Annotated in this window: 40 protein-coding genes (2 of these 40 only partly in view); 20 read left to right on the top strand and 20 right to left on the bottom strand. The window is 72.9% G+C overall.

Annotated features, from left to right (window positions below; genetic code table 11):
- A protein-coding gene (locus tag ACZ51D_RS30690; RefSeq protein WP_465664041.1) for an amino acid adenylation domain-containing protein crosses the window boundary here: on the bottom strand, window positions 1-4,237 show its 5' portion. It extends 2,231 nt beyond the left edge of the window; the window shows 4,237 of its 6,468 coding nt (coding positions 1-4,237); the start codon lies at window positions 4,235-4,237; its stop codon lies beyond the left edge, outside the window.
- A gap of 553 nt (window positions 4,238-4,790) precedes the next feature.
- On the opposite strand from ACZ51D_RS30690, the gene ACZ51D_RS30685 reads away from it, so the two are divergent.
- Window positions 4,791-5,183, top strand: coding sequence for a hypothetical protein (locus ACZ51D_RS30685; RefSeq protein WP_465664039.1), 393 nt, complete (start codon window positions 4,791-4,793; stop codon window positions 5,181-5,183).
- A 32-nt stretch (window positions 5,184-5,215) separates the two neighbouring features.
- On the opposite strand, the gene ACZ51D_RS30680 is transcribed toward ACZ51D_RS30685, so the two are convergent.
- Window positions 5,216-6,835, bottom strand: a complete 1,620-nt coding sequence (locus tag ACZ51D_RS30680) for an AMP-binding protein (protein ID WP_465664038.1) — start codon at window positions 6,833-6,835, stop codon at window positions 5,216-5,218.
- Between the two features lie 275 nt (window positions 6,836-7,110).
- Between ACZ51D_RS30680 and ACZ51D_RS30675 the strand changes: the two genes are divergently transcribed.
- From ACZ51D_RS30675 to ACZ51D_RS30660, 4 genes are all read left to right on the top strand, one after another.
- Complete coding sequence (locus ACZ51D_RS30675; protein WP_465664037.1) at window positions 7,111-13,470, top strand: amino acid adenylation domain-containing protein; 6,360 nt, start codon at window positions 7,111-7,113, stop codon at window positions 13,468-13,470.
- Window positions 13,467-19,940 (top strand): amino acid adenylation domain-containing protein, encoded by a 6,474-nt coding sequence (locus ACZ51D_RS30670; protein ID WP_465664036.1) that lies wholly within the window; start codon window positions 13,467-13,469, stop codon window positions 19,938-19,940. The genes ACZ51D_RS30675 and ACZ51D_RS30670 overlap by 4 nt, the downstream gene beginning before the upstream one ends.
- Before the next feature lie 144 nt (window positions 19,941-20,084).
- Window positions 20,085-21,143, top strand: coding sequence for a guanitoxin biosynthesis L-enduracididine beta-hydroxylase GntD (gntD, locus tag ACZ51D_RS30665; protein WP_465664034.1), 1,059 nt, complete (start codon window positions 20,085-20,087; stop codon window positions 21,141-21,143).
- Window positions 21,144-21,257: 114 nt separating this feature from the next.
- Window positions 21,258-22,058, top strand: coding sequence for an SDR family NAD(P)-dependent oxidoreductase (locus tag ACZ51D_RS30660; RefSeq protein ID WP_465664033.1), 801 nt, complete (start codon window positions 21,258-21,260; stop codon window positions 22,056-22,058).
- A gap of 139 nt (window positions 22,059-22,197) precedes the next feature.
- Here ACZ51D_RS30660 and ACZ51D_RS30655 read toward each other — a convergent pair whose 3' ends face one another.
- Entirely contained in the window at window positions 22,198-23,934 is a 1,737-nt protein-coding gene (locus ACZ51D_RS30655; protein ID WP_465664032.1) for an acyl-CoA dehydrogenase family protein, read from the bottom strand.
- A gap of 204 nt (window positions 23,935-24,138) precedes the next feature.
- Here ACZ51D_RS30655 and ACZ51D_RS30650 point away from each other — a divergent pair, with 204 nt between their 5' ends.
- Both ACZ51D_RS30650 and ACZ51D_RS30645 read left to right on the top strand, forming a co-directional pair.
- Window positions 24,139-25,152: a ferritin-like domain-containing protein gene (locus tag ACZ51D_RS30650; RefSeq protein ID WP_465664031.1), complete on the top strand. Its 1,014-nt coding sequence runs from the start codon at window positions 24,139-24,141 to the stop codon at window positions 25,150-25,152.
- 101 nt (window positions 25,153-25,253) lie between these two features.
- On the top strand, window positions 25,254-26,513 hold the full coding sequence (locus ACZ51D_RS30645; RefSeq protein WP_465664030.1) for a beta-ketoacyl-[acyl-carrier-protein] synthase family protein: 1,260 nt from the start codon (window positions 25,254-25,256) through the stop codon (window positions 26,511-26,513).
- Between the two features lie 131 nt (window positions 26,514-26,644).
- Here the strand turns inward: ACZ51D_RS30645 and ACZ51D_RS30640 are convergent, their stop codons facing one another.
- On the bottom strand, window positions 26,645-26,980 hold the full coding sequence (locus ACZ51D_RS30640) for an acyl carrier protein (RefSeq protein ID WP_465664029.1): 336 nt from the start codon (window positions 26,978-26,980) through the stop codon (window positions 26,645-26,647).
- A 393-nt stretch (window positions 26,981-27,373) separates the two neighbouring features.
- Between ACZ51D_RS30640 and ACZ51D_RS30635 the strand changes: the two genes are divergently transcribed.
- On the top strand, window positions 27,374-27,949 hold the full coding sequence (locus ACZ51D_RS30635) for a hypothetical protein (protein WP_465664028.1): 576 nt from the start codon (window positions 27,374-27,376) through the stop codon (window positions 27,947-27,949).
- A 71-nt stretch (window positions 27,950-28,020) separates the two neighbouring features.
- Here the strand turns inward: ACZ51D_RS30635 and ACZ51D_RS30630 are convergent, their stop codons facing one another.
- The 3 genes from ACZ51D_RS30630 to ACZ51D_RS30620 form a co-directional block, all read right to left on the bottom strand.
- Window positions 28,021-29,034: a class I SAM-dependent methyltransferase gene (locus ACZ51D_RS30630; RefSeq protein WP_465622718.1), complete on the bottom strand. Its 1,014-nt coding sequence runs from the start codon at window positions 29,032-29,034 to the stop codon at window positions 28,021-28,023.
- A gap of 67 nt (window positions 29,035-29,101) precedes the next feature.
- Complete coding sequence (locus ACZ51D_RS30625; protein ID WP_465622716.1) at window positions 29,102-30,268, bottom strand: class I SAM-dependent methyltransferase; 1,167 nt, start codon at window positions 30,266-30,268, stop codon at window positions 29,102-29,104.
- 212 nt (window positions 30,269-30,480) lie between these two features.
- The gene (locus ACZ51D_RS30620) at window positions 30,481-31,788 is read right to left on the bottom strand and encodes a helix-turn-helix domain-containing protein (RefSeq protein WP_465622714.1); all 1,308 of its coding nucleotides are present in this window, start codon (window positions 31,786-31,788) and stop codon (window positions 30,481-30,483) included.
- Between the two features lie 573 nt (window positions 31,789-32,361).
- Between ACZ51D_RS30620 and ACZ51D_RS30615 the strand changes: the two genes are divergently transcribed.
- The gene (locus tag ACZ51D_RS30615) at window positions 32,362-32,814 is read left to right on the top strand and encodes a GatB/YqeY domain-containing protein (protein WP_360496292.1); all 453 of its coding nucleotides are present in this window, start codon (window positions 32,362-32,364) and stop codon (window positions 32,812-32,814) included.
- A gap of 185 nt (window positions 32,815-32,999) precedes the next feature.
- On the opposite strand, the gene ACZ51D_RS30610 is transcribed toward ACZ51D_RS30615, so the two are convergent.
- Window positions 33,000-35,360, bottom strand: a complete 2,361-nt coding sequence (locus ACZ51D_RS30610; RefSeq protein ID WP_465622713.1) for a transglycosylase domain-containing protein — start codon at window positions 35,358-35,360, stop codon at window positions 33,000-33,002.
- Window positions 35,361-35,783: 423 nt separating this feature from the next.
- On the opposite strand from ACZ51D_RS30610, the gene ACZ51D_RS30605 reads away from it, so the two are divergent.
- Window positions 35,784-36,107 (top strand): WhiB family transcriptional regulator, encoded by a 324-nt coding sequence (locus ACZ51D_RS30605; protein WP_030240986.1) that lies wholly within the window; start codon window positions 35,784-35,786, stop codon window positions 36,105-36,107.
- A 165-nt stretch (window positions 36,108-36,272) separates the two neighbouring features.
- Here ACZ51D_RS30605 and bagB read toward each other — a convergent pair whose 3' ends face one another.
- Together bagB and bagA are read right to left on the bottom strand one after the other, a co-directional pair.
- Window positions 36,273-37,457: an ATPase BagB gene (gene bagB / locus ACZ51D_RS30600; protein ID WP_465622711.1), complete on the bottom strand. Its 1,185-nt coding sequence runs from the start codon at window positions 37,455-37,457 to the stop codon at window positions 36,273-36,275.
- The gene (bagA, locus tag ACZ51D_RS30595; RefSeq protein WP_360496283.1) at window positions 37,454-38,542 is read right to left on the bottom strand and encodes an ATPase BagA; all 1,089 of its coding nucleotides are present in this window, start codon (window positions 38,540-38,542) and stop codon (window positions 37,454-37,456) included. The genes bagB and bagA overlap by 4 nt, the downstream gene beginning before the upstream one ends.
- A gap of 213 nt (window positions 38,543-38,755) precedes the next feature.
- On the opposite strand from bagA, the gene ACZ51D_RS30590 reads away from it, so the two are divergent.
- The 5 genes from ACZ51D_RS30590 (at window position 38,756) to ACZ51D_RS30570 (ending at window position 41,483) form a co-directional block, all read left to right on the top strand.
- Window positions 38,756-38,914, top strand: a complete 159-nt coding sequence (locus ACZ51D_RS30590) for a DUF4177 domain-containing protein (protein ID WP_360496280.1) — start codon at window positions 38,756-38,758, stop codon at window positions 38,912-38,914.
- Entirely contained in the window at window positions 38,911-39,378 is a 468-nt protein-coding gene (locus ACZ51D_RS30585; protein ID WP_360496277.1) for a RidA family protein, read from the top strand. The genes ACZ51D_RS30590 and ACZ51D_RS30585 overlap by 4 nt, the downstream gene beginning before the upstream one ends.
- Before the next feature lie 63 nt (window positions 39,379-39,441).
- Window positions 39,442-40,308: an NUDIX hydrolase gene (locus ACZ51D_RS30580; RefSeq protein WP_465664027.1), complete on the top strand. Its 867-nt coding sequence runs from the start codon at window positions 39,442-39,444 to the stop codon at window positions 40,306-40,308.
- 94 nt (window positions 40,309-40,402) lie between these two features.
- Window positions 40,403-40,576: a hypothetical protein gene (locus ACZ51D_RS30575; protein WP_360496271.1), complete on the top strand. Its 174-nt coding sequence runs from the start codon at window positions 40,403-40,405 to the stop codon at window positions 40,574-40,576.
- Between the two features lie 73 nt (window positions 40,577-40,649).
- On the top strand, window positions 40,650-41,483 hold the full coding sequence (locus tag ACZ51D_RS30570) for an MBL fold metallo-hydrolase (RefSeq protein WP_465622708.1): 834 nt from the start codon (window positions 40,650-40,652) through the stop codon (window positions 41,481-41,483).
- Window positions 41,484-41,603: 120 nt separating this feature from the next.
- On the opposite strand, the gene ACZ51D_RS30565 is transcribed toward ACZ51D_RS30570, so the two are convergent.
- Together ACZ51D_RS30565 and ACZ51D_RS30560 are read right to left on the bottom strand one after the other, a co-directional pair.
- Window positions 41,604-42,278: a Crp/Fnr family transcriptional regulator gene (locus ACZ51D_RS30565; RefSeq protein WP_030288117.1), complete on the bottom strand. Its 675-nt coding sequence runs from the start codon at window positions 42,276-42,278 to the stop codon at window positions 41,604-41,606.
- A gap of 192 nt (window positions 42,279-42,470) precedes the next feature.
- Window positions 42,471-43,478, bottom strand: coding sequence for an ArsR/SmtB family transcription factor (locus tag ACZ51D_RS30560; RefSeq protein ID WP_465622706.1), 1,008 nt, complete (start codon window positions 43,476-43,478; stop codon window positions 42,471-42,473).
- A gap of 112 nt (window positions 43,479-43,590) precedes the next feature.
- On the opposite strand from ACZ51D_RS30560, the gene ACZ51D_RS30555 reads away from it, so the two are divergent.
- Window positions 43,591-44,415 (top strand): isocitrate lyase/PEP mutase family protein, encoded by an 825-nt coding sequence (locus ACZ51D_RS30555; protein WP_465622705.1) that lies wholly within the window; start codon window positions 43,591-43,593, stop codon window positions 44,413-44,415.
- Window positions 44,416-44,482: 67 nt separating this feature from the next.
- On the opposite strand, the gene ACZ51D_RS30550 is transcribed toward ACZ51D_RS30555, so the two are convergent.
- On the bottom strand, window positions 44,483-45,100 hold the full coding sequence (locus tag ACZ51D_RS30550; RefSeq protein ID WP_465622703.1) for an RraA family protein: 618 nt from the start codon (window positions 45,098-45,100) through the stop codon (window positions 44,483-44,485).
- Window positions 45,101-45,229: 129 nt separating this feature from the next.
- On the bottom strand, window positions 45,230-46,018 hold the full coding sequence (locus tag ACZ51D_RS30545; protein ID WP_465622702.1) for an alpha/beta fold hydrolase: 789 nt from the start codon (window positions 46,016-46,018) through the stop codon (window positions 45,230-45,232).
- 196 nt (window positions 46,019-46,214) lie between these two features.
- Between ACZ51D_RS30545 and nth the strand changes: the two genes are divergently transcribed.
- The 4 genes from nth (at window position 46,215) to ACZ51D_RS30525 (ending at window position 49,981) form a co-directional block, all read left to right on the top strand.
- Window positions 46,215-47,123, top strand: a complete 909-nt coding sequence (gene nth, locus ACZ51D_RS30540; RefSeq protein WP_465622701.1) for an endonuclease III — start codon at window positions 46,215-46,217, stop codon at window positions 47,121-47,123.
- The gene (locus ACZ51D_RS30535) at window positions 47,120-47,854 is read left to right on the top strand and encodes an NUDIX hydrolase (protein WP_465622699.1); all 735 of its coding nucleotides are present in this window, start codon (window positions 47,120-47,122) and stop codon (window positions 47,852-47,854) included. The genes nth and ACZ51D_RS30535 overlap by 4 nt, the downstream gene beginning before the upstream one ends.
- A 46-nt stretch (window positions 47,855-47,900) precedes the next feature.
- Window positions 47,901-49,085 carry a MarP family serine protease gene (locus ACZ51D_RS30530; protein WP_360496247.1) on the top strand — a complete coding sequence of 395 codons (1,185 nt, stop codon included), beginning with the start codon at window positions 47,901-47,903 and terminating at the stop codon, window positions 49,083-49,085.
- A gap of 197 nt (window positions 49,086-49,282) precedes the next feature.
- Window positions 49,283-49,981, top strand: coding sequence for a metal-dependent hydrolase (locus tag ACZ51D_RS30525; protein ID WP_360496244.1), 699 nt, complete (start codon window positions 49,283-49,285; stop codon window positions 49,979-49,981).
- Between the two features lie 99 nt (window positions 49,982-50,080).
- Here ACZ51D_RS30525 and ACZ51D_RS30520 read toward each other — a convergent pair whose 3' ends face one another.
- From ACZ51D_RS30520 to ACZ51D_RS30495, 6 genes are all read right to left on the bottom strand, one after another.
- Complete coding sequence (locus tag ACZ51D_RS30520) at window positions 50,081-50,290, bottom strand: hypothetical protein (RefSeq protein WP_360496241.1); 210 nt, start codon at window positions 50,288-50,290, stop codon at window positions 50,081-50,083.
- A 201-nt stretch (window positions 50,291-50,491) separates the two neighbouring features.
- On the bottom strand, window positions 50,492-51,568 hold the full coding sequence (locus ACZ51D_RS30515; protein ID WP_465622698.1) for an alpha/beta fold hydrolase: 1,077 nt from the start codon (window positions 51,566-51,568) through the stop codon (window positions 50,492-50,494).
- Window positions 51,569-51,743: 175 nt separating this feature from the next.
- Window positions 51,744-52,220 (bottom strand): phage holin family protein, encoded by a 477-nt coding sequence (locus ACZ51D_RS30510; RefSeq protein WP_360496235.1) that lies wholly within the window; start codon window positions 52,218-52,220, stop codon window positions 51,744-51,746.
- A 247-nt stretch (window positions 52,221-52,467) separates the two neighbouring features.
- A complete protein-coding gene (nhaA, locus tag ACZ51D_RS30505; protein WP_465622696.1) occupies window positions 52,468-53,901 on the bottom strand; it encodes a Na+/H+ antiporter NhaA in 1,434 nt (477 codons plus the stop codon).
- A 278-nt stretch (window positions 53,902-54,179) separates the two neighbouring features.
- Window positions 54,180-56,138: an acetate--CoA ligase gene (gene acs, locus ACZ51D_RS30500; protein WP_465622695.1), complete on the bottom strand. Its 1,959-nt coding sequence runs from the start codon at window positions 56,136-56,138 to the stop codon at window positions 54,180-54,182.
- A 241-nt stretch (window positions 56,139-56,379) separates the two neighbouring features.
- Window positions 56,380-57,671 carry the 3' portion of a SulP family inorganic anion transporter gene (locus tag ACZ51D_RS30495; RefSeq protein WP_465622693.1) on the bottom strand. It continues 1,108 nt past the right edge of the window, so 1,292 of the gene's 2,400 nt are visible here — the last part of the coding sequence; the start codon falls outside the window, past its right edge — the gene reads right to left on this strand; its stop codon occupies window positions 56,380-56,382.

The following is a 57,671-nucleotide window of genomic DNA, read 5'->3' as shown; positions in this document are numbered from 1 at the left end:
GCTTGAGGGCGCGGGCAACTGCGCCGTCGTCCAGTGCAGAGGTGCCCGGGGTGAGCAGGACGGGGTGCAGGGTGGTGAGCCAGCCGACCGTCCGGGTGAGGTCCAGGCCGTCGAGCTCCCGGCGGCCGTGGCCCTCGAGGTCGACCAGCAGTCCGCCGGTGCCGCGCGAGCGGGTGGCAGCGAGCGCCAGGGCGGTCAGCAGGACCTCGTCGGGGCCGGCCCGGAAGGCGGTGGGCAGGGTGGTGAGCAGGGCTTCGGTCTCGGCGGGGGTGAGTTCGACGGTCAGGCTCCGGGCGGTGCCGTGCACGTCGCGGGCCGGGTCGGCGGCGCGGTCGGTGAGCTGCGGACCGGCCTCGGCGAGGGTGCGCCGCCAGTGCTCCACCTGGGCTGCGACGTGGGGGCGTGCGGCGGCGTCGGCGAGGGTGTCGTACCAGCGCCGCAGGGAGGTCGGCACGGGGTCGAGCCGAGCGGGTTCGCCGGTGCCGGCGGCCAGCCAGGCGGCGTGCAGGTCGGGCAGCAGGACGCGCCAGGAGACGGCGTCCACGGCCAGGTGGTGGACGACGACGAGCAGGCGGCCGGAGGCGGTGCCGGCGTCGAACCAGACCGCCTGGAGCAGGTTTCCGGCGCGCGGGTCCAGCCGGCGGGCGGCTTCCTCCGCGTGCTCGGTGACGGCCGCGGCCAGGGCGTCGGGGTCGAGCCCGGTGACGTCGACCCGGCGGACGCCGTCGGAGGCGACGGGCGAGCCGACCGGCGGGACGGACAGCGACCAGTCCTCGGTCAGCCGCATGCGCAGCGCGCCGTGCCGGTCGAGGAGCGCCTGCACGGCGCCGGTCAGCTGCTCCAGGCCGAGCCCGGCCGGCACGGCGAGCAGCGTGGACTGGTTGAACGAGTCGACGGGGCCGCCGAGTTCGCGCAGCCGGTGGACGATGGGCGGCGCCGGGAAGTCGCCTGTGCCGTCGTCGTGGACGACCGGGGCCGCCGTTCCGGCGGCCGGGCCGGACAGGGTGGCGAGCGCGGCCGCCGTACGGTGTTCGAAGACCTGCTTGGCGGTGAGTTCGAGGCCCGCGCCGCGCGCCTTGGCGACCAGTTGCAGGGAGGTGATCGAGTCGCCGCCGAGCTCGAAGAAGCCGTCGTGGACGGAGCGCACGTCGCGGTTCAGCACCTCGCCGAACAGCTTGACCAGCAGTTTCTCGATCCGGCTGCGGGGCGGTCGGCCGGTGGCGCGGCCCTCGCCCTGGTCGGGGACGGGCGGCAGCGCGGCCCGGTCGAGCTTGCCGTTGGGCGTGAGCGGGATCTCCGGTACCGGGACGAAGGCGTCCGGCACCATGGCGGCGGGCAGCCGGGAGGCGACGTGCTCGCGCAGTTCCTCGGCCTCGGGCGTGCCGTCCAGGACGAGGTAGGCGACCAGCCGGTCGGCCTGCGGGCCGCTCTGGACGACGACCACGCAGTGCCGCACCGCCGGGTGCCGGCAGAGTTCCGCCTCGATCTCGGCGGGCTCGACCCGCTGGCCGCGGATCTTGACCTGGTCGTCGGCGCGGCCGAGGTAGACGAGTTCGCCGTCGGCGCCCCACTGGGCGACGTCGCCGGTGCGGTACATCCGCTCGCCGGGCGCGCCGAAGGGGTTGGCGACGAAGCGTTCGGCGGTCACGCTGGGTCGGCGGACGTAGCCGCGGGCCAGGCTCGGCCCGGCGATGTAGACCTCGCCCGGCACGCCGACCGGGACGGGGCGCAGCCAGGTGTCGAGGACGTGCATCGCGGCGCCCGGGATCGCCTTGCCGATCGGGACGGCGCCGATGGCGATCTCGTCGTCGGGCCCGCTGCGGAACTCCATGCAGCCGACGGTGGCCTCGGTCGGGCCGTACTCGTTGACGGCGGTGGCGGTCGGGTTGCCGGCCCGCCAGGCGCGCAGCATCGCGCCGGACAGCTGCTCCCCGCCGACCACCAGGTCACGGGTGGGCGAGAGCCAGGCGTGGGTGTCGGCGAGCAGCGGCATCTGGCTGGGCGTCACCTTGGCGAAGGCGGCCGGGCCGAGGCCGGTCGGCGCGGGATCGGTGAGTTCGGCCAGGTGCACCCGGCCGCCTGCGGTGAGGCCGCCCCAGACGCCGGTGACGGTGAAGTCGAAGGAGATCGGCGACTGCACGATCGCGGTCTCGGCCAGCCCCGGGTAGGTGTGCCGGGCGAACTCCAGGTAGACGCCGACGGAGCGGTGCTCGACCTGGACGCCCTTGGGGCGGCCGGTGGAGCCGGAGGTGTAGATCAGGTAGGCGCCGTTGCCTGGGCGCAGCGGGCGCACCCGCTCGGCGTCGGTGACGTTCCCGTCCGGGTGCGGCTCGGCCAGTAGATCGGCGGGCCGCAGGTCGGCGGGCCGCCGGTTGGCAGGTGGCAGGTCGGCGGGCAGCCGGTTGGCGGGCCGCAGCGGCTCGGCCGGGAGGTGGCCGGGGGCGCGGTCGGTGAGCACCGCGGCGGGCCGGGCGTCCTCGAGCATGAAGGCGACCCGTTCCGCCGGGAGCGCCGGGTCGATCGGCAGGTAGGCGGCGCCGGACTTCAGCACGCCGAGCAGCGCGACGACCAGCTCGGCGTCGTGCGGCAGCAGGACGGCGACCACGGACTCGGGGCCGATGCCGCGCGCGATCAGGGCGCGGGCGATCCTGTTGGCGGCCGCGTTGGCGTCCCGGTAGCTGAGCGCGCGGTGCCGGTCGGAGAGCGCGACGGCGTCCGGTGCCCGGTCGACCTGGGCCTCGAACAGGGCGGGCAGGGTGGTCTCGGGCGCGGGTCCGCGGGCCGGGACGCCGGGGACGGGCAGGGCGGCCCGGGCGGTGTCGTCGAGCAGGTCGAGGGCGACCACCGGGGTGTCCGGGGCGGTGGCCAGGGCGGTGAGCGCGGACTCCAGCCGACGCAGTACGCCGCGGGCCGTGTCGGCGTCGAACACCTCACGGCGGTGGGAGAGTTCGAGGATCAGCCGGTCGCCGGGGACGACCACCAGGCTGAGCGGGTAGTGGGTGGAGCCGCGGGCGCCGTTCGGGTCGGCGGCGACCAGGTCGTCGGCGAGCGGGGAGATCCGCAGGCCGGCCGGCGGCCGCGCGGTCCCGCCGTCGCCGCTGCCCCGGTCGGCGCCGTCGCCGCTGCCCGGGTCGGCGAGGGCCAGGAAGGTGTCGAAGAGGGTGCCGTGCCCGGCGGTCCGCTGGATCTCGGGCAGCGGGAGGTGGTGGTGGTCGGTGAGCGCGGTCTGCTCGCGCTGCACCCGGTCCAGGAGGGTGCGCAGCGGCTCGGCCGGGTCCAGGCGCACGCGTACCGGAACCGAGTTGATGAGCAGTCCGACCATCTCCTCGACCCGCGGGGCCGCGGCGGAGCGCACCGAGACGGTCTGCCCGAAGACGACGTCGGTCTTCCCGGTCAGCGAGGCGAGGGCGAGCGCCCAGGCGGTCTGGGCGACAGTGTTGAGGGTCAGACCGCGGGCACGGGCGGCGTCCCGGACGGCGGCGGTGAGCTCGGCGGAGAGCTCGGTGGTGACCAGGTCGGGGAGCTCCTCGGTGGCGCCGGTGTGCTCGGGGCCGGTCAGGGTGGGCGACTCGAGTCCGGCGAAGGCCTGCTGCCACGCCTGCCCGGACAGCTTGGTGTCGCGCTTGGCCAGCCAGGCCAGGTAGCCGGTGGCCGGGACGGTCTTCGGCAGGGCGGTGTCGTCGCCGCCGGCCGCGTAGATCGCCACCAGGTCGCGCAGCACGATCGACAACGACCATCCGTCGAGCAGGATGTGATGATGCGTCAGTAGCAGGACGTGCGACTCGGGGGCGGTCCGGACGATCGAGAAGCGGATCAGCGGCGGGGCGCCCAGGTCGAAGCCGCGCAGCCGCTCCTCGGTGAGGTGGCGGACCAGTTCGGCGTCCGTCCCAGCGGCCGGCTCCGTGCCCGTCCGGTCGGGCAGGTCGAGTCCGTCGGGCAGGTCGAGGCCGCCGGCCAGGTCGAGTTCGGTGATCGGCGCGGCGGCCTTGCGGTGCACCAGCTGGACGGTCTGCCCGTTCTTCCGCTGCTGGAAGGAGGTGCGCAGCGCGGCGTGCCGGCGGACCACGGCCTGGCAGGCGGCGCGCAGGCGGTCCCGGTCGAGCGGGCCGTCGAGGCGCAGTGCGGCCTGGCTGACGTACTCGTCGATGCCGTTGCCGAGCAGCGAGTGGAAGAACAGCCCCTCCTGCAGGGGCGCGAGCGGAAGGACCGCTTCCAGCGGTGAGTCGTGGGCAGGCACTGGGTGATCTCCAACCGGGGCGGGTTGCGGTCGCACGGTCCGCGGGCGACGTCCGGCACGGACCGGCCGGGATCGCCGGGGGGATGGGGACTGCAGGGCCGTCCGGCCGGCCCGCGTCGGCCATGCTTCCGGCTGCCGCGCGGCCCGGCCAGGCAAGTGCCCGGCAATCGAAATTGCATTCCAGCTGCCGATCGGGTGTAACGGTCTCCAGCCGGGGAATTCGGTTCTGCGGAGGCGCCCGATAGGCACCCGATAGGCACCCGATAGAACGCCGAATGGCGCCCGGGAGACGCCCGATTGACGTCCGAGTGGCGCCCGGAAGGCGTCCGAGAAACGCCCGAGAGACGTCCGAGAGGCGTCCCTATTCCACCGGCGGGGGCTGCAGTAGGGTGCCTCTGCGCCGTTCTGACGAGGCCGCGCCGTGCTCACGGCACCGGTGCTGACGCGGGCGCCTCACACACGATGGGATTTCCCCGTGAAAGACAACATGGTCGAAATTCTGACCGCTGCCGTTCTGGTGCTCGGACTTGTCCGCGAGTTCAGGGATCAGAGGTTGACTCTTGTCCCGTGGCTGCTTCCGGTGATTCCGATCGTGGTCGGAGCTCTCCAGGACGACCTGATCGATCACGACAGGAGCGGCGCCTCGATCGGGCTCGGCGCCGCGATCACCGGGGTGGGTCTGGTGCTGGGCGTGGCCTACGGCGCGCTGCTCCCGGTGGGCCGGGACGCCGCCGGGCACACCGTGTTCAGGGGCGGCCTGTACGCCCTGCTGGTCTGGGCGGGCCTGCTGGTGTCCCGGACGGCCTTCTACAAGGTCGGGCAGAACCAGGGCATCGAGACCGGGTTCGGCTTCCTGGCCATCTCGTTCGGCGCGATGCTCCTGGCGCGCACGCTGGTGGTGACCGTCCGGTCCCGGAAGCGCCTGCCTGCCGGCTCGGTGGCCTGACGTGGCGGGGCGGCGCTTCCGGGGTCGGCCGGTCAGGCCGGTGTCAGGCTCCGGATGTCGCCGCCCAGCTCGCCGGCGGTCAGCGCGGCCCACATCACCCGGCGGCGCGGCTTGCCGCTGGAGGTGACGGCGAGGCCGCCGCGCGGCACCTCGACGGCGAGCAGGTCGGCCTCGGTGCCCAGGGCTTCGGAGAGCACCGTGTGCGCGGCGGCCTGCCACTGCGGGTCCGGCTTCTCCAGGACGACCACGCCGGTCGCGCGGTCCTCGAGGTGCCCGAGCAGGACGGCCACCCGCCGTTGGGGGATGCCGAGTCCGTGCAGGCGGGCCTCCAGGCTCTCGGCGAAGACCATCTTGCCGCGGACCTTGACGCCGTCGCCGAGGCGGCCGACCACGTAGAGCTGGCCGTCGTGCAGGAAGCCGGCGTCGCCGGTGTGCAGCACCCCGCCGTCCAGCACCGTGCCGGAGGCCGTTCCGGCGGCGCCCTGGTAGCGGGTGCCGAGGGTGTTCCCGCTCACCAGCACCTCGCCGACGACGCGGTCCGGCACTTCGGTGCCCTCGTCGTCGACCACCGTGACCCGGACGCCGCGCAGCGGGCGGCCGCAGCCGACGAAGCGCCCGGCCTGGTCGCCTTCCAGGGTGACCTCGCTCCAGCCCTCGCCGATCGGCAGGCCGGTGACGGCCAGGGTGGCCTCCGCGCCGCCGTACGCGGGCAGCAGCGCGCGCCGGTCGAAGCCGTGCGGGCCGAGCAGCGCCTCGAAGCCTTCCAGCACCTGCGGGTCGATCCGCTCCGCGCCGAGGATCAGCGAGCGGAAGGACGAGAAGTCCAGGCCCTCCAGCTGGGCGGGCTTCACCCGGTGCAGGATGTACGCCAGGCCGAAGTTGGGCATGGCGGTCAGGCCGACCTTGTTGTCGCTGATGCAGCGCAGGTAGCGCAGCGGGGAGCGGATGAAGTCCTCCGGCTGCATCATCCAGCCGTCGCAGCTCATCGTCACGAAGTTGACCATGCAGCCGATCAGGCCCATGTCGTGGTGCACCGGCAGCCAGGAGGCGCCGGAGTACTCAGGGAACCACTCCAGCCAACGGTGCATGGCGTTCACGTCGTTGGTCAGCGCCTCGTGGCTCACCAGGACGCCGCGGGAGCGGCCGCTGGAGCCGGAGGTGAACTGCAGCAGCGCGAACTCGGCCGGGGGGTACGGTTTCGGGGCGGGCTCGACCTCGGCGATGAACGTGTCGAAGACCACCGGCTCGGGCAGGTCGAGTCCTTCGGTGACGGTGCGCACGGAGTTCTGCGACTCCTCGTCGCAGACGATCACCCGGGGCTGCGCGGTGTCGAAGAGGGCCCGCGCGTGCTCGGCGTACTCGCCGCCGCGCTGGAAGGCGAACGGCGGCGCGATCGAGCACGGCGTGCAGCCGGCCGCGATGGCGCCGAAGAACGTCGCCACGAAGCCGGGGCTGCAGCGCTGCACGACCGCCACCACGTCGCCGTCCTGCGCGCCGGCGGCGCGCAGCGCCTCGGCCGTGCGCAGCACCCTGTCGGCGAGTTCGGCGTAGCTGTGGAACTCCCAGGAGTCACCCGGACCGGCGAAGTGCAGGCCGCGCTCCTCCGAGGCCTCCTCGACCCAGTCCAGCAGGGCCCTGTCGGGGATGCTCATTGACCGATTCCTCCCAGATCCTTGCGTTCTTCGGAGCAACGTCGCTGCCGCCCAGGCCGCATCCTCCGGTTCGTACGGGCAGGTAGCCAGGAATCGAGCGGGCAACTCCGGTCCGGCGCACGGCCGGGACCAGCAAGGTCGATTGCCGGTCAGTTTCCTGGTCGGTTCTGTCCGCGCGCGCAAGCATCGGCGGCGAGAACCGTCAGTGCGGTCCCCGGTCGTCGGCCAGGGCGCCGCCCGCGCCGCCGGCCGACCGCCGCGGAGAGGAGCCAGGTGTGTACCGGGCAAGCGATCAAGAAGGATCCGGTCCGCACTCGTCGATCCGCGAGGCCGGGGACCGTACGCCGCTGACCGCCGGGGACCGTACGCCGCTGACCGCCGCGGGCCGGGCGCTGTGGCTCGCCCAGCAGTTCGCGCCGGACTCGCCGAGGTTCAACCTGGTGCGCCGCTTCGAGATCCGCGGCCCGCTCGACCCCGAGCTGTGGCACCGCGCGATCCGGCAGGCGCACGCCGAGAGCCAGGTCTTCGAGGTGCGGCTGGGCGAGGACGCCGACGGCCCGTACCAGGAGTTCCTGGGCCGTTCGAACGCCGGCTGGGACATCGTCGACCTGTCCGACCGGTCCGACCCGGAGCTGGCCGCCCACCGGTGGATCGCCGAGCGGATGCGCACCACCTACGACCTGCGGCGCGGCCCGGTGGGCGAGGACGTGCTGCTCAGGCTGGGTGCCGGCCACTGGTTCTGGTACAGCAGCTACCACCACGTGCTGACCGACATCCAGGGCCTGGCCATCCTCACCGAGCGGATCAACGCGCTCTACAAGGCGATGGTCGCCGGCGCCGAGCCGGGCGGCCGCCCGCTGCCGTCCGCCCTGCTGCTGCCGCTGGAGGAGCGCGCGTACCTGGCCTCGGAGCAGTACGAGGCGGACCGCGCGTACTGGCTGGAGCGGATGACCGACCGGCCCGAGCCGGTCACCGTGGCCCCCCGCGCCGCCGACCGGGTGGGCGACGTGCTGCGCGCCCAGACCCTGCTGACCTCGACCTACGTGACCGCGCTGCGCAAGCTCGGCCGGCGCCGCCGCACCGACTGGACGGCGGTGGTCGCGGCCGGAGTGGCCGCCTACCTCAGTGGTCTGAGCGGCCATCAGGACCTGGTCCTCGGGCTGACCGCGACCGTCCGGCGCACCGACGCGGCCCGCACCACCCCGGGCATGCTCGCCAACGAACTGCCGCTGCGCGTCCGGCTGGACGCGGCGATGACGGTGGGCGAGCTGATCGACCACACCTCCGCGCGGCTCGGCGAACTCCTCACCCACCAGCACTTCCCGCACGAGCACATCCGCCGCGAGCTGGGCATGCGCGACGCGGGCGACCGGCTGTTCCACGCGGCGCTCAACCTGGTGCCCACCGGCGACCGCGCCGAGCTCGCCGGCTTCCCGGCCACCGTGACCGGCCTCAACGCCGGCCAGGTGCCGGACCTGGTCCTCACCTTGTTCCCCGACCCGGCCGGCGGGCAGCACGTCCGCCTGGAGGGCAACGAGGCCCGCTACGACCAGGCCGACCTGGACGCCCACACCGTCCGGCTGCCGGCCTTCCTGCACCGCCTCGCCGAGGCCGACCCGGACACCCCGCTGGCCCGCCTGCAGCTGACGACGGCGATCGAGCAGGACCGGGTGCTGAACGACTTCAACGACACCGAGTGGCCGACCGAGCGGGTCACCCTGCCGCAGCTGTTCGAGCGCCAGGCCGCCCGCACCCCCGACGCCGACGCGGTGGAGTTCGAGGGGCGGACCCTCACGTACCGCCTGCTCGACGCCCGGGTCAACCGCCTGGCCCGGATGCTGGTGGAGCGCGGGGTGCGCCGCGGCGGCATCGTCGCCGTCGCCCTGCCGCGCGGCCTGGACAACCTGGTGGCGCTGCTCGCGGTGATGAAGGCCGGCGCCGTCTACCTCCCGGTGGACCCCGGCTACCCGGCGGACCGGGTGGACGGGATGCTCGACGACGCCGGGCCCGACCTGATGGTCACCCGGCACGCCGACGGGCTCCCGGGCCGCGACGGCCTCGCCGCGGTCCACCTCGACGACGCCGCGGTGGCCGCCGCGCTGGACGCCGCCGACCCCGCCGAGCCGGCGCCCCCGACCGCGCCGACCCCGGCCGACCTCGCGTACATGATCTACACCTCGGGCTCCACCGGCCGCCCCAAGGGCGTGCTGGTGCCGCACACCGGCCTGGCCGACTTCGCCGAGTCCCAGCCCGGCGTGCTGGCGCTGCGCGAGGGCGAGCGGGTACTGATGATCAGCTCGCCCAGCTTCGACCCGTCGGTGTGGGAGCTGTCGGTCTGGCTGATGTGCGGCGGCTGCGCGGTGATCGCCCCGCCGAAGCTGATGCCCGGCCCGCAGCTGGCCGAGTTCATCGCCGGGCACCGGGTCAGCTGCGTGGGCACCGTGCCGTCGGTGCTGGCCGCGTTCCCGCCCGGCTCGCTGCCGGACGACCTGATCATCGCGGTCGGCGCGGAGGCGCTGCCCGCCGAACTGGTCCGCCGCTGGGGCGGCGTGCACCGGCTGCACAACGTGTACGGCGCCACCGAGAGCACCGTGTTCACCACCATGACGGGGCCGCTGACCGGCCCCGGCACGCCGTCGATCGGCTCGCCGCTGCACAACGCCCGGGTGTACGTCCTGGACGGGCTGCTGCGCCCGGTGCCGCCCGGCGTCACCGGTGAGATCCACCTGGCCGGCCCCGGCGTTTCGGTCGGCTACCACCGCCGGCCCGGCCTCACCTCGCAGCGCTTCGTCGCGGACCCGTGGGGCCCGCCCGGCAGCCGGATGTACCGCACCGGCGACAACGGCTCCTGGGGGCCGGACGGCAAACTGCACTTCGTCGGCCGCAGCGACCACCAGGTGAAGATCCGCGGCTTCCGGGTCGAGCTCGGGGAGGTGGAGTCCAGACTCACCGCGCACCCCTCGGTCGCCCGGGCCGCCGTGGTGGCCCGCGCCCAGGGCAGTGCGCGCCGCCTGGTCGCCTACGTGGTGCCCGCGCCCGACGCCGAGGTGGAGCCCGCCGAGCTGCGCGCCTGGGTCGGCCGGACCCTGCCGGAGCACATGGTGCCCGCCGCGGTCGTTGCCCTGGACGCCTTCCCGCTCACCTCCAACAACAAGATCGACCGGGACGCGCTGCCCGAGCCCGACATCCGCGGCGGCGCCACCCGCCGGCCGCCGCGCACCCGTACCGAGACCGTGCTGTGCGAGTTGCTGCACGAGGTGCTCGGCGCGCAGGAGATCGGCATCGACGACAGCTTCTTCGACCTGGGCGGCGACTCCATCACCGCCGTCCAGCTCGCCGCGCGGGCGGTCAAATCCGGGCTCGCGCTCACCCCGCAGGACGTCCTGACCTACCGCACGGCCGCCACCATGGCCGCGGTCGCCGACGGCGGCCGGGCCGCCGACCTCGACCGGTCGCTGCTGACCGACGCCGGGGGCCCGGCCGAAGGCCTGCCGCTGACCCCGCTGCAGCAGGGCATGCTGTTCCACTCGCTGTACGCGGACGACACCGGCGCCGACCCGTACATCGGCCAGATGGTGTTCGACCTGACCGGCGAGATCGCGCCGGACCGGCTGCACGCCGCCTGCGACGCCCTGGTCGCCCGGCACGACGCGCTGCGCGCCCACTTCGCGCTGGACGAGCTGGGCGAGGCCCGGCAGACCATCCCGGCCGCGGTGACGGTGCCCTGGGCCGAGCACGACCTGCGCGGGCTCGGCGCCGAGGAGCAGCGGGAGCGCACGGCCGAACTGCTGGCCGCCGACAAGGCGACCCGCTTCGACCTGGCGAAGCCGCCGCTGCTGCGGTTCGCCGTGATCAGCACCGCCGACGACCGGCACCTGCTGGTCTTCACCAGCCACCACGTGCTCTTCGACGGCTGGTCCGTCGGGATCATGCTGAAGGACCTGTTCGCGGCCTACTCCGAGGACTCCGAGGTGTCCGATCGGAACGAGCCGTCCGAGCCGGTCTCCTTCGCGGCCTACCTGCGCTGGCAGGACCGTCAGCCGAAGGACACCGCCGCGGACGCCTGGAAGCGCGCGCTGGCCGGGGTCGAGCAGCCCTGCCTGGTCGCCCCCGGGGCGGCGCTGACCACCGAGATGCCCGCGCTGACCCGCCGGGCGCTGTCCGAGAAGCTCTCCGCGGACCTGAACCGCACCGCCCGGACGGCCGGCCTGACCGTCAACACCGTCTTCCAGGGCGCCTGGGCGGCGCTGCTCGGGCAGCTGACCGGCCGGGACGACGTGGTCTTCGGCACCTCGGTGTCCGCCCGGCCGCCGCAGCTGGCCGGGATGCAGGACCTGGTCGGCCTGGTGATGAACACCGTCCCGGTGCGGGTCAGGCTCTCCGCCGAACGGCCGCTGTCCGAGCTGCTCACCGAGGTGCAGGCCGAGCAGGCCGCGCTCGGCGCGCACCACCACCTGGGCCTGGCCGACATCCAGCGCGGCCTCGGCCTCGGCGAACTCTTCGACACCACCATGGTGTTCGAGAACGCGCCGGCCGACCGTGAGGCGATCCGCCGGACCCTGCCGGGGCTGCGGATCGGGGTCGCCGAGTCCGACCGCACGGGGGTCACCCACTACCCGCTCACCCTGATCGTCCACCCCGGTCCGCGGCTGCGCCTGGAGCTGACCCACCGCGCCGACCTGTACCCCGCCGAGCAGGCGCAGGCGCTGCTGGAGCGGCTGGAGCGGTACCTGCTGGCCTTCGTCGGGCAGCCCGAACTGCCGCTCGGACGCGTCGAGTTGGTCGACGCCGAGGAGTGCCGCACGCTGGTCGGGGCGTGCAACGACACCGCCATGGCGCACCAGGAGGGCACCCTGCACGGGCTGTTCACCGCCCAGGCCCGCCGCACGCCGGACGCCGAGGCCGTGGTGTACGGCGAGCGCCGGGTCGGCTACGCCGAACTCGACGCGCTGTCCGGGCGGTTGGCCGCCACCATGGCCGCCGGGGGGATCGGCCCCGGCGACGTGGTCGCGGTGGCGCTGCCGCGCGGCGTGGACCTGGTCGTGGCGCTGCTCGCGACGCTGCGCACCGGCGCCGCCTACCTCCCGCTGGACCCGGAGTACCCGCCGGAGCGGGTGCGGGCGATGACCGAGGACGCCCGTCCGGCGCTCACGCTGGACGAGCGGAGCTTCGCCGAGCTGTCGGCGCGCGAGAGCGCGGGCCCGGCGCCGGACCGCGCGGTCGACCCGGTGCACACCTCGTACGTGATCTTCACCTCGGGGTCCACCGGCCGCCCGAAGGGCATCGTGGTCGCCCACCGCGGCATCGTGAACTACCTGCGCTGGATGCAGCGTTGCTTCCCGCTCGCGCCCGGCGACCGGGTGCTGCAGCGCACCTCGATCAGCTTCGACCCGTCGGTGTGGGAGATCTTCTGGACCCTGCACGTCGGCGCGACGATGGTGGTCGCGCTGCCGGAGGCCGACCAGCACCCCGGCTACCTGCCGGAGCTGATCCGCACCGAGCGGATCCACACCGCGCAGTTCGTGCCGTCCACCCTGGAACTGTTCCTGCTGGAGCCCGGCGCCGCCGAGTGCGGCAGCCTGCGCCAGGTGTTCTGCGGCGGCGAGAAGATGACCGCCGGTCTGGTGGAACGTTTCCGCAAGGCCAGTGAGGCCGGCCTGCACAACCTGTACGGGCCCACCGAGGTCTCCGTCTACACCACCACCTGGCAGGCCGGGTCCGAGACCGGCACCGCCGACGTCCCCGTCGGCAGCCCGGCCGACAACCTGCGGGTGTACCTGCTCGACGGCGCCCTGCGCCCGGTCCCGGCCGGCCTGCCCGGCGAGATCTACATCGCCGGCACCGGCGTCACCGACGGCTACACCCGCCGTCCGCTGCTCACCGCCGAACGGTTCGTCCCCGACCCCTTCGGCCCGCCCGGCACCCGGATGTACCGCACCGGCGACCTCGGGGTACGCCGCCCCGACGGAGCGGTGCGCTACCTCGACCGCGCCGACCACCAGGTGAAGATCCGCGGCCACCGGATCGAACTCGGCGAGATCGACTCCGCACTGTCCGCGGTGGACGGCATCCGGCAGGTCGCCACGGTGGTCCGCGAGGACATCCCGGGCAGCCCGCGGATCGTCTCGTACGCGGTGCCCGAGCCCGGGGCGGTGCCCGACCCGGACACCGCCCGCAAGCAGGTCGCGGAGCAACTGCCCGAGTACATGGTCCCGTCCGTGATCGTGCCGCTGACCGCCCTGCCGCTCACCCCCAACGGCAAGCTCGACCGGGCCGCGCTGCCCGCTCCGCAGGCGGGCCGGCGGGAGCGGCGCGAGCCGCGCACCGACCGCGAGCGCCTGCTGTGCCGCCTCTTCACCGAGGTGCTCGACGGACAGCAGGTGGGCATCGACGACAACTTCTTCGACCTGGGCGGCGACTCCATCGCCTCCGCCCGACTGGCCGGCCGGGCTCGGATCGCCGGCCTGTCCCTCACCCCACGGGACGTGTTCCGTCACCGCACCGTGGCGGCTCTGGCGGACGTCGCCACCGAGACCGAGCCCGAGGCGGCCGTCGCCCCGCCGGCGGCGCCCCGGCTCGAACTCGACGCCGACGAGCTCGCCGAACTCGAAGCGCACTGGAGAAGTGGGAAATGAAGCCGACCTCGTTCGACGCGATCTGGCCGTTGACACCGCTGCAGGAGGGCATGCTCTTCCACGCCCTGTACGACGGCGGGCACGAGGGCGTCGACCACTACAACATGCAGCTCCCGATCGAGCTGACCGGCCCGCTGGACCGGGCCGCGCTGCGCCGCGCCGGCGAGCTGGTCGTGGCCCGGCACCCCGCGCTGCGCGTCGGGTTCCTGCAGCGCCGCTCGGGCGAGCCGTTCCAGGCCGTGGCGTCCCAGGTGGAACTGCCGTGGGCCGAGGTCGACCTCACCGGGCTCGCCCCGGCCGAGCATGAGACCCGGCTGCGCGAGGTGCTCACCGAGGAGCGCCACCGCCGTTTCGAGATGGCCCAGCCCCCACTGCTGCGGTTCACCCTGTGCGCGCTGGCCGCCGACCGGCACGTCTTCGTGCTGACCAACCACCACATCCTGATGGACGGTTGGTCGATGCCGGTGGTCGTCGAGGACCTGTTCCGGATCCTCCACCACGGCGGCGACGCCACCGCCCTGGACCCGGCGGTCTCCGTCGGCGACTACCTCGGCTGGCTGAGCGCCCGCAACCGCGCCGCCACCGAGGCCGCCTGGGGCAAGGCGCTGGCCGGCCTGGAGGGCCCGACCCTGCTCGGCCGCGGCGCCGACCCGGCCGGCGGAACCGTGTCCCAGCAGCGGATCCGCCTGGAACTGGACGAGGAGCGCTCCCGCGCGCTGGCCGAGGCCGCCCGCGGCCGCAACCTCACCGTCAACACCGTCATCCAGGGCGCCTGGTCGCTGCTGCTCGCGCTGCTGACCGGCAGCGACGACGTGGTCTTCGGCTGCACCGTGGCCGACCGCCCGGCCGCCGTCCCCGGCGTGGACCGGGTCGTCGGCCTGCTGATCAACACCGTCCCGGCCCGGGTCCGGATCGACCGCACCGAACCGTTCGGCGCCCTGCTCGACCGCGTCCAGGACGAGCAGGCCGAACTCACCGAGCACTCCTGGCTCGGCCTCGCCGACATCCACCGGATCAGCGGCCACGACAGCCTCTTCGACACCACCATCGCCTTCGAGAACTTCCCGCTGCCGGCCTCCGCCCGCGGCGTCGACGTTGCCGGTCTGCGCCTCGCTCTTGCCGGTGAGGCCGTCGACGAGGTGCCGGAGGGCACCCACTACCCGCTCAGCCTCGCCGTCTTCCCCGGCCCGACCACCGTCTTCGAGCTCAACTACCGCGCCGACCTGTACCCGAAGGAGCGGGCCGAGGCGCTGCTGGAGCGGCTGAGCCTGCTGGTCGGCCACGCCGTCGAGCGGCCGGACACCCCGGTCGGCCGGCTGCCGCTGCTCACCGGGGAGGAGCGCCGCCGCATCGACCGCGCCGCCGCCCCGGCCCCGGTCGCCACACCGCCCGGCACCCTGGTGCGGCTCTTCGAGGAGCAGGCCGCCCGCACCCCGGACGCGCCCGCGGTCAGCTGCGGCGCCGAGCGGCTCACCTTCGCCGCGCTCAACACCGCCGCCAACCGGCTGGCCCGGCAGCTCGTGGCCCGCGGCGCCGCCCCCGAACGGCCCGTGGTGATGGCCCTGCCGCGCACCGCCGAGGCCGTCGTCACCCTGCTGGCGATCCTCAAGTCCGGTGCGGTGTACGTGCCGGTGGACCTCGAGCAGCCCGCCGAGCGGATCGCCGCCGTCTTCGCCGAACTGCGCCCGCACCTCGCGGTCACCACCGGCGCGTCCGCCGCCCGGCTGCCCGAGGGCACCGAGCGGCTGCTGCTGGACGAGCTGCCGCTGGAGGCCGACGGCGCCGACCTCACCGACGCCGACCGGCTCGCCCCGCTGTGCCCGGAGAACCTGGCGTACACCGTCTACACCTCCGGCTCCACCGGTCGCCCCAAGGGTGTCGCGATCGAGCACCGGTCGCTGGCCAACATGTTCCACAGCCACCGCAACCACCTGTTCGAGCCGGAGCAGGCCGCCGCCGGCCGTCCGCTGCGCGCCGCGCTGACCAACTCCCTGGTGTTCGACGCCTCGTGGAGCCAGCTGCTGTGGATGGTCGGCGGGCACGAGCTGCACCTGATCGAGGAGGAGCTGCGGGCCGACCCGCACGCCCTGCTGGACCACGTCACCCGGCACGGCATCGAGGTGCTCGACACCACTCCGAGCTTCGCCCGCCGGCTGATCGCCGAGGGGCTGCTCGACGAGGGCCGTACGGTCCGCGTCCTCGCGCTCGGCGGCGAGGCCGTCGACGAGCCGCTGTGGCAGCGGCTGCGCGCCGTCGAGGGCCTGTCCGCGTACAACCTGTACGGGCCGGCCGAGTGCACCGTCGACCCGATGTACGCCCGCTTCGCGGCGCACGAGCACCCGGTGATCGGCGGCCCCGCCGACAACCTGCGGGCCCACCTGCTGGACGACGCGCTGCGGCCCGTCCCGCCGGGCGTGACCGGCGAGCTGTACCTGGCCGGCGCCGGCCTCGCGCGCGGCTACCTCGGCCGGCGGGTCCTCACCGCCGAGCGCTTCGTCGCCGACCCGTTCGGCGAGCCGGGCGCCCGGATGTACCGCACCGGCGACCGCGCCCAGCGGGACGACAACGGCACCCTGGTCTTCCTCGGCCGCACCGACGACCAGATCAAGATCCGCGGCTTCCGGGTCGAGCCGGGCGAGATCGAGGCCGTGCTGGCCGCCGACCCGAGCGTGCGGCACGCCGTCGTGGTGGCCCGCGAGGACCACCCCGGCTCGCCGATGCTGGTCGGCTACGTGGTCGCCGCGCCCGGCGCCACCGCGGACGGCGCGGCCTTGCGCGCCCGGGCCGCCGAGGTGCTGCCCGGCTACATGGTGCCGACCGCCGTGCTGGTCCTGGACGAGCTGCCGATGACCGTCAACGGCAAGGTGGACAAGGCGGCCCTGCCCGCGGTCCGCTTCGACGGCGCGGGCGAGGGCGGCGAGCCGCGCGACGAGCAGGAGGAACTGCTCCGCGGGCTGTTCGCCGAGGTGCTGCGGGTCGAGAAGATCGGCATCCACGACAACTTCTTCAACCTGGGCGGCGACTCGCTGCTTTCCATGCGGCTCTCCTCGCTGGCCCGCCGGGCCGGGCTCGCACTGAGCCCCCGGGACGTCTTCCTGCACCGCACGGTGGCCGCCCTGGTCGCCGCCGCCCGGGACGCCGAGGACGCGGAAGCCGCCCAGTCTTCGTCCGAGGGCCCGCTGCCCGAGAGCGCGCCGCCCGAGGGCCCGCTGTCCGAGGGCCCGCTGCTCGAACTGGCCGCCGAGGAGCGCGCCGAGATCGACGCCGCCCACCCCGACGCCGTCGAGGTGTGGCCGCTGACCTCGCTCCAGCAGGGCATGCTCTTCCACGCGCTGCTCGCACCCGACCGCGTCGACCCGTACATCACCCAGCAGGTCTTCGACCTGGACGGGGAGGTGGCGCCCGCCGTCCTGCGCGCCGCCTTCGACACGGTGCTCGCCCGGCATGCCAACCTGCGCGCCCGCTTCGTACGGCTGAGCTCCGGCCGGGCCGTGCAGGTGATCCCCGAGCGGGTCGAGGTGCCGTGGCGGGAGGTCGACCTCGGCGCCCTGGCCCCCGCGGAGCAGGGCCGCCGGGTCGAGGAGCTGGTGGCCGAGGAGCACGACCGCCCGTTCCCGCTCGGCTCCGCCCCGCTGCTGCGGGCGCTGCTGGTCCGGCTCGCCGGCGACCGCCACGTGCTGGTCGTGACGGACCACCACCTCCTGCTGGACGGCTGGTCGGTGCCGCTGATCTACCGCGAGGTCTTCGCCGCGTACGCCGCCGGCGGCTCCGCCGAGGGACTGCCCGAGCCGATGCCGTTCCGCCGGGTGCTCGCCTGGCTGTCCGGCCGGGACGGCGCGGCGGCGGAGCGGGCCTGGGCCGGGGCCCTCGCGGGCCTGGACGAGCCCACCCTGGTCGCCCCGAACGCCGACCTGTCGGTGCTGGCCGCACAGGGCACCGCCCACGAGGTCCTGGACGCCGACGCCTCCGCCCGGATCACCGCCGCGGCCCGCGCCGCCGGGATCACCGTGAACACCCTGCTCAACGGCGCCTGGGCGATCGCCCTGGAACGGCTGACCGGCCGCGGCGACGTCGTCTTCGGCGCCGCGGTGTCCGGGCGCGCGCCCGAGCTGCCCGGCGTCGAGGACGCGATCGGCCTGGTCATGAACACCGTGCCGTTCCGGGCCGTGCTCGACCCGGCGGAGCCGCTGTCCGCCGCCCTGGTCCGGATGCAGACCGAGCAGTCCGAGCTGATCGCCCACCACCACCTCGGGCTGCCCGAGATCCAGCGGGCGGTCGGCCTCGGCGAACTCTTCGACACCATCGTCGGCTTCGAGAACGCCGGCATCGACCATGCCGAGGTCGCCCAGCCCGTACCGGGCCTGGGCATCGGGCTGCGCGAGCCGTCCGTCCCCGGCTCCGCGCACTACCCGCTGCGGCTGCTGGTGCGCCCGGGCGAGCACCTGGACGTCAAGCTCCACTACCGCACCGACCTGTACGGCGCGGCGGAGGCCCGCGACCTGCTGGCCTCGGTGCTACGGGTGCTGGAGACCTTCGCCGAGGCGCCGCGGACCCCGCTCGCCGGGCTGGACCTGCTGTCCGCGCCGACCCGGGAGGCCGTCCTGGAGCGGTGGGCGGCGACCGCCCCCGCCGAGCCCGCGGCCACCATCCCGGCGCTGTTCGCCCGGCGGGTCGCCGAGCACCCCGAGGCGCCGGCCGTGCTGACCGGCACCGAGGAGCTGAGCTACGCCGAACTCGACGCCCGGGCCAACCGGTCGGCGCGCGTCCTGCTGTCGCACGGGGCCGGCCCGGAGCGCATCGTCGCGGTCCTGCTGCCCCGCACCGCCGAGCTGGTCACCACGATCCTGGCGATCTGGAAGAGCGGCTCCGTCCACATGCCGGTGGACACCGACTACCCGGCCGACCGGATCGAGTTCATGCTCACCGAGGCCCGGCCGGACCTGATCCTGGCCGCGCCCGACGCCGTGGAGAAGATCCCGGCGGAGCTGCGCGACCGGGTGGTGACCACGGACCGGCTCACCGCCCCGGCGGACACCCCGTCCGGCGAGGTGACCGACGCCGAGCGCGGCCGCCCGCTGCTGCCCGCCTGCGGCGCGTACGTCATCTTCACCTCGGGCTCCACCGGCCGTCCCAAGGGCGTCCTGGTCACCCACGCCGGCCTGGCGAGCTTCCTGGCCACCCAGCGGCGCCACCTGGACCTCGGCCCCGGCCGCAAGGTGCTCTGGTTCGCCTCGCCCAGCTTCGACGGCGCCATGGGCGAGCTCAACACCGCGCTGCTGAGCGGCTCCTGCGTGGTCGTCGGCAGCTACGAGGAGATGCTGCCCGGGCAGCCGCTGGCCGACTGGGTGGCCCGGACCGGGGTGCAGACCCTGACCATCCCGCCGTCCTCGCTGGCCGCGATGGCCGACGGCAGCCTGCCGGCGGGGATCACCGTCGTCACCGGCGGCGAGGTCCTGCCGCCCGAGCTGGTGGCCCGCTGGGCCCCGGGCCGGCGGATGCTGAACATCTACGGCCCCACCGAGACGACGATCATCGCGACCGTCGGCGGACCGCTGGAGCACGGCGTCGCCGTGTCGATCGGCGTCCCGGTCGTCGGCGCCCGGATCCGGGTCCTCGACCACTGCCTGCGCCCGCTGCCCGCCGGCGTGCCCGGCGAGGTGTACATCTCCGGCGCCGGCCTGGCCCGGGGCTACCTGCACCGGCCCGACCTGACCGCGCACCGCTACGTCGCCGATCCGTTCGGCGCGCCGGGTGCCCGGATGTACCGCACCGGCGACATCGCCCGCTGGCTGCCGGACGGTCGCCTGGACTACCTGCGCCGGGCCGACGACCAGGTGAAGCTGCGCGGCTTCCGGATCGAGCCGGGCGAGATCGAGGCCGTGCTGGCCGCCGACCCGAGCGTGCGGCACGCCACCGTGCAGCTGCGCGAGGACACCCCCGGGTCGCGGCGGCTGGTCGCCTACGTGGTGCCGGCCGGGCCGGACGGCACCGACCCCGCCGCGCTGCGCGACCGGGTCGCCGCCCACCTGCCGGAGTACATGGTGCCGGCCGCCGTCGTCGAGATCCCCGAGCTGCCCACCACGCCGCACGGCAAGCTGGACCGGGCCGCGCTGCCCGCCCCCCGCTTCGCCGCGGCCGAGGGCAGCCGGGCGCCGCGCACCCCGCGTGAGGAGCTGCTGCGGCAGCTGTTCGTCGAGGTGCTCCAGGTCGAGCGGATCGGCATCGACGACAGCTTCTTCGCGCTCGGTGGCGACTCGATCATGTCGATCAAGCTGGTCACCGCGGCGCGCGAGGCCGGGCTGGAGATCTCCCCGCGGGACGTCTTCACCCACAAGTCCGTCGCCGAACTGGCCGCCGTGGTCACCGAATCGGCGCCGCAGGCCGCCGCCGACGAGGCCGAGGAGCCGCTCATCGACCTCGACCAGGACGAACTCGACGAGTTCATCGCCAAGTTCGCCGACGAGGACTGACCGACCCGGGCGGAGGAGCCGGCCGGGACCCTGCTCGGCCCTCCGCCCGTGACACCACCCCGTCGCCTGCCCCGGGCGGGCGGCACAGGACCATCCGTCCGCCCCACCGGCCGAACAGGTCGGAGAACAGCAAGGGAACATCTGATGATTCGTCAAGAACGCTCCGCTGCCACCGCTCCGACCCCGCTCCGGGGCCGGCCGGCGCAGTACACCCTGAGCGCGGACGAGGCCGCCGAACTGGCCCGGGCCGCCCACAAGATCGCCGACGACTGCGGCAACCCCCTGGACGAGGGCTTCTACGACCGCGCCTGGCAGTTCGACCGGATGCTGCCGGTCGGCCTGCAGTCCTTCCTGGCCGACTTCCGCCGCCGCGAGCCCGCCGCCGCCTGCCTGGTGCACGGACTCCCGGTGGACGACGCCGAGCTCGGCCCGACTCCGGCGCACTGGCGCGACGCCATCGCCTCGGAGTCGGCCCGCAGCCAGGAGGCCATGCTGGCGCTGGTCGGCATCGCGCTGGGCGAGCCCTTCGGCTGGGCCACCCTCCAGGAGGGCAGCATCATCCAGAACGTCCTGCCGATCCGCGGCGACGAGGACCGGCAGAGCGGCTACGGCAGCGAGGCCCTCCTGGAGTTCCACACCGAGGACGGCTTCCACCCCAACCGCTGCGACTACCTGGTCCTGTTCGGCCTGCGCAACGCCGACGAGGTGCCGACCATCGTCGCCTCCGTCCGGGACGCCGAACTCGACGACCGCACCCGGGAGGTCCTCTCCCAGGACCGGTTCCACATCCTCCCGGACACCGAGCACATCCGGCAGCTGGAGACCTCCGACCCCGGCCACCCGGCGCTCGCCAAGCTCCGCCGGATGGCCGACGACCCCGCGCCCACCAGCGCCCTGTTCGGCGACAGCCTCTCCCCGTACCTGCGCATCGACCTGCCGTTCATGCGCTGTGTCGGCGACGACCCGGAGGCCGTCGAGGCCCTGGACCGGCTGATGGCGGAGCTCACCCGGGTCCAGCAGGAGGTCGTGGTCGGCCCCGGCACCCTGCTGGTCGTGGACAACTACCAGGCCGCGCACGGCCGGCGCTCCTTCAAGGCCCGGTACGACGGCACCGACCGCTGGCTGAAGAAGATCACCGTCAGCCGCAACCTCCGCCGCAACCTGGCCGGTTACGCCCCCGACCGGCACCGGGTCATCGTCTGATCCCCAGGGCCCGTCCTCGCCCCGCACCCGCACACCCGCCCCGCACCCGCACACCCGGCCCGGGCCCGGCCGCTCCGGCGGCCGGGCCCGGCATCTTTCGAAAGGCCCTCGTCCATGCGCACAGTCATCGTCTCCGGCGCCTCCAGCGGCATCGGGAAGGCCACCGCCGAGCGGTTCGCGGCCTCCGGCGACCACGTGGTCAACCTCGACACCACCAAGCCCGCGGCCCCGGCGGCGGGCCTGGACGGCGGCGCCGGCACGGTGAGCTTCCTCGAGGTCGACGTCGCCGACTGGCAGGCGGTCAAGGAGGCCGTCGACACCGTGCACGCCGCCCGGGGCGGCCTCGACGTGGTGATCGCCAACGCCGGCATCAGCGTCCGCGGCGGGGTGCTCGAGCTGACCGAGGCCGACGTGCGCCGCGCCATCGACGTCAACCTGGTCGGCGTGCTGGCCCTGTGGCGGCACTCGGCGCCGTACCTGATCGAGCAGGGCCACGGCGTGCTGCTCGCCACCGCCTCGGTCAACGGCAGCCGCGGCTACCCGCTCTACGCGCCGTACAACGCCACCAAGGCCGGGGTCGCCTCGCTCTGCCAGACCTTCGCCATGGAGCTCAGCCCGCTGGTGCGCACCGCGTGCGTCACCCCCGGCGCGGTGCTGACGCCGATGCAGCGCGCCGAGTACACCGACGCGATGCTGGAGGAGGTCAACGAGCGCATCCCGGCGCGCCGGCACGCCTCCCCGGAGGAGATCGCCGGGGTGTTCCACTTCCTCGCCTCCGACCAGGCCGGGTTCGTCACCGGCCAGGAGTTCGTGGTGGACGGCGGCGAGACGGCCGGCGCCACCACCGCGTTCTTCCCCGGACCCCTCGCGCCGCAGCCGCGGCCCGACCAGGACGCTCCCGAAGGCGGCAAGTGACCACGGACAACCGTCCCGTCCACCATGCCGGTCACCCTGGTGCCCAACTGACGGCCGATTAGGGGAAGTTGCGCGAAGGCGGCGCCGACCTCGGGTCGGAGCCGCCTTCCGTCGTCGCCGTCCTTGTCCTCGGCCCGGGTCAGCCCCGCGCGCCGTGCTCCAGCACGGCCTCGAGGCCGAAGTACCGCCGGCCGGCCCGGCACTCCTCCATCACGGCCTCCAGCCCCGGCAGGTACGCCTCCCGCTCGTCCAGCACCACGTCCCGGTCCAGGCGCTGCAGCAGCCGTCGGAGCACCAGGACGAGCCAGCCGGCGTCCGGCGCGGCGCCCCGGTTGTGCAGCCAGACGTGCACGCAGGAGGCGGCGGCGTGGAACACGCAGTGGTCCTCCGCGGTGCGTGAGCCGGCCACCGAGGCCGCCTCGATGCCGTGCTCCGCGATGCGCCCGTACAGCGCGGCCCGGCGGCGGTCCAGTTCGGCCACCACCTCGGCCAGGTCGCGGGCCTGCCCGGGCGCGCACTCGGCCGCGGCCACCCGGGCCAGCCGCTCCACCGCGGTGCCCCAGCCCCGGGTGATCTCGTCCTGCCCGTTGGTCGCGAGGGCCAGCCTGTTGCCGTCCGGCTCCCAGACCGGGGCCTCGGCGGAGAGGTCGAACAGCCGGGCCAGCAGTTCCTCTCCGCCTTCGGTGGGCCGGTCGGCGAGCGGGGCCAGCGCGGCCAGCTGGGTCGCGATGTTGAACAGGTTGACGTGCGTGGTGCCCTCGAAGATCGAGGTGATGCAGTGGTCCCGGCGGATCTTCTGGAAGGCGCCGGAGGCGACCAGTTCGCGCAGGTAGCTGCGGGCCGCGAGCACCTTGGACATCTGCTCCAGGGTCTCCTCGCCGATCACCGGCACCAGGTACTTGACCACCGAGGACCACAGGGCCAGCCGGGCCGGGGCGAGGGTCAGCGCCCGGGCCACCGGGATCGCCACGCAGTCGCAGATCAGCAGGTCCAGGTGCGCGTCGACGAGGTGCTGGCGGACCACCGGGAGCCGGTAGATCTCGGCGCCGTACAGCCGGCGCTCGTGCGCGTAGTCCAGCCCGATCCGCAGCGCGGCGTCCATGCTGCCCAGGGACATGCCGCCGATCGCGGTGCGGGTGATCTGCAGGGTGCGGACGGTGTCGATCAGGGCGCGGCCGGGTCGGCCGATGACCGCGCCGGCGGCGAGCACCCGGGAGCCGGTGAACCTGACGCCGCTCACGTCGTGGCCGCGCAGGCCCAGGGCGCGGACGATCGGCTTGGGTTCGACGCTGTCCGGGTCCAGCTCGCGCCGGTCGGCCAGCAGCAGCATCGGGCCGCGCGGGCCCTGGGCGAGCACCGTGTAGAAGCGGGCCCGGTTGCCGTTGCCGACCGGCCACTTCTCGCCGTCCAGGACGTAGTGCTCGCCGTCGAGCACGGCGGTGGTGGCCGTGGTGGTCAGGTCGCTGCCGACCTCGGCCTCGGAGATGCCGAAGCACAGCTTGTCCCCGGTGGTCACCGCCTCGGCGATCCGCTTCTGCTGCTCGGGCGTTCCCCACAGCCAGACCGGCTGGCAGCCGAGCATGCTGGAGCCGAACATCACCGCCATGGTCAGGTTGCGGCGCGCCAGCGAGCGGGTCACCGCCAGGACCGACTCCAGGTTGAGCATCCGCCCGCCGGCCACCGCCGGGACGAGGCGCTCCGGCAGGCCCCAGTCCAGGAGCAGCCGCTCCGCGCCGGGCGGGACCTCGCCGAGTTCCTCGTGCGCCACGACCTCGGCGAAGGAGTACGGGCCGGACGGGTCCAGCGGGTCGCCCAGCAGCCCTTCGAGCTCGGCGGTCAGCTGCCGGGTCGGACGGGGAACGGAATTCGGCTCCATACGGCTGGCTCCTGTGCGCGGGAATACGGAACGCCCAGCGGTGTTCCGGTGCAGTGTCGCCAGGGGGCTTTGTGTCGTTCCAGGCAGGGGCGCAGGCAACTCATCATGCCTGCAAGTTGCCCAGTGAGTGCCTAGGTTTTCGCGTGCCTTTCGCCCGAGAGTATCCGGTGTGGCAGTACGTCAATCCGAAGGGGCCCGGCGGCGATGACTACCGAATTCCACGAGCGCGAAACCGTGCTGTTCACCCTGGACCGGACCAGGGAGAGTCTGATGGAGGTCGACGCCGCGTTCAAGGCCAATCTCAACTGGAACTACGGCGAACGCAACAATCGCCTCTGGTCGCTCTACGAGAAGAGCAAGATCTCGCAGTGGAATGCCGCGACCGATATCGACTGGAACCACGAGGTCCGGTTCGGCTCGCTGCTGAACGAGGGGCAGAGCACCGGGTTGCAGAACTTCCGCGGCGAGGGCAGCCCGGTTCCCGAGGAACTGATCAACCAGTTCCGGTGGGAGTACCTGTCCTGGATGATCAGTCAGTTCCTGCACGGTGAACAGGGCGCCCTGGTGACCACCGCCCGGCTGGTGGAGACCGTGCCCGACATGGAGGCCAAGATCTACGCGGCCGCCCAGGTCGCCGACGAGGCGCGGCACGTCGAGGCGTACGCCAAGTACGTCGACGAGAAGCTGGGCAACTCCTACCCGATCAACCCGGGCCTCAAGTCGCTGCTGCGCGACCTGCTCACGGAGTCGGACTGGGACATCGTCTACCTCGGCATGCAGGTGATCGTCGAGGGCCTCGCCCTGGCGGCGACCCGCCTGGCGGGCACCGGCTTCGGGGAGCCGATCATCACCCAGATCACCCGGATGATCGCCAAGGACGAGGCGCGGCACATCGGCTTCGGCGTGGTCTCGCTCACCGGCATGTACGAGCAGATGAACAGCAAGGAGCGCGCGGGGCGGGAGGAGTTCCTGCTGGAGTCGGTCTTCCTGATGTCCCGCCGCTTCCTGCTGCGCGAGGTGTGGGAGCGCATGGAGCTGGACGTCGAGGCCGGCATCACCTTCGCGATGAACGACCCGATGATGTTCGGCTACCGCCAGCTGCTGTTCCAGCAGGTCATCCACATCCTGCGGCAGGTCGGCCTGCTCAGCCCCAAGCTGCGCGACCTGTTCCTGAGCGAGCAGCTGGCCAAGCCGGAAGCCTTCGTCGGCATCGACTGACCCGCCGGGCGACCGGCGCCGCCATCCGAACGACGAGAACAACAAGAACGACGAGAACAACAAGAACAACGAGAACGACAAGAACGAATCGGAGGAGCCGCGTGCCTGTGCAGCGCGACGACGTCGTCATCACCGGGCTCGGCGCCACCACGCCGCTGGGCGGCGACGCCCGGTCCACCTGGAAGGCACTGCTCGACGGGGTCTCGGCGGCGGTCGCGATCACCCAGCCCTGGGCCGAGGACCTGCCGGTGCGGATCGCGGCCCCGGCCGCCGTGGAACCGGCCCCGCTGATCGACCGGGTCCAGGCCCGGCGCACCGACCGGTCCGCCCAGTTCGCGCTGCTGGCCCAGCGGGAGGCCTGGCGGGACGCCGGCTTCAGCACCGCCGCGGGCGCGCCGGGGCACCCGGAGTCGGAGCGCCTCGCGGTGGTCATCGGCAGCGGCATCGGCGGCCTGAGCACCCTGCTGCCGGCGCACGACCTGATCCGGGCCGGGGACACCCGCCGGGTCTCGCCGTTCACCCTGCCGATGCTGATGAACAACGCCGCCGCGGCGCTGTGCGCGCTGGAGCTGAACGCCACGGCGGCGGCCCACGCGCCCTCGACGGCCTGCGCGGCGGGCGCCGACGCCATCGCGGCCGGGTTGGACCTCATCCGGCTGGGCCGGGCCGACGTGGTGGTGGCCGGCGGCACGGAGGCGGTCATCAACCCGATGGCGATCACCGCCTTCGCGGCGATGAAGGCGCTGTCCCGCAACAACGACGCCCCGTCCTGCGCCTCCCGGCCGTTCGACAAGCAGCGGGACGGCTTCGTCCTCGGCGAGGGCGCGGCGGTGCTGGTGCTGGAGTCCGGTGAGCACGCCCGGCGGCGTGGCGCCCGGATCTACGCCGAGTTCGCCGGGGCCGGGGCGAGCGCCGACGCACACCACATCACCCGCCCGCACCCGGACGGCGAGGGGATGGCGCGGGCCATCCGGCGCGCGCTCGCGGACGGCGGGGTGGAGCCGGCCGAGGTCGGCTACGTCAGCGCGCACGCCTCCTCCACCTCGGTGGGCGACGCGGCCGAGGCGCTGGCGATCCGTACCGTGCTGGACGGCGTGCGGCCGGCCGTGTCGGCCGTCAAGTCCTCGGCCGGGCACCTGATCGGCGCCTCCGGCTCACTGGCCGCGGTGGCCACCGTCCTGGCCCTGCACCACCGCACCGCCCCGCCCACCATCAACCTGGACGACCTGGACGACGCGATCGACCTGGACGTGGTCCGCCTCGCGCCCCGCCCGCTGCGCGCCGGTCCGCTGGTGGCGCTCACCCAGAGCGCGGGCTTCGGCGGGCACAACACCGTGCTGGCCTTCCGCGCCGGGGCCTGAGCCCCGGACCCGGGCCCCGGACACGAACCGGTCGGACCCGGGCCGCCCGGACATGGGTCCGCCCCCGGGCCAGGTCGGTGCCTGGCCCGGGGGCGGTGACGCAGCGTCAGGACATGTGCGGTGTCGCGCGGTCAGGACGCCGGCGGCCAGTCACCGCCGAGCGGGACGACGATGGACTGCAGGTGGTCGACGGTCGGCAGGGCACCCTCGCCCTCGTCCAGCATCTCCCGGACGAGCTCGACGATGTCGTGGACGGTCTCCAGCTGCGAGGCGCGCTCCTGGGGCAGGCTGTCGAACTCGAAGACGTCCTCGATGGTGAGGCCCAGCTGGACCATCGCGAGCGAGTGGTAGCTCAGTTCGCTGACGAGCTTGGTGTCCGGACCGATCTGGTCCTTCTTGGTCGGTGCGATGAGGTGGACCAGCTGACTGATCACATCAGGGATCTGGGCGGAGGCGATGTCGGTCATACATGGATCGTCGCCGGGTCGGGGCCCGACATTCCAGGCATCGGCTCCGGCAACGACTCGGCAAGATCGAACGTTCGGTGACCGCACCAACTCGACGGGTGACCGGATTGCCGTCGGTTTGCCTGGAGATCGGCCGAGTCCGCCCCCTATGCTCGGAGCATGGACACCGGTGTGCCGTCGATGTCGCCGTCAACTCCCAGGATTATCAGCTGTGTTGTGGCGTCGCGACCCCGACCGTGGGTGATCTGCCGGCCGCCGGCCGGCGCCGACGCGGGCGCCTTCGGCAGCCGGCGCCCGCGCACCGCCCCGGCCGCGGTGGTTTCCGCGCTCAGCGACCTTCTGTCCCAAGGCACTTGGTCCGACCATCACCCCTAACACCACTGAGGTGGCTCAATGACGCTGTTGGCATCCTGGGGATCCCTGGCCGCTCAGCACTCGCCCGCGGACGACACGGTCTTCGCCGTACTCAACGTGGCGTTCATCGTCCTCATCACGGCGATCGTCCTCGTCTCCCAGTTCAGCGTCCGCGACGTCAGGGCCCAGACCTTCCTGTGGGTCGCGATGCTCGTGCTGCGCGGCTTCCTGCCGCCGGGCCCGGCCGAGGCGAAGACGACCAGCATCGTCTTCCTGCTCATCGGCCTGGCGTTCTCGCTGGTCTTCGGCTACTACCGCGGTCTGACGATGCCCATGTGGCGCGACCAGACCGGCCGACTGCTGCGCAAGGGCGGCCGGACCACCGCCAAACTGTGGGTGGCGAACCTGGCCGAGCGCCTGATCGTCGGCGGCGTCGAAGTGGTCTTCTTCCACGGCCGGTTCAACGGCAACGGGGTCTGGCTCGGGGTCGGTGTGACGCTGGCCGTCCAGCAGGGCGTGATGATGCGGCGCGCTCCCGGCATCACCGAGGTGCGGCCCACCGGCCCGGGCTACACCATGCCCAAGGCCGAGGAGAGCGACGTCCAGGCGAACTGACGTCTCGTCAAACTGTCTGTACACAGCGAGAAGTGCTCCGGGGTGCTCGACCCCGGAGCACTTCCGTGTCATCAGGCGGCAAGCGGCTCGAGCTCAAAGATCACGCTGTCCGCCGGGGTCACCACGCGGTGCGCCTCGACCAGGCGCCAGCCGCCCTCCTCGAACACACCGTTCCACTCCTCCAGGGTCGGCAGGTAGGCACCCATCATGCGGTGCGCGACCTCGAAGCCCAGGGTGAAGACCGGGATCTCGGAGTCCGGGATGTCGGTGGTCATCGCGGTGTCGCCGAGCAGGAAGCGCTTGACGTTCGGGAACGCCTCGCGCAGCCCGCGCAGGGAGGCGATGCAGTTCTCCCGCGGCCAGAAGTCGTGGCCCATCAGGAAGGAGGTCAGGAGGTCGACGTCGGCGAACTCCGGGTGCGGCTGCGGGTTGGTGGCGTCGTCCTTGACGAAGGACACCTTGCCCTCGAAGCCGGCCTCCTTGGTCGAGGCCCGGGCCACGCCCAGCGCGCCCTCGGCGATGTCGATGCCGAGGCCGGTAGCGTTCGGGTTCTGCCGCAGCACGCTGATGATGCGCTCGCCGCTGCCGCAGCCGAGGTCGGCGATCTTGCCGAACTCACCGACCGAGCCCAGGGCCTTCTTGAACACCGGGTCGAAGAAGTTCGAGTTGATGTCGCGGCAGGCGATCGCGATGGCGGCCGAGTCGCGGCGGTAGAAGTCGCCGATCCGGTTCTCGTTCTTCAGCACGGCGGGCATGTCGGCGAAGAGCGACGCGCAGCCGCGGGACAGCCAGTGGTAGAAGGCCTTGGCGCGGTACACCTCGGCGAAGTTCACGTCGCCGACGATCAGGGCGCCCTGCCGCTGCACGATGCGGACGCTGGCCAGTGCCTGGAACATGCCCTCGACGGCGAACCGGTCGAGGTCGTTGCGTTCCGAGAACTCGGCGACGTCCAGCTTGTCCTGGTCCGCCAGTTCGTCGAGCGCCCCGACCTCCCAGGCGGCGCCGATCGCCGAGGATGCGACGGTGGCGTTGAAGATGTCGGCGGCGGTCATTCTCGCCGCTTCGAGCACGAGGTTGTCGGTCACGTCCTGGTCCCCTCTGAGGAATGGAATCCGGCAGGCCGAACAGGGGGTTCGGCCGGGCTGGTGGTGTTCACGGGCGCCGGGCGAGCAGGATCCGGTGCATCGGGGTGTCGACCAGTGCCGTCCTCACCAGGCCGGCCCGGTCGAGCCATTGGTCGTAGTCCGCCAGGGAGAAGGAGTCTCCGCCGCCGGTGACGAGCATCGACGCGGCGAACAGTCGGAAGAAGCGGTTCTGGATCGACTGGGCGTCGGTCTCGTCGTCCACGATGTGGTCGACGATGGCGACCACGCCGCCCTGGCGCACCGCCTGCGCCGCCCGTCGCATGAGCTCCTCGGAGCCCTCCGCGGTCTGGAGGTGGAAGATGTTCACCAGCAGGACGAGGTCCTGGCCGGTGTCCCACGCCTCGGTGAAGAAGTTGCGCTCCACCGGTTCGAACCGGTCCTGCACGCCCAGCCGCTCCGCCTGCCCGCGGGCGATGGGCACGATCCGCGGGTGGTCCAGGCCGGTGGCCCGCAGTCCCCTGAAGCGCTGCAGGAGCAGCTGGCTGTAGATGCCGGTGCCGCAGCCGACGTCGAGCATCGAGCGGTCCGCCTCGCCCTTCCAACCCTCTTCCTCCGCCAGGAGGTTGGCGAGCGACTCGACGATCGGCGGTGCCCAGAAGTTGATGCCGCGGGCCACCTGCTCGTAGTCCTCGGCGGACAGCTGGTTGGCCTGGTAGTCGCCGTCCGCGCCGCGGGCGGGCCGCTTGACGTGGTCCGCGAGGTTGCGCCAGACGTCCCAGCCGATCGCCCGGTCGTAGCCGATCCGGCCGGCCAGGCTGTACAGGCCGCCGGGCAGCAGGCACTCGGCCATGCCGTCCACCAGCCGGTAGACATCCTGACCGTCCTCGGTGCGCGACCGCTGGACGATGTCGTAGCAGTACAGGCCGTCGAGCAGCACCCGCAGGCCGTGGGTGTCGGCGTCCAGTCGCTCGGCGAGCGCGGCCGGGGTGGCCGGGCCCTCCGCCAGGGCGACGAACACACCGAGGTCGAATGCGGCCTCGATCATGCCGGGCGCGAACATCGCAATCAAGTGTTCGTAAACGCGGTGTGAAGCCCGGACGACGGCGCTGTCCCGGGGATCACCGATCAGTTTCGCGCCGTCCACCAGGGGCGCCACACCGGTTTCCGGCAGCGGAGTTTCGTCCGACGTTTCGTCGGTTCTGTCGTTGCGGACGGAGGAGTCTATCGTGGTCATCGATCCCCATTTGCGCTCAGGGCGTTTCGCCGGGCAGTGCTGAATGTGCCGCAGAGGCGTTTCCGGACAGGCCGGAGGAGCGAACCGGTCGATTCGATCGAATGATCGCCCGACAACCGGGCCGGCCCGGAAATGATTCCGGGCGCGGCAGTACGGCCGGCATGGACGGAAAGCGCCCCGACGAGCGGACGGTGTGAGTGTGTGTGCCGGCCTCAGGCCGGAATGGCGTTGACGTACTCGCGCATCATCCGGGGGACCCGGTACGCGTACTGGTGGCCACGTTTCACCTGGATGACGGAGAAATCCACGAGATCGGCCAGCACATCGATATTGCGGGAGGGCTCCCGGCCGCCGTCGACCGGTTCCTGCCGGACATCGTCGATGGTGAATTCATCGGGAAAGCGGGACAGCTGTCTGAGGGCTCTGCGCTGCCGGTCGTCGAGCAGTCCGTACGCCCAGGCGAGGCTGCGGTGCAGCGAGCGGTGGTGGGACAGCCCGCCCACCTCGTCCTGGCCGAGGATCGGCAGCACCTGGCACTCGTCCACCAGGACCTGCAGGGGCACCGAGCGCATCCGGAAGGCGGCGTTCTCGATGGCGAGCGCGAGACCGCCCAGCCGCCGGCAGAGCTCCACCACCTGCGGCATCTGGTCACTGAGGTCCAGCGTCGGGACGATGGAGTGCACCCGGCGGCAGAACAGCTCGGCGGCGGGCGGGCAGCCGTAGCTGCCCTCGGGGTAGTCGACCGACAGCGGCGACACCTCCCACAGGTCCGCCGGGATGGAGGCCGGCGCCCGCAGCGAGGTGATCAGGATGTGGAGCGCGGGATGCCGGTCCAGCAGCATCCTGACCTGCCGGGTCGCCGCGCCGATGACGTGCTCGGCGTTGTCGATGACGACCATCATCTGCAGCTCGGGGTTGGTCCGCGGGTCCCGGTCGTAGCCGTGCAGCAGGGTGTCGAGCGAGCGTTGCACCTCCGCCGAGGCGGCGCCGGCGTCGACACTCTCGGGGGTCACCGAGCCGAGCTCCAGGACCACCACGCCGTCGCGGAAGCGGTCGAGCAGATGGGCCGCGGAATCCAGTGCCAGCCGGGTCTTCCCAACGCCGGCGGGGCCGGTGAGCACCAGCGGCCGGCCCGGCCGGAGGGTGGTCACCACGTGCAGCAGGTCGGCCTGGCGCCCGACGGTGATGTCCGTCTTGGGGCGCAGCCCCTGCCACCGGGCGTTGTCCGGAACCTCGACGACATTGGTCAGCAGACCGGGTTCCAGTCGGGAGGACAGCATCCCGGTCGGATTACCCGCATTGGCAACGTGGGATATCAGGGTGTCCTGGCTGGTCGCCGCGGACAGCAGGGCGCCGACCAGGAGTTCCACGGAACTGCGCCGCGGATTCTTGATGGCGCCGGTTTCCAGATTGCGAATGGTCCGCACACTGACATTGGAATGCTCGGCTAATTGCTCCTGGCTCCAGCCGACCATCTTTCGTTGGGTTACTAACATGGAGCGAAGCTGATTGTTGTCCATTCCCCCGCGCTTCCTGCTGTCGTGAGCAGAATCCAAGTCGGAACTTAACGCGCCGGACTGCGGCGCCAATCACTCCGGAAACGATCATTACTGACCACGCGGTCATGGCGGAGCGCATGCGGAAGCACTCGCGCCGAGCGTGGGTCGCGATGTGTCAGAACCGTGGAAAAATGAGTTGGGGACTTGACAGCGGCTTTCTGCTGCGGCTCGGGAGCGGCCGTTATCGGTGAGGTGACCACAGCCCGTTAGGATACTCAAGCTAGCTGCGAACGAGTGTACTACGCGGACTATTTCGCGAACCTGCCGCTACGTTCGATTTGCCCCTTTTGGCACCGGCAACTCCTCGGTGCTTCCGGCAATTTCCGACTGTTCTGCCGCGAGTATGCAGCCGTTATCGGCCATGTCGACTGGAATCCACTGCCCCTTCCCGGTCGCGATCGGCCACCGTCCGACGCGTCGTCACATGACCCCGGCCGGCCTCGGCACGGCATACTCGTTCACCTGCACAATCCGCAGGGGATACCCGGTGGAAACCGGTTGAGACCACCCACAGCCGAAGGATAAGAAGAGGAAATGACAACGCTCAAGGAGCAGCTGCAGGAGGACCTCACGGCTGCCATCAGGGTCCGGGACGAGCTGCGCGCGTCCACCATCCGGCTCACGCTGTCCGCCGTCACCAGCGAAGAGGTGGCGGGAAAGCAGAAGCGCGAGCTGTCCGACGCCGACGTGCTGAAGGTGATCGGCCGCGAGGCGAAGAAGCGCCGGGAGGCCGCCGAGGCCTTCGACGGCGCCGGTCGCACCGACCAGGCCGCCCGGGAACGGGCCGAGGGCGAGGTGCTGGCGACCTACCTGCCCAAGCAGCTCTCCGACGAGGAGCTCGCCGCGATCGTGGCGGCCGCCGTGGCCGAGACCGGGGCGAGCGGCCCGCAGGCGATGGGCGCCGTGATGAAGCTGGTGAAGCCTCAGGTGGAGGGCCTGGCCGAGGGTGGCCGGGTCGCCGCCGCCGTGAAGGCCGCGCTGTCCTGACCGCGGGCGGCCCGGGGTCGTCGGGTCAAGCCGGCTCTGGCCGGAATCGAGCGGCCCTGGAGGGCCCGTAAGGGGCTCTCCAGGGCCCGACGGCCCGTCACCCCGGCAACACGCCGAAGGGGCGTCCTCCGAACCGGAGGACGCCCCTTCGCTACTGTTCCGCGGGCTCGGCCCGGGCGGCTCGGTCAGCCGTTGCCGCCGCCGTGCTTGCCGCCGTTGTTCCCGCCGCCGCCGATCATGCCCGGCGGGAAGGTGAACCCGCCGCCGATCATTCCGCCGGGGGTGCCGCCGCCGTTGTTCCCGCCGCCGTTGTTCCCGCCGCCGGGGGCGCCGCCGCCCTGCTGCGGCGGGGGGTTGGCGCCGGCCGGCGGGGTGTTCGGGTCGGCCGGCGGGGTGGCCCCGGCCGCCGGGTCCGGCTTGGGCATGTCCGGGATGTTCGCGGTGGGCAACTGCTCCACCGGGGCGCCCTTCAGGGCCTGGTTCATCGCCATGCGCCAGATCGGGCCGGGGCCGGTGGCACCGAAGACCTCGGCGAAGGGGGTCGGGCCGATCTTGATGTTCTTCATCGGGACGCCGCCGGCCGGGCCGCCGAGCCAGACCGAGGTGGCCAGCTGCGGGGTGTAGCCGCTGAACCAGGCGGCGCGCTTCTCGTCCGAGGTGCCGGTCTTGCCGGCGATCGGGCGGCCGTCGTCGAGACCGAGGTCCTTACCGGTGCCCTTCTCGGTCACGCCGCTCAGCACGGTGTTCATGGCGTCGGCCGTGGACTCCGAGAAGGCCTGGCTGCACGCCGACTGCGGGACCGCCATGTCCTTGCCGTCCACCGTGGTGATCTTGTTGATGGCGATCGGGGTGCAGTACTTGCCGTGCGCGGCGAAGGTCGCGTAGACGTTCGCCATGGTCAGCGGCGACATCTCCTGCACGCCGAGGCCCATCGAGGGGACCTCCTCGAGGGGCTTGCCGCTCGCCTTGGTGGTGATGCCGAGCTTGTTGGCCATCTGCTTCACCGGGCAGAGGCCCATGTCGGCCTCCATCTCGACGAAGTAGGTGTTGACCGACATGGCCATGGCCGTCTTGAGGTCGTAGGGGCCCTTCTCGCTCTCGGACTCGTTGGGCACGGTCCGGGCCTTGCCCTTCTCCGTGTTCTTCCAGGTGCCCTCGCAGGTCTTCATCGTCGGCCACTCGATGCGGTTCTCCGACTTGTACTGCTGAGTGGGCTGGATGCCGGACTCGAGGGCGGCGGCGGCCACGATCGGCTTGAAGGTCGACCCCGGCTGGAAGCCGTTGCCGCCGCCCATCGCCGCGTCGACGTTGAGGTTGACGACGGTCTGGTTCTTGTTGGCGTCCAGGCCGTACGGGCGGGTCTGGGCCATCGCCAGGATCTTGCCGGTGCCCGGCTCCATCATGGTCGCGGCGGCCGACACCGGGTCGGTGACGTACACCAGCTTGGTGACGGCGTTCTGGGCCGCGGCCTGCTTGTCCGGGTCCAGCGTGGTGTAGATGTTCAGGCCGCCGGTGTCCCAGAGCTTCTTGCGCTCGTCGGCGCTCTTGCCGAACGCGGGGTCCTGCTTGACCACGTGGCGGACGAAGTCGCAGAAGAAGCCCATCCCGGCCTGGGCGGTGATGCAGCCGTTCTGCGGGTCCTTGTACTTCAGACCCAGCGGGGCGGCCTTCGCCTCCTTCGCCTGGTCCGCGGTGATGTGCTTGTTCTCGAGCATCTTGTCGATCACGACGTTGCGGCGCTTGACCGTGTTCTCGGGGTAGCGCACCGGGTCGTAGGACGACGGGTTCTGCACCATGCCGGCCAGGGTGGCGGCCTCGGCGACGGTCAGGTCCTTGTTGCTCTTGCTGAAGTAGCGCTGGGAGGCCGCCTCGACGCCGTAGGCCTGGTGGCCGTAGAAGGTGATGTTGAGGTAGTTGGTGAGGATCTGATCCTTGGTCAGGTCCTCCTCCAGCTTGATCGCGACCTTGAGCTCCTGGATCTTGCGGCCCAGGGTCTTGCGCTGGGCCTCCAGGACGGCCGCCTGGTCGTCGCCGGCCTTCTCCACGTTGACGTTCTTCACGTACTGCTGGGTCAGCGTCGACGCACCCTGGGAGGCGGTGCCGCTCTCGGCGTTCTTGCTGGCCGCGCGGAGGATGCCCTTGAGGTCGATGGCGCCGTGCTCGTAGAAGCGGGCGTCCTCGATGTCCACCTGGGCCTGCCGCATGAACGGCGACATCTGGTCGACCGTGAGGACGGTGCGGTCGCGCTCGTAGACCTTGGCGATCAGGCCGCCCTTGGCGTCGAAGATCTGGGTTGCCTGGGTGAGCGGCGGCGTCTTGAAGTCGTCGGGGATGTTGTCGAAGCTCTCCGCCGTGTCCTTGGCGGTCAGCCCCATGGCGCCGACGGCGGGCAGGGCGAGGCCTGCCAGCAGGACTCCGGAGAGCACGCTGACGCCCAGGAACTTCACGCCGTTGCCGACGTGCTCCAACGGTGATCCGCCGGACCTGCCGCGCGGAGCTCCGGTGTTGCCTGGGGGCTGGGATGCCTGGGGGCGCTTCGGTGCCATGGGGAGAACCCTACGTCGCGGATTCCCGTACATCGGGGCAGGTGTTCGCCTAGGCTTGTCACAAGCTTGGTACAGCTTCGGTGCGTCAACATCATTCACTCGTGTGGGTGGCGAGAGTTGCCCGAATTGCCCGTGGATGACCGGGTTCTGTGGCGGCTGGGGGCTGTGGCATTCGCGCGAATGGTCGCTCTCCGTGATGGCGCCTGTGGCGAGAGTGGGGGGCTACGCATTGGCAAGGCATGTGACCTGCGATCACTCCAACGAGTGAGCTGACCGGTACCCATAGTCCAATCGGGTCATGCGAGATTGAGCCCGAAGGGGCTGTTGCAAGCTGTCGTTCTTCCGTAACGTCCTCAACTGGCAACGGTGAATATGCCGTTGCCGCCGTGGGGGAGCCTCGATACGGGAGAGGACGGCGCCGGGATGGGCTGGGTTGACGACTGGAGTGCGCAGGCCGCCTGCCGCACGAGTGATCCGGACGAACTGTTCGTCCAGGGGGCGGCGCAGAACCGCGCCAAGGCGGTGTGCAGCGGCTGCCCCGTGCGGACGGAGTGCCTCGCGGACGCCCTGGACAACCGGGTGGAGTTCGGGGTCTGGGGCGGGATGACGGAGCGCGAGCGCCGGGCGCTGCTGCGCCGCCGCCCGACGGTCATTTCGTGGCGCAGGCTGCTGGAGACGGCCCGCACCGAGTACGAGGAGTCCCTCGCGACCGGTGTGATACTGACGGACTACGCCCAGGCGGGCTGAGCCCGACCGCACAGGCCGCACCGGCCGTACCGGGGGGTCCGGGCCGGTCGGCCCAGGGCGGGCGCCCACGCCGCACCGCCCCGAGCCGTCCAACGTCGCGCCGTCCAACGTCGCGAACTACTGTGCCGCGAAGTCCTGTGCTGCGCAGTCCTACGCCGTGCCGTCCTACGCCGCGCCGTCCGACGCCGTGCCGCCGAGCCGGTCCCCGATGGCCCGCAGACCCTCCAGGTCGTGCACGTCGCCCGGCAGCGCCGGGACCTCCACGATCGGCACGTCCGGGTAGACCGAGACGAAGCGGTCGCGGGTGCGGCGCTCCCGTCCCATGATCTGCATCCGCTCGGCGTGCAGCCGCAGCAGCCCGGCCGCGAGCAGCTCCGCCTCCGGCGAGGTGTGCTCCGAGCCGTTCTCCTCCAGCGCCTCCGCCGCCGCCCGCGCCCGCTCCGCGGTGAGCTGCGGTGCGCCCGTGCCGTGCACCCGGTTGAGCACCAGTCCGGCCAGCGGCATCCGGTCCGCGGCGAGCCGGTCCACGAAGTACGCCGCCTCGCGCAGCGCGTCCCGTTCCGGTGCGGCCACCACCAGGAACGCCGTGCCCGGCGCCTTGAGCAGCTGGTACGTGCGGTCTGCGCGCTCGCGGAAGCCGCCGAACATCGAGTCCGTCGCGCTGACGAAGGTCTGCACGTCGGTGAGCAGCTGGGCGCCGAAGATCTTGCCGAGGGTGCCGGTGAGCAGGCCCATCCCGGCGTTCAGGAACCGCATCGCGCTGCGCCCGCCGACCTTGGCCGGGGCGGTCAGGATCCGGATCACCCGGCCGTCCAGGAAGGACCCGAGCCGGTTCGGCGCGTCCAGGAAGTCCAGCGCCGAGCGGGACGGCGGGGTGTCCACGACGATCAGGTCCCACTCCTCGGCGGCGCGCAGCTGCCCGAGCTTCTCCATCGCCATGTACTCCTGCGTGCCCGCGAAGCCGGCCGACAGGGACTGGTAGAACGGGTTCTCCAGGATCGCCCGGGCCCGTTCGGGGTCCGCGTGGGCCAGCACGACCTCGTCGAAGGTCCGCTTCATGTCCAGCATCATGGCCTGGAGCTCCCCGGTCCCGGTGACCCCCTTGACCACCCGGGGGGTGTTGTCGAGCTCGGTCAGGCCCATCGACTGGGCGAGCCGGCGGGCCGGGTCGATGGTCAGCACCACCACCTTGCGGCCGCGTTCGGCGGCCCGCAGGCCGATCGCCGCGGCGGTGGTGGTCTTGCCGACGCCGCCGGACCCGCAGCAGACGATGATCCTGGTCTTCGGGTCGTCGATCAGCTCGTCCACCGCGAGCCGCTTCCCGGTGCTCCGCACCCCGTTCGAGGTCATGCCGCCCCCTGCCGCTTCAGGTCGCCCGCCAGCCGGTACAGCCCGCCGAGGTCCACGCCCTCGCCCAGCAGCGGAAGTTCGTACGTCGGGAGCCGCAGTTGCTGCAGGTCGGCGCGCTGCTCGCGCTCCAGCTCGACCCGCTCGGCGTGCTCCCTGGCCTGCTCCAGCAGCGGGTCGATCAGCGGCTCCACCGCCGCCCGGACCGTCTCCGGCTTGCGCGAGCGGCCCCCGAGCCCGGCCTCCCCGAGCGCCAGGGCGACCTCCTCGCGGTGGTTCCCGTCGACCGCGGCCACCGCCGCCGCGTCCAGCACCGGTGGCCGGACCATGTTGACCATCACGCCGCCCACCGGGAGCTTCGCCTCGCGCAGCTCCGCGATGCCGTCGACCGTCTCCTGCACCGGCATCTCCTCCAGCAGGGTGACCAGGTGCACCGCGGTCTCCGGTGACTTCAGCACCCGCATCACGGCCTGCGCCTGGGTGTGTATCGGGCCGATCCGGGCCAGCCCGGCGACCTCGGCGTTGACGTTGAGGAACCGGGTCAGCCGCCCGGTCGGCGGGGCGTCCATCACCACCGCGTCGTAGCGGCGCCGGCCGTCCGGGTCCTTGCGCCGGGTCGCCTCGCAGGCCTTGCCGGTCAGCAGGACGTCCCGGACACCGGGCGCGATGGTGGTGGCGAAGTCCACGAAGCCGACCTTCTGCAGCGCCTTGCCGGCCCGGCCGAGCTTGTAGAACATCTCCAGGTACTCGAGCAGCGCCTGCTCGGTGTCGATCGCCAGTGCGAAGACCTCGCCGGCCGGTGTGCCGCCCGCGGGCGCCTCCCCGGCCGGGAGCCCCAGCTGCCGGCGGGAGACCGAGGCGATCCGGCGCTCCTCGTACGGCAGTGCGGCGATCCCGAACAGCTCGGCGATGCCCTGCCGGCCCTCGACCTCGATCAGCAGGACCCGGCCGCCGTCGGCGGCGAGCGCCAGGGCCAGTGCGGCGGCCAGCGTGGTCTTCCCGGTGCCGCCCTTGCCGCTGACCACGTGCAGCCGGACGCCCTCCCAGTCGGGGTCGCGCCGGTCCGCCTGGCCGGGGGTGCGTGCCACGCTCCGTCTCCGTCCGTCTCCGTCCTGCGGGCGTCCCCTCCTGACGAGGGTGGCCCTCACCAGGGTGCCCTCTCGCGAGGGTAACCAGGGACCGCGCCGGATGCCCGGAGCACCCGGGGTTGCCAGGCCTGATCATGCCCTCTTTGTGGCCCACCTCACACGTCGCCCGCCGCGCGGCGCCGATCGCCGCGGCGGCTCGTCTAGAGTCTGGCCATGACCAAGTGGGAATACATGACGGCGCCCCTGCTCGTGCACGCCACCAAGCAGATCCTGGACAACTTCGGCGAGGACGGCTGGGAGCTCGTCCAGGTCGTGCCCGGCCTGAACCCGGAGAACCTGGTGGCCTACTTCAAGCGGGAGAAGAACGCATGAGCGTCGTCGAGTCGAAGCTCGCCGAGCTGGGCCTGACCCTGCCGCCGGTGGCCGCCCCGGTCGCCGCGTACGTGCCGGCCCTGCAGTCCGGCGAGTTCGTGTTCACCTCCGGCCAGCTCCCGGTGGTCGGCGGCAAGCTGCCGAGCACCGGCAAGGTCGGCGCCGAGGTGTCCCCGGAGGAGGCCAAGGAGCTCGCGCAGACCTGTGCGCTGAACGCCCTGGCCGCCGTGAAGTCCGTGATCGGCGACCTCGACCGGATCGAGCGGGTCGTCAAGGTCGTCGGCTTCGTCGCCTCCGCCCCCGACTTCACCGGCCAGCCGGGCGTCATCAACGGCTGCAGCGAGCTGCTCTCCAAGGTGCTCGGTGTCGCGGGCGTGCACGCCCGCAGCGCCGTCGGTGTCGCGGTGCTGCCGCTGGACGCCCCGGTCGAGATCGAGCTGCAGGTGCGCGTCAAGCAGGCCTGAGTGTGATCGCGAAGGCGGGGTCGGGCCTGTCCAACCCCGCCTTCGTGCGCTTAGCATCCGGGCATGGACCATCGAGCAACGACGCTCCCGATGCCGCCCGGCTGGCCTGCCCGGATCCGGGCGGTCGAATCCGGCGTGCTGACCCCGCCGGTGCCCAGGCCCGCCGCCACCGTCGTGCTACTGCGCGACGCCGCCGCCGGGCCGGAGGCCTACCTGCTGCGCCGTCGTACCTCGATGGCCTTCGCGGCCGGGATGTACGCCTACCCGGGCGGCGGGGTGGACCCGCGGGACGCCGAGGTCGAACCGGGCTGGGCCGGTCCTTCGCCCGAGGAGTGGGCGGGCCGACTCGGAGTGGACGCCCGGACGGCCCGGGCGGTGGTCTGCGCGGCCGTCCGCGAGACCTTCGAGGAGGCCGGCGTCCTGCTGGCCGGCCCGGACGCGCACAGCGTCGCCGCGCCGCGCGACTGGTCCGCCGAGCGCGCCGCGCTGGAGGCGCACGAGCTGTCCTTCGCCGAGTTCCTCCGCGACCACGGCCTGGTGCTGCGCAGCGACCTGCTGGGCGGCTGGGCCCGCTGGATCACCCCGGAGTTCGAGGAGCGCCGCTACGACACCTGGTTCTTCGTGGCGGCCCTGCCGGCCGGCCAGCGCGCCGCCCTGGAGGTCGGCGAGGCCGACCGGGTCGCGTGGCTGAGCCCCGCCGAGGCGGTCCGGGGCTACCAGGAGGGCCGGTTCGGCATGCTGCCGCCGACCGTGACGGTGCTGCGCGAACTGTCGCCGGTCCGCACCGCCGCCGAGGCGCTGGCCGCGGCCGCCGACCGTCCGCTGGACCCGGTCCTGGGCCGGGCCGAGGTCCGCGGGGACCGCATGACGGTCCGCTGGCCCGGGTACGACGAACTGACCATCGACGGGGATTTCCCCGAGGACTCCTGACCCACCCGCACCGCCGGATCATCCGTACCGACCGATCGATCACCCACCCCGCAGTCACACCGCAGTCACACCGCAGAGAAAGGACCGACGCCCGATGACCCACAACGACGTGGCTCCCCGGACGGCACCCGAGATGCCCGCCCGCCGCCTGATCCCCCGTACCCCGGCCTGTGAGAGCCCGGTCCCGTTCGTCGAGGTGGCGCAGCGCGCCCTCGTCCGGGCGCTGCCGCTGCGGGCCCTCCATCGCGACGGCGAGGGTGGCCGGTGAGCGAGCGAAGTGAGCGAATCGTCGAGAGGTGTGCGTTGCGCGAAGCGGCTGCCGAGCGCAGCGAGGTGGGCGCATGAGCGGACTCCTGCCGGGTGACCCCGCCGCCGTCGTCGGCGGCGAGGCCACCTCCCGGGCGCTGTGCGTGCTGGCGCCGAACCCGTCGCCGATGACGCTGGACGGCACCAACACCTGGCTGCTCTCCGAGCCCGGCTCGGACCTCGCCGTGGTGATCGACCCCGGCCCGCTGCACGAGGAGCACCTGCGCCGGGTGGTCGCCCTCGCCGAGGAGCGGGGCAAGCGGATCGCGCTGACCCTGCTCACCCACGGCCACGCCGACCACTCCGAGGGCGCGGCCCGCTTCGCCGAGCTCACCGGCACCGAGGTGCGGGCCCTGGACCCGGCGCACCGGCTGGGCTCCGAGGGCCTGGTGGGCGGCCAGCGCCTGGACATCGGCGGCCTGGACCTGCGGGTGGTGGGCACCCCCGGCCACACCTCGGACTCGCTGACCTTCCACCTGCCGGACGACGGCGCGATCCTCACCGGGGACACCGTGCTCGGCCGCGGCACCACGATGGTCGCCCACCCCGACGGCCGGCTGGGGGACTACCTGGACTCGCTGCGCCGGCTGCACACGATGGCCTCCCATCACGGCGTGCGGACCGTGCTGCCCGGCCACGGCCCGGTGCTCGCGGACGCGCTGGGCGCCGTCGACTACTACCTGGCCCACCGGGCCAACCGGCTCGCGCAGGTGGAGACCGCGGTCGAGGCGGGCTGCCGGACCGCTCCCGAGGTGGTGTCGCGGGTCTACGCCGACGTGGACCGGGCGCTGTGGCCGGCCGCGGAGCTGTCCGTCCGGGCCCAGCTGGACTACCTGGAGGAGCACGGGCTGATCGCGGACCTCGACTGACCCGCGACCGGGGCCGACCCGCGACCGGGGCTTGCCGGGTCCGACCGCGAACGCCGAAGGGCCCGTCCGTGCGGACGGGCCCTTCGGCGTGGTGCGGGTGCGGTGCGGGCGCGCGGAGCGTCAGCGCGAGCGGCGGGACAGCCGCTCGACGTCCAGCAGGACCACCGCGCGGGCCTCCAGCTTCAGCCAGCCGCGGCCGGCGAAGTCGGCGAGCGCCTTGTTGACCGTCTCGCGGGAGGCGCCGACCAGCTGGGCCAGCTCCTCCTGGGTGAGGTCGTGGGCGACGTGGATGCCCTCCTCGGACTGCACGCCGAAGCGGCGGGAGAGGTCCAGCAGGGCCTTGGCGACGCGGCCGGGCACGTCGGAGAAGACCAGGTCGGACATCACGTCGTTGGTCCGGCGCAGTCGGCGGGCGATGGCCCGCAGCAGCGCGATGGAGACCTCGGGGCGGGCGTGCAGCCAGGGCTGCAGGTCGCCGTGGCCCAGGCCGAGCAGCTTGACCTCGGTCAGCGCGCTGGCGGTCGCGGTGCGCGGGCCCGGGTCGAACAGCGACAGCTCGCCGATCATCTCGCTGGGGCCGAGGACGGCGAGCATGTTCTCGCGGCCGTCCGGCGAGGCGCGGTGCAGCTTGACCTTGCCCTCCGCGACGACGTACAGCCGGTCGCCCGGGTCGCCCTCGTGGAACAGCGACTCCCCACGGGCGAGGGTGACCTCGGTCATGGAAGCGCGCAGCTCGCCGGCCTGTTCGTCGTCGAGTGCCGCGAAGAGTGCGGCGCGCCGCAGAACGTCGTCCACGTGCTTCCTCCTTCTCGGCCGGGCGGCGGGTGGGCCGTCCGGCGCAAGTTCCGTTCAGTGTTCTGCATCACCAAGCATGGCGCATGTCGCTCCGATCATATGAGGAGGGGGTCTGCCGAGGTGTGCCGTGCGGGGCCATTCGTACCGGCGGGTCATCGGGCGGGACGGACGGGGGCAGTTCCCGGACCGGCCCTAATCGAATGCCTGTCCGTCCTGATCGAACAGGGAATCGCCGACCGCCGTACGGGCGTGCAGGACGGCGTGGCCCGCGCGGTGGGCGCTGGTCAGGCCCGCCGTGCGCAGCGCGGTGAGGTGCTGCGAGACGCCGGCCGCGGAGAGTTCGGTGCGGCGCGCCAGCTCGCTGGTCGAGGCCGGGGAGTCCAGCTCGGCCAGCAGCCGGGCGCGGGAGCGGCCGAGGACGCCGGCCAGCGCGTCGGTGCGGGCCGCCGGGCCCGGGTGGCGTTCCCACAGGGTGGCCGTGCCGCGCGCCGGGTAGACCAGCTGCGGCGGGTCGGGCGGCAGCACCCGGGTGAGCACCCGCGGCCAGGCGAAGGCCGAGGGCAGGAGCAGCAGCCCGGACCCGGCGGTCAGTCGGGTGACCGCGCAGTGCCGCCGCTCCAGCAGCAGCGCCGAGCCGTCCCAGCGGACAGTGTCGTGCAGTTCGCCCAGCATCCGCGCGGTGCCGTGCTCGGCGGCCTGCCGGGAGCGGTGGAAGACGTCCGCCGCGAGCAGGGCCCGGATCCGGGCCCAGTACGGGGCGAGCGCCAGCTCCCAGTACGCCGCGAGGTCGGCGGCCAGCCGGGGCAGCTGCCCGGCCGGGTCGCGGTGCAGCGGCGCCAGGACGGCCGGCAGCCGGCCGTCGGCCTCGGCGGCCAGGATGTCCAGGTCGGCCCGGACCTGCTCGGCGCCGGTGGCGGTGATCGTGGCCAGTTCCTCGGCGAGCGTGGGGGAGAAGCCCACCGGGGCGGGGTTGAGGAAGTCCGGCAGGTGGCCGGTGGGCGGCACCAGGGCGGCCAGCCGTTCCAGGGCCGGCCCGGCGGCGGCCAGCCGCTCGCGGACCTCCCCGGCCCAGCGCCGGTGCAGCGCCGGGACGGGGGAGTGGGCGAGGGCGCGCAGGCTGGTCACCACCTCCTGCATCGGCGAGACGGCGAACCGGGTCAGCGCCAGGTCCTGCGCGGAGAAGTGCAGTTCGGTACGCATGCGGGCCCCCCTTCGCGAAGATTCAGTCCCAGCTTAATCACTGGTACCGGCCGGGGAGCCGGGCACAGGATGCCTGCGTCCCCACCGATCCGTACGAAAGCCGGTGACACCCATGTCCACCACCCCCGAGTCCCGTGAGCGGGCGCTGCGACTGCGCGGACTGGTCGCCGACGGCGTGCTCGTCCTGCCCAACGCCTGGGACGCGGGCAGCGCCGCCGTGATCGCCTCGGCCGGCGCCCAGGCCATCGCCACCACCAGCGGCGGCGTCTCCTGGTCGCTCGGGCACGGCGACGGCCAGCGGCTCGACCGGGCGGCGGCGGTCGAGGCGGCCCGCCGGATCGTCGCGGCGGCGGACCTGCCGGTCACCATCGACGCCGAGGGCGGGTACGGGCCGCTGCCCGCCGACGTCGCGGAGACCGTGACCGCCCTGGTCGGCGTGGGCGCGGTCGGCGTCAACCTGGAGGACTCGACGGCCGTCGGCGGCCCGCTCTTCCCGGTGGCCGAGCAGGCCGAGCGGCTGCGCGCGGCCCGTACGGCGGCGGCCGCGGCCGGGCTGCCCGAGCTGGTGGTCAACGCCCGCACCGACGTCTTCCTGTTCGGGCTCGGCGGGCTCGACGACGTGCTGGTCCGGGCCGAGGCCTACGCGGAGGCGGGCGCCGACGGCCTGTTCGTCCCCGGGCTGCTCGACCTCGAAGCCCTCACCGAGCTGGTCAAGCGCGCGCCGCTGCCGGTGAACGCGATGGCCGTCCCCGGCGGGCCGACCGTCGCCGAACTCGCCGCCACCGGGGTGCGGCGAATCAGCCTCGGTACCGGCCTCGCCCAGCTCGCGTACACCGCGGCCCGCCGCGCCGCCGTCGAACTGCTCGGCGCCGGGACACTGACGCAGCTCGACGGGGCGCTCGGCTTCGGGGAACTGAACGGGCTGTACCAGGGCTGATCCGGGCCGGGTTGCCAGGACTGCCGCGGCCGGGCTCGGCTTGCGGGGCTGACTGCCGCGGCCGGGCTCAGCCCTGGAAACCCAGCTCGGCGAGGGCCCGCTCGATCCGGTCGCGGTGCTCCGCCGCCCACTCGTCCAGGGTCTCGGCGGCCTCCTTGGCCAGCTTCGCCCGGGCCGCGTCCAGGACCCGGTCCCGCTCGGCGGCGGGCACCACCACGACACCCTCCTCATCGGCCACCACGATGTCGCCGGCCGCCACCAGCACGCCGCCGCAGCGCACCGGCGTGCCGTGCGCACCCAGCGCCTTCTTCGCCCCGGGGATCGGGATCACCCCGCGGGCGAACACCGGGAAGCCGAGCTCCCGCACCTCACCGAGGTCCCGGATCAGCCCGTCGGCCACGAAGGCCACCACGCCCCGCCGCTGCGCCACGGCACACACGTTGCCGCCCGCCAGCGCGTAGTCCAGGTCCCCGGACTCGACCACGATCACCGAGCCGGGCTCGGCCCGGTGGATCGCGGCGTGCAGCATCAGGTTGTCCCCGGGCGGGCACCGCACGGTGAACGCCGGGCCCGCCACCCGGGGCATCCCGTCCCAGAGCGGGCGCAGGCCGATGTCCATGACCCGGGCGCGGCCCAGGACGTCGGCCAGGGTCGTGGTGGGGATGTCCTTGAAATCCGCGTCCATGCTTCCTCTTCCTCTTCCGCTGCTTCCGCTGCGTTGCGCCGGCTCTGCGTTCCTCCGGCCGTCAGGCCACCGGAAGACTAGGACGCGGACGTGGACGGGTGTTCACGGACTCCGGGGTCCATCCCGGGCTCAGGCGAAGTACTTCACCAGCTCCGGCACCAGCACCTCGGCCGCCACGTCGTGCGTCTGCTCGGCCAGCGTCCGGTACTCGGCGCCGGGCACGGCCGCGGCCACCGCCGCGGACGGGGCCCGCAGCAGCTCCGGGCTGGCGCCGCCGTCCAGCACCAGGGCCGGCACGGTGATCCGGGCCAGGACGTCGACCGGGACGGTCGCGCCGGTCCGCGCGCCGAGCGCCGCCGCGTCGTACGCCAGGGTCGGCGCGATCGCCTCGAACAGCGGCCACACGGGGGCGGCGCGCATCCCGTCCACCATCTCCGCGGGCATCCCGACGAAGGTCATGAAGGCCGCGACGGCGTCCCCGCGCCGCCCCTCGGCGAGCGCCGCCTCCAACTCGTCGACGTACCCGACGAAGCGGGCGCTCTGCCCCTCCTCGGTGCTGAACGGCGGCTCGTAGACCGCGAGCCGGGACATGCCGACGCCGGCGGCGGCGGCCCGCAGCGCGAGCGCGGCGCCCGAGGAGATACCGAAGACACCGGCCGAGCCGCCGGCCGCCGCGATCACGGCGGCCAGGTCCTCGATCTCACGCTCCACCGCGAACGGCGCGGTGTCCCCGCTCCCGCCACGGCCACGCCGGTCGTACACCCACACGGTGTGGTGCGCCGAGAGCTGCTCGGCAAGCGCGGCACCCGGATCGAACGCCCGGTGGGTGGTCGCCCCGTCCACCAGGACGACCGCCGGGCCGGAGCCGGTGACGGTGCAGGCAATGGTGGTGCCATCAGCGGAGATCACGGTGCTCATGAGCTGTTCCTTCTGTCGTCGTACGAGCCGGTCACGGAGATAGACCGGAGCACGTCCCGGAACTCATCGCTCCCACCGAAGATTTTTCCGGGCGGTCCGACTTCGTGCCGAGGAGTCGGACAACACGCCCTGGCCGGGCCCGGCTTCCGTGCTTGATCGCCCACAAGCGGTGGTCCGGTCGGCGTAGCCTTCGTGCATGGCAGAGAGCAAGGTCCGGAACGCGGCGGCGCCGAAGGCCGAGCCGGCGGTGAAGTCGGCGGTGGCGAAGGCGGCGAAGAGGCCCGCCGTGAAGCCGAGGAAGGCCGAGTCGCACCTGGCGATGGTGCGGCGGGCCCGGAAGATCAACCGTGAGTTGGCGGAGCTGTACCCGTACGCGCATCCGGAGCTGGACTTCGAGAACCCCTTCCAACTGCTGGTGGCCACCGTGCTGTCGGCGCAGACCACCGACCTGCGGGTGAACCAGACCACTCCGGCGCTGTTCGCGAAGTACCCGACGCCGGAGGACATGGCGGCGGCGAACCCGGAGGAGCTGGAGGAGATCATCCGCCCGACCGGGTTCTTCCGGAACAAGGCGAAGTCGCTGATCGGTCTTTCGATCGCGCTGCGCGACGAGTTCGGCGGTGAGGTCCCGGGGCGCCTGGCCGACCTGGTGACTCTGCCGGGTGTCGGCCGCAAGACCGCGAACGTCGTGTTGGGCAATGCTTTCGGAGTGCCGGGGATCACCGTCGACACCCATTTCGGCCGCCTGGCCCGGCGGTTCGGCTGGACGTCCGAGGAGGACCCGGTGAAGGTCGAGGCGGCCGTCGCCGAGATCTTCCCGAAGTCGGAGTGGACGATGCTCTCGCACCGGGTGGTCTTCCACGGCCGCCGGATCTGCCACTCCCAGAAGCCCGCCTGCGGCGCCTGCCCGATCGCGCCGCTCTGCCCCGCGTACGGCGAGGGCGTGACCGACCCGGAGAAGGCACGGAAGTTGCTGAAGTACGAGATGGGCGGCCAACCCGGGCAGCGGCTGAGGCCCCCGGCGGACTTCCCCGGTGAGGCGGCCGCCCGTGCGGACGCCGCCGCCCACCAGGGGCAGGTCGCGGACCTGGCGGTGGGCGCATGATCGCGCGGGGGATCGAGCGGGAGGACCTGCCGACCTGGCTGGAGCCGGTCCGGGAGGCGGCCGAGCGGGTGCTGCCGGAGCAGCTGAGCCGCTTCCTGCCGCCGGTCGGGGGCGGCCGGGCGGCAGCCGTGCTGATGCTGTTCGGCGAGGGCCCGGAGGGGCCGGACCTGCTGCTGATCGAGCGGGCCCGGTCGCTGCGCTCGCACGCCGGTCAGCCGTCCTTCCCGGGCGGCGCGCTGGACCCGGAGGACGGCGACCCGGACGGCCCGGGGCCGATCGCCGCGGCGCTGCGGGAGGCCTGGGAGGAGACCGGCCTGGACCCGGACGGGGTGCAGGTGTTCGCGGCGCTGCCGCGGCTGTACATCCCGGTGAGCCGTTTCGTGGTGACCCCGGTACTCGGCTGGTGGCGCGAGGAGTCGCCGGTGCGTCCGGTGGACCAGGGCGAGACCGGCGCGGTGTTCCGGGTGTCGATCGCAGACCTGGCCGATCCGGCGAACCGGGTGCGGCTGCGCCACCCCTCGGGGCACATCGGTCCGGCCTTCGCGGTCGCCGGACGGCTGGTCTGGGGATTCACCGCCGGGGTGATCGACCGGGTGCTGCACCACAGCGGGCTGGAGCTGCCCTGGGATCCGTCCCGGGTCGTCGACCTCTCGGACGACGCGCTGGCCCTGGTCCAGGGTGACCTCGAGCATTCCCGCGCGCTGCCGGGCGGCGACGCCGGAGGATCGTGACCGGCTGTCGGCCGGTCCGGCCTGCGGACCGTGGGAGGGTGTCGGAGTGAACGTCCTGGATGTGCTGCTGATCGCCGCTGCCGTGGGATTCGCCGTGTCGGGCTACCGGCAGGGCTTCGTGGTCGGTGTCCTGTCGCTGGTCGGTTTCCTCGGCGGCGGTCTGCTGGCCGTCGAGCTGCTGCCGCTGCTGCTGGACCACCTGAGCCCCGGCACCACGGCCTCGGTGGTGGCCGTCGTGGTGGTGATCGTCTTCGCCGCGATCGGCCAGGCGGTCACCGCGCATTTCGGCTGGAAGCTGCGCGGCCACATCGGCCGCCGCCCGGCCCGGGTCCTGGACGCGGCCGGTGGCGCGGTGGTGAACGTGGTCTCGATGCTGCTGGTGGCCTGGCTGATCGGTTCGGCGCTGGCCGGGGCCTCGCTGCCGACGGTCTCCAAGCAGGTCCGTTCCTCGGCGATCCTCGGCGGGGTGCAGAACGCCCTGCCCTCCGACGCGCCGAACTGGTTCTCGGACTTCTCCAAGGTGCTCGCCCGCAACGGCTTCCCGCAGGTCTTCAACCCCTTCGAGCACGAGCCGATCACCCAGGTCGACACCCCGGACCCGGCGTTGGCCGCAAGCCCGGCGGTGGCGCGGGCCAAGCAGAGCCTGGTCAAGGTGGTCGGCACGGCGACCTCCTGCGGCAAGACCCTGGAGGGCAGCGGCTTCGTCTTCGCCCCGCACCGGGTGATGACCAACGCCCACGTGGTCGGCGGGGTCAACGAGCCGACGGTGCAGATCGGCGGCCTCGGCCAGCTGTACGACGCGACGGTGGTCCGCTACGACTGGCAGCGCGACATCGCGGTCCTGGACGTGCCGAAGCTGAACGCGCCCGCGCTGACCTTCGCGGGCGAGGCGAAGACCAACGACAGCGCGATCGTGGCCGGCTTCCCGGAGAACGGCGCCTTCAACGTCCAGCCGGCCCGCATCCGCGGCCGGATCCAGGCCAACGGCCCGGACATCTACCACCGCGGCCAGGTGGTGCGCGACGTCTACTCGGTGCGTTCGGTGGTCCGCCAGGGCAACAGCGGCGGCCCGCTGCTCACCCCGGACGGCCAGGTGTACGGCGTGGTGTTCGCCAAGTCCCTGGACAGCGCCGACACCGGGTACGTGCTGACCGCGGCGGAGGTCCGCGAGGACGTCCAGCAGGGCAGTGCCGCGACCGCCCGGGTGGAGACCCAGGGCTGCGCGCTCTGACGTCGGGCGCCCCGGTCCGGGCCCGGGCGGCCCGGAAGCCCCGGTCCGGGCCTCTTGTGGGCGGGGCGCGCCGGGGGCCGGGCCGTCCGATATCCGTCGCACCGTCAGTCCGCCCTGGTAGCCTCGGCCGCGCTCACCCGTTCGGCTCAATCTGGCGTCGTCCCGGAGTGGGCCCGACGGGAGGTCGTGGCAGTCCGATGATGGGTCATTCGCACGCGGTGAGCGGGGCGATGCTGTACGCGGCATCGGCCCCCTTCCTGCCCCCGCTGCTGCTGCACACCACGCTGCAGCCGGCGGACATACTGATGGGCACGGTGCTGTGCGCGGGTGCGGCCCTGCTGCCGGACCTCGACCACCACGACGGCTCGATCGCCAACTTCCTCGGTCCGATCTCCAAGGCGCTCTGCCGCTTCGTGGCGTGGGCCTCCGGCGGCCACCGGCACGCCACCCACTCGCTGCTGTTCGTCGGGCTGATGGGCGCCGGCACCTGGGCCGGCGTCACCTTCCTGGGCCGCAACTTCACGCTCGTGCTGACGTTCTTCCTGCTGGCGCTCGCGATCCGGGCGCTGCGGCTCTGCCCGCCGGGTGACGGTCCGCAGAGCTGGATCACCATCATCGGGCTGTCCGCGCTGGGCACCTTCGGCATGAACACCTGGATGCCCAACGCGCCCGGCTGGCTGCCGTACGCGGTGGCGCTGGGCACGCTGGCGCACCTGCTGGGCGACTGCCTGACCAAGAAGGGCGCGCCGCTGCTCTGGCCGCACAAGGAGCGCTACGAGATCGTGCTGATCAAGCGCAGCGGCAACGACGTCGAGACCAAGGTGCTGGTGCCGATCATGTCGGTGGCGACCTTCGTCCTGCTCTGGTTCACCGCGCTGTCGCCGATCACGAACTGAGCGGTGCGCGCCGGGCGGCCGTCGACCGGCCGCCCGTCACCACGGGCCGTCCGTCACCACGGGCCGTCCGTCACCGTCGGACTTACGCGGCGCGAGGCCTCAGGTCTCGCGCCGCAGTCGTGCGCCCACCCAGCGGGCGCGCCGACCGAGGATGTGTGGGATGCCGAGTTGCCGCCGTTCGGCGCGCTGACGAGGGTCGAGGCCGTCGAAGCCGAGGTCGTCCGCCCGGTCGGGGCGGTGGGCGGAACGCTGGGGGCTGTTCTGGCGTCGGCCGCGCGGGGCGGCGCCGCGATCGGGCATCCAACTCATACCGGTATGGATGCCCCTGGGCCGGTCGAGGTAACCGCCGGGGTTGTGTCGAGATTGGCCTATGTGCTTGTCATATGAACACAGCATCAAGGGAGTTGCACTCGAGCCACTGGGCCCAGGCGCCTTCCCCTACCGCCCGGCCGCCTCGCCGCCCGGCCTCCCCGGCCTCCCCGACCGTCTCCGGCCGTCTCCGACGCGGGGTCACTCCTTGTGACGCCCGACCCAGTCCAGCAGCTCGGCGGTGAACTCCTCCGGCGCCTCCTCGTGCGGGAAGTGCCCGACCCCCGGCAGCAGCCGCCAGCGGTAGGGCGCCGCCACGTACTCGCCCCCGCCGAGCGCGGTGTGCGACAGCAGCACCGGGTCCGCCGCGCCCTGGACGTGCAGGGTCGGCGCGGTGATCGGCTTCTTCATCCGCCGGGCGAACTGGATGCCGTCCGGCCGGGCCATCGACCGCATCAGCCAGCGGTACGGCTCGATCGAGCAGTGCGCGGTGCTGGGGATCTGGATCGCCTGCCGGTACGCGTGCACCTCGGCCTCGTCCAGGCCGTTCGGGCCGGTCCAGGAGGTCAGGTAGCGGCCGACCAGCTCGGCGTCGTCGGCCACCAGGCGGCGTTCCGGTATCCACGGCCGCTGGAAGCCCAGCACGTGCTCGAACGCGGCGAACTGGCGGCGGTCGGTCAGCAGAGCCCGGCGCAGGTCCCTCGGGTGCGCGGCCGAGACCACGGTCAGGCTCTGGATGACGGACGGACGCATCACGGCCGCCACCCAGGCGAGGGTGCCGCCGGAGGCATGTCCGACCAGGTGCGCCCGGCGCTCGCCGAGCGAGCGGATCACCCCGGTGATGTCCAGGGCGAGGTTGCCGGGGTCGTACCCGCGCGGGGTGCGGTCGCTGCCGCCGACGCCCCGCAGGTCGAGCGCCACCGCCCGGTAGCCGGCCTCGGCGAGCGCGGTCAGCTGGTGGCGCCAGGCCCACCAGTACTCGGGCCAGCCGTGCACCAGCAGCACGAGCGGGCCCGAGCCCAGCTCGGCGATGTGGAAGCGGGCGCCGTTGGCCGCGAGGTCGCGGTGCGTCCACGGGCCGGCCTGCCGGATGCTCCACGCCTCGGCCTGCGCCGCCGCAGCGGCCCCGGCGGGCGCCTCGACATCCGCCTCGACATCCGCCTCGACGGGCTTCCGTTCGGGGGCCGGGCCGGGGCCCTCGGGGACGAGGCCGGGGCCGGAGTCGGGGCCGGAGTCGGCGGACGGCTGCGCGGGCACGGGCTTCTGGTCAAGCGGCATACCGAGAGCGTGTCACATCCGCGCGTCGGACACGTGCCCGGCACTCACTGTCGGCCCCTCCGGCAAGGGACCGTCGGCGGGGCAGTTGACGGGACGGTTGACGGCACCACGTGACGGCACCACGTGACGGGACCGTCTGACGGGACGGTTGACGGAACCGCCCGACAGGACCGCTTTACGGGATGCGGCCCAGGGCGCGGTCGATCTCCTCCTTGGTGGCCGGGCGCGGCCGGGCGTTCTTCAGCACGTCGGCGGTCTTCTGGGCGCCCTCGATGGTGCGGCGCGGCGGCTCGATCTTCTTGAACGAGCGGTACGCCAGCGCCCCGAGCAGCAACGCGAGCAGCAGGTAGGCGCCGGCCACGATGAGGAAGGACCAGCCCAGCGAAATGCCCAGCGCGTGGATGCCGAAGGCCGCGGCGGCGCTCAGCATCGGGATCGAGAACAGCGCCACCACGCCGGCGACCGTCAGCGAGACGCCGCCGGAGACGCCGCGCTTGACGTCCGCCCGGATCTCGGCCTTGGCGAGCGCGATCTCGTCGTGGACCAGCGCGGACAGGTCGGCGGTGGCCGCCGCGAACAGCTGCCCCACCGAACGCTCGCCCTCGTAGGGCGCCCGGCCGTTGCTGGACGGGTCTGCGGCTCCTGCGGGCATCAGCGGTTCTCCTCTGCGGCTGTGCGGCGTGACGCCGCCGCGGGTCTGCGGTTCCGGGGCCGCTGGGGGGTCCGGAGGCGTCAGTGGATTGTCGACAGCTCAGAATCATGCCCCTACCGGTCAGTCGGACACCACTCCGGGCCCCCGCCGGAGGGACGTGTCTCCGTTGCGGACGGCCTCCAGGGGCTCCCGGACGGGGTTCCCGGGAGGCGCCGGGGTCCGTGCGCGGAGCCTCCCGGAGGGACCGTCAGCGGCCCGCTCCAGCGGCCCCGGAGTTGCCGGAGTTGCCGGCGTTCCCGGAGTTGTCGGCGTTCCCGGCATTCCCGGAGTCGGCGGAGCCCCCGGAGCCGCCGGAGACCCGGGCCCGCCAGGCCGGGTCGTCCTCCTGGTAGACGTCCGGGATGCCGTCCCCGTCCGTGTCCCGGTCCTCCTCCTCGCACAGCGCGCGGTAGTGCCGGTTGCGCAGCTTCAGCAGCACGGTGGCGACCATCGCGCAGAGCAGCGAGCCGACCAGGACGGCCGTCTTGGCCAGGGCGGCGAGCGCCGGGTCGTCCGGGAAGGCCAGCTCGCTGATGAGCAGCGAGACGGTGAAGCCGATGCCCGCGAGCACCGAGACGGCGACCATGTCGGCCCACTTGAGCTGCGGGTTCAGCTCGGCCCTGGTGAACCGGGCGGCAAGCCAGGTGCCGCCGAAGATGCCCACCGACTTGCCGACCAGCAGGCCGACCACGATGCCGAGCGGGACGGCCTGGGTGAACACCTCGCGCAGCGCCGGGCCGGAGATCGTCACCCCGGCCGAGAACAGCGCGAACACCGGGACGGCAAAACCGGCAGAGAGGGGGCGGACCAGGTGCTCGATGTGCTCGCCGGGGGAGTGCTGCTCGTCGCCCTCCCGGTGGCAGCGCAGCATCAGGCCCATCGCGACGCCCGCCACCGTGGCGTGGATGCCGCTCTCGTGCATCAGCGCCCAGGTCACCAGGGCCAGCGGCACGAACAGGTACCAGCCGTGCACCCCGCGCCGGTGCAGGAACCAGAACAGCACCAGCCCGGCGAGGGCCAGTCCGAGCGCCCAGAACTTGATGCCGGAGCTGTAGAAGACCGCGATGATCAGGATCGCGATCAGGTCGTCGACGACGGCCAGGGTGAGCAGGAAGGCGCGCAGCGCCGAGGGCAGGTGGCTGCCGACCACGGCCAGGACGCCGAGGGCGAAGGCGATGTCGGTGGCGGTCGGGATCGCCCAGCCGCCGGGGTGTCCGCCACTGCCGGAGTTCACCAGGGCGTACAGGATCGCGGGCATCGCCACGCCGCAGACGGCGGCGATGACGGGCAGCGCCGCGGCGCTGGGCGTGCGCAGCTCGCCCGCGACGAACTCGCGCTTGAGCTCGATCCCGGCGACGAAGAAGAAGATCGTCAGCAGTCCGTCCTTGGCCCAGGTGGCCAGGGTGAGGTCGAGGTGCAGCGGGGCGGAGGGGCCGACGGTGTAGTCGAGCATGCTCTGGTACGCCTGCGGCCAGACGTTGGCCCAGATCAGTGCGATGACGGCGGCGCCCAGCAGCAGCATGCCGCCGACCGTCTCGGTCCGCAGGGCGTCGGTGATGAAGGTGCGCTCGGGCAGTGACAGCCGGCCGGGGAACTGCCGGCGGCGGGTCGTCGGCTCGAGGACGGGCGGCTGGTCGGTCACGCGGGACCTCCTGGGGCTGGGAGCGGCAACGGATGCACGAGTGGTGCAGTTGCCGACCAGACTTCCCGGCGCGCCCTGTGACGCCCGGATCCCGCCGGGGGATCTTGATGCGTCGTTAACAGTCTAACGGGATGTTCGGGTGACGTCCGGATTGTCCTATTCAAGGACTTAAGCCCTACGGATGGGTTCCGCACCCGGAGGAACGGCGGCGGCCCGGAGGAACGGCTGTGCCCCGGGCGATGACCACCGCCCGGGGCACAGTCGCTGTCTCAGTCGGCTCAGCCGTTGCCGTTGCCCATGAGCGGCAGCTGGGCCTGGATCTGGCTCATCACCGAGCTGTCGGCGAGGGTGGTGGTGTCACCGACCTCGCGGCCCTCGGCGATGTCGCGCAGCAGACGGCGCATGATCTTGCCGGAGCGGGTCTTCGGCAGCTCGCCGACCACCTTGATCTGCTTCGGCTTGGCGATGGGGCCCAGCGTGCGGCCGACGTGCGCCCGCAGCTCGTCGACCAGCTCCGGGCTCTCGGTCATGCCGCCACGCAGGATCACGAAGGCGACGATGGCCTGCCCGGTGGTGGCGTCGGCGGCGCCGACCACCGCGGACTCGGCGACGGACGGGTGGCCGACCAGGGCCGACTCGACCTCGGTGGTGGAGATGTTGTGGCCCGAGACGAGCATGACGTCGTCCACCCGGCCGAGCAGCCAGATGTCGCCGTCCTCATCCTTCTTGGCGCCGTCACCGGCGAAGTAGCGGCCCTGGAAGCGCGACCAGTAGGTGTCGATGTAGCGCTGGTCGTCGCCCCAGATGGTGCGGAGCATGGACGGCCACGGCTCGGTGAGCACCAGGTAGCCGCCGGAGCCGTTGGGCACCTCGTTGGCCTCGTCGTCCACCACGGTGGCCGCGATGCCCGGCAGGGCGCGCTGGGCCGAGCCCGGCTTGGTCTCGGTGACGCCCGGCAGCGGGCTGATCATCATGGCGCCGGTCTCGGTCTGCCACCAGGTGTCCACGATCGGGGTCTTGCCGGCACCGATGTGCTCGCGGTACCAGATCCACGCCTCGGGGTTGATCGGCTCGCCGACACTGCCCAGCACCCGCAGCGAGGACAGGTCGAACTTCGCGGGGATGTCGTCGCCCCACTTCATGAAGGTGCGGATCGCGGTCGGCGCGGTGTAGAGGATGGTCACGCCGTACTTCTGGACGATCTCCCAGAACCGGCCCTGGTGCGGGGTGTCCGGGGTGCCCTCGTAGATGACCTGGGTGGCGCCGTTGGAGAGCGGGCCGTAGACGATGTACGAGTGGCCGGTGACCCAGCCGATGTCGGCGGTGCACCAGTAGACGTCGGTCTCCGGCTTGAGGTCGAAGACCGCGTGGTGGGTGTAGCTGGCCTGGGTGAGGTAGCCGCCCGAGGTGTGCAGGATGCCCTTGGGCTTACCGGTGGTGCCCGAGGTGTAGAGGATGAAGAGCGGGTGCTCGGCGTCGTGCGCCTCGGGGATGTGCTCGGTGGACTGGCGTGCGGTGATCTCGTGCCACCAGACGTCACGGCCCTCGGTCCAGGCAACGTCCTGCTCGGTGCGGCGGATCACCAGGACGTGCTCGACGCCGTCGACCTTGGTGAGCGCCTCGTCGATGGCCGGCTTGAGCGCGGACGCCTTGCCGCGCCGGTAGCCGCCGTCGGCGGTGATGACGAGCTTGGCCTGGGCGTCCTGGATGCGGGAGGCCACGGCGTCGGCGGAGAAGCCGCCGAAGACCACCGAGTGGGTGGCGCCGATCCGGGCGCAGGCGAGGATCGCGACGACCGCCTCGGCGATCATCGGCAGGTAGACCGCGACCCGGTCGCCCTTGCGGACACCGAGCTCCAGCAGCGCGTTGGCGGCCTGCGAGACCTCGTCCTTGAGCTGGGCGTAGGTGATCGAGCGGCTGTCGCCGGGCTCGCCCTCGAAGTGGATGGCGACCCGGTCGCCCAGGCCGTTCTCGACGTGGCGGTCGACGCAGTTGTACGCCACGTTGAGCTTGCCGTCGGCGAACCACTTGGCGAACGGCGGGTTGGACCAGTCGAGGGTCTCGGTCGGCTCGACGGCCCAGCTGAGGCGACGGGCCTGCTCGGCCCAGAAGCCCAGACGGTCCTCGGAGGCCTGCGCGTACGCGGCCGCGGTGACGTTGGCGGCTGCGGCGAGCTCTGCGGGCGGAGCGAAGCGCCGCTCCTCCTTGAGCAGGTTGGCCAGGCTCTCGTTGCTCACACGCACTCCTCATCGAGTCATGATCAGAGACGATCCCGTGCGTGGGGATTGTCCCGTGTGTCCCAGCGCACAGCTCACCAGGAGAACGGGGCAGTTGACAAGAGGCTGCCGATAATTGGTGTAGACCTTTGACCGAATATCGGGCCACGACCGGTACGGTCCGCCGCGCGGGAGCGGAGGGCCGTGCCGGGGCTGGTGGGCCCGTGCCCCAGCCCGCCCGGCGGGGACACGGGCCCGGCTCTCAGGCGGCCAGCCGGGGGCCTTCCTCGCCGACGCCGGACGGCACCCGGCCGTCCTCATTCACCCGTTCGGCCGATGCCACGCCGGCCCGAGCCCCGGCGTGGGCCCCGGCATCGGCTGCGGTACGGGCCTCGACCGCGCTGAACGTCCCGGCGGCGCGGTCCAGGACGTAGGCCTGGGCGGTCGCGAAGTCGAAGTACATCCCGACCAGCCGCAGGGTGCCCTCCTCGACCCGGCGCTCCACCGCCGGGTTCGCCATCAGCTGGTCCAACTGCTGGACCACGTTGGTGAGGCAGAGCTGCTCCACCGGGTCCACCACCGGCCGGGTGGCGAACTCGGCGGGCGCCCGCCGGAGCCGGTCCAGCGAGCCGCGGCCGTTGCGCAGCCAGCGGGCCAGCGGGGTGGGCGGACCGGGATGCTCGTGCACACCGTCCAGCAGGGCCTTCATCGCGCCGCAGCCGGAGTGGCCGCAGACCGTGATCGAGCGCACTTCCAGCACCTCGACGGCGTACTGCACCGCGGCAGCCACCGAGTCGTCGGCCGCGCCGGGCTCGAACGGGGCCGGCACCAGGTTGCCCACATTGCGGACGGTGAAGAGGTCGCCCGGGCCGCTGTTGGTGATCATGCTGGTGACCATCCGCGAGTCCGCGCAGGTCAGGAAGAGCTGGGAGGGCGTCTGCCCCTCCCGCGCCAGCCGGGCGAGTTCGGGCCTGATCAGTGGGGCGGTGTGCAGCTGGAACACCCGGACCCCGTCCAGCAGCCGGCCGTGCGGGTCCTCCTGCTGCTCGATGCAGTGGTGGCCGACCCAGGGCGTCCAGGCCCGGCAGCGGTGCGGCCCCGGTGAACTGCCGGCGCGCACCGTGCCGTCGGGGTCGAGCACCTCGTCGTCCTGGCGCCTCGTCACCATCGAGACCCGGCCGCCCGCGTCCTGGTGCCCGGCGCGCCAGCTGTGCAGCGTCTCGTAAGCGGCGTGGTCCAGGAAGGAGCCGTCGTGGACCACGGTGACCTCGGCCCCGGCCGGGATGTCGGACAGTGCCCGGCTGAGCCGGGGCACGGCGGTGAAGGTGAGCGGGCCGTGCGTCTGGACGGTGACCGAGCCGTCCGGCCCGGTCCTGACGTCCACATGGGCGCGGGTCAGCCGGTAGAGCGCGAGCAGGACGGCGGTGCCGGCCCCGATCGCGACACCCCACAGCACCCCGGCCGCCACCACGGCGACCACGGTGGTGAGGTAGACGGGGAACTCGCGGTGCCGGTGCACATTGCGGATGTGCGCGAAGCTCACCATCTGCAGCC

It is taken from the genome of Kitasatospora sp. NPDC033851 (assembly GCF_055576085.1).
The sequence above is the reverse complement of the archived record's forward strand: the minus strand, read 5'-3'. Positions and strand labels throughout refer to the sequence as shown.

Bases quoted from the DNA above. Each gene is read 5' to 3' on its own strand.
- ACZ51D_RS30680 (WP_465664038.1), bottom strand. From the start codon at position 6,835: ATGAGCATCCCCGACAGGGCCCTGCTGGACTGGGTCGAGGAGGCCTCG.
- ACZ51D_RS30670 (WP_465664036.1), top strand. From the start codon at position 13,467: ATGAAGCCGACCTCGTTCGACGCGATCTGGCCGTTGACACCGCTGCAG.
- gntD (WP_465664034.1), top strand. From the start codon at position 20,085: ATGATTCGTCAAGAACGCTCCGCTGCCACCGCTCCGACCCCGCTCCGG.
- ACZ51D_RS30660 (WP_465664033.1), top strand. From the start codon at position 21,258: ATGCGCACAGTCATCGTCTCCGGCGCCTCCAGCGGCATCGGGAAGGCC.
- ACZ51D_RS30655 (WP_465664032.1), bottom strand. From the start codon at position 23,934: ATGGAGCCGAATTCCGTTCCCCGTCCGACCCGGCAGCTGACCGCCGAG.
- ACZ51D_RS30650 (WP_465664031.1), top strand. From the start codon at position 24,139: ATGACTACCGAATTCCACGAGCGCGAAACCGTGCTGTTCACCCTGGAC.
- ACZ51D_RS30640 (WP_465664029.1), bottom strand. From the start codon at position 26,980: ATGACCGACATCGCCTCCGCCCAGATCCCTGATGTGATCAGTCAGCTG.
- ACZ51D_RS30635 (WP_465664028.1), top strand. From the start codon at position 27,374: ATGACGCTGTTGGCATCCTGGGGATCCCTGGCCGCTCAGCACTCGCCC.
- ACZ51D_RS30625 (WP_465622716.1), bottom strand. From the start codon at position 30,268: ATGACCACGATAGACTCCTCCGTCCGCAACGACAGAACCGACGAAACG.
- ACZ51D_RS30620 (WP_465622714.1), bottom strand. From the start codon at position 31,788: ATGGACAACAATCAGCTTCGCTCCATGTTAGTAACCCAACGAAAGATG.
- ACZ51D_RS30615 (WP_360496292.1), top strand. From the start codon at position 32,362: ATGACAACGCTCAAGGAGCAGCTGCAGGAGGACCTCACGGCTGCCATC.
- ACZ51D_RS30610 (WP_465622713.1), bottom strand. From the start codon at position 35,360: ATGGCACCGAAGCGCCCCCAGGCATCCCAGCCCCCAGGCAACACCGGA.
- ACZ51D_RS30605 (WP_030240986.1), top strand. From the start codon at position 35,784: ATGGGCTGGGTTGACGACTGGAGTGCGCAGGCCGCCTGCCGCACGAGT.
- bagB (WP_465622711.1), bottom strand. From the start codon at position 37,457: ATGACCTCGAACGGGGTGCGGAGCACCGGGAAGCGGCTCGCGGTGGAC.
- ACZ51D_RS30590 (WP_360496280.1), top strand. From the start codon at position 38,756: ATGACCAAGTGGGAATACATGACGGCGCCCCTGCTCGTGCACGCCACC.
- ACZ51D_RS30585 (WP_360496277.1), top strand. From the start codon at position 38,911: ATGAGCGTCGTCGAGTCGAAGCTCGCCGAGCTGGGCCTGACCCTGCCG.
- ACZ51D_RS30580 (WP_465664027.1), top strand. From the start codon at position 39,442: ATGGACCATCGAGCAACGACGCTCCCGATGCCGCCCGGCTGGCCTGCC.
- ACZ51D_RS30575 (WP_360496271.1), top strand. From the start codon at position 40,403: ATGACCCACAACGACGTGGCTCCCCGGACGGCACCCGAGATGCCCGCC.
- ACZ51D_RS30570 (WP_465622708.1), top strand. From the start codon at position 40,650: ATGAGCGGACTCCTGCCGGGTGACCCCGCCGCCGTCGTCGGCGGCGAG.
- ACZ51D_RS30560 (WP_465622706.1), bottom strand. From the start codon at position 43,478: ATGCGTACCGAACTGCACTTCTCCGCGCAGGACCTGGCGCTGACCCGG.
- ACZ51D_RS30555 (WP_465622705.1), top strand. From the start codon at position 43,591: ATGTCCACCACCCCCGAGTCCCGTGAGCGGGCGCTGCGACTGCGCGGA.
- ACZ51D_RS30550 (WP_465622703.1), bottom strand. From the start codon at position 45,100: ATGGACGCGGATTTCAAGGACATCCCCACCACGACCCTGGCCGACGTC.
- ACZ51D_RS30545 (WP_465622702.1), bottom strand. From the start codon at position 46,018: ATGAGCACCGTGATCTCCGCTGATGGCACCACCATTGCCTGCACCGTC.
- nth (WP_465622701.1), top strand. From the start codon at position 46,215: ATGGCAGAGAGCAAGGTCCGGAACGCGGCGGCGCCGAAGGCCGAGCCG.
- ACZ51D_RS30535 (WP_465622699.1), top strand. From the start codon at position 47,120: ATGATCGCGCGGGGGATCGAGCGGGAGGACCTGCCGACCTGGCTGGAG.
- ACZ51D_RS30525 (WP_360496244.1), top strand. From the start codon at position 49,283: ATGATGGGTCATTCGCACGCGGTGAGCGGGGCGATGCTGTACGCGGCA.
- ACZ51D_RS30520 (WP_360496241.1), bottom strand. From the start codon at position 50,290: ATGAGTTGGATGCCCGATCGCGGCGCCGCCCCGCGCGGCCGACGCCAG.
- ACZ51D_RS30515 (WP_465622698.1), bottom strand. From the start codon at position 51,568: ATGCCGCTTGACCAGAAGCCCGTGCCCGCGCAGCCGTCCGCCGACTCC.
- ACZ51D_RS30510 (WP_360496235.1), bottom strand. From the start codon at position 52,220: ATGCCCGCAGGAGCCGCAGACCCGTCCAGCAACGGCCGGGCGCCCTAC.